The sequence below is a fragment of the Streptomyces sp. NPDC005878 genome (assembly GCF_040629815.1).
Classification (GTDB): Bacteria; Actinomycetota; Actinomycetes; order Streptomycetales; family Streptomycetaceae; genus Streptomyces.
In genome coordinates this window covers 1-57,671 of record NZ_JBEXWK010000012.1, presented here as the reverse complement: position 1 = coordinate 57,671, position 57,671 = coordinate 1, and the positions used below count along the sequence as shown (strand labels likewise).

42 protein-coding genes and 2 tRNA genes (1 of these 44 running past the window's edge) are annotated in these 57,671 nt (G+C 71.8%); 32 read left to right on the top strand and 12 right to left on the bottom strand.

Translation table 11 applies throughout. From position 1 onward, the window contains the following. Nucleotides 1-120, top strand: the final stretch of a protein-coding gene (locus ABZ404_RS19515) for a M28 family peptidase (protein WP_358831472.1). The gene continues 1,371 nt to the left of window position 1, outside the view; only the last 120 of its 1,491 coding nucleotides appear in the window; its start codon lies beyond the left edge, outside the window; its stop codon occupies nt 118-120. Nucleotides 121-196: 76 nt separating this feature from the next. On the opposite strand, the gene ABZ404_RS19510 is transcribed toward ABZ404_RS19515, so the two are convergent. Beyond that, nucleotides 197-3,517: a S8 family serine peptidase gene (locus tag ABZ404_RS19510; protein WP_358831471.1), complete on the bottom strand. Its 3,321-nt coding sequence runs from the start codon at nt 3,515-3,517 to the stop codon at nt 197-199. A 409-nt stretch (nt 3,518-3,926) separates the two neighbouring features. Between ABZ404_RS19510 and ABZ404_RS19505 the strand changes: the two genes are divergently transcribed. Beyond that, nucleotides 3,927-5,117 carry a serine hydrolase domain-containing protein gene (locus ABZ404_RS19505; protein WP_358831470.1) on the top strand — a complete coding sequence of 397 codons (1,191 nt, stop codon included), beginning with the start codon at nt 3,927-3,929 and terminating at the stop codon, nt 5,115-5,117. A gap of 18 nt (nt 5,118-5,135) precedes the next feature. On the opposite strand, the gene ABZ404_RS19500 is transcribed toward ABZ404_RS19505, so the two are convergent. Both ABZ404_RS19500 and pepN read right to left on the bottom strand, forming a co-directional pair. Continuing rightward, entirely contained in the window at nt 5,136-6,218 is a 1,083-nt protein-coding gene (locus tag ABZ404_RS19500) for a hypothetical protein (protein ID WP_358831469.1), read from the bottom strand. A gap of 136 nt (nt 6,219-6,354) precedes the next feature. Beyond that, nucleotides 6,355-8,934 carry an aminopeptidase N gene (gene pepN, locus ABZ404_RS19495; protein ID WP_358831468.1) on the bottom strand — a complete coding sequence of 860 codons (2,580 nt, stop codon included), beginning with the start codon at nt 8,932-8,934 and terminating at the stop codon, nt 6,355-6,357. A 136-nt stretch (nt 8,935-9,070) separates the two neighbouring features. Between pepN and ABZ404_RS19490 the strand changes: the two genes are divergently transcribed. Further along, nucleotides 9,071-9,733 (top strand): DsbA family protein, encoded by a 663-nt coding sequence (locus ABZ404_RS19490; RefSeq protein ID WP_358831467.1) that lies wholly within the window; start codon nt 9,071-9,073, stop codon nt 9,731-9,733. A 61-nt stretch (nt 9,734-9,794) separates the two neighbouring features. Here the strand turns inward: ABZ404_RS19490 and ABZ404_RS19485 are convergent, their stop codons facing one another. The 4 genes from ABZ404_RS19485 to ABZ404_RS19470 all read right to left on the bottom strand — a co-directional run bounded on the left by ABZ404_RS19485 (nt 9,795) and on the right by ABZ404_RS19470 (nt 14,374). Then, nucleotides 9,795-10,328 (bottom strand): DUF4240 domain-containing protein, encoded by a 534-nt coding sequence (locus ABZ404_RS19485; protein ID WP_358831466.1) that lies wholly within the window; start codon nt 10,326-10,328, stop codon nt 9,795-9,797. 215 nt (nt 10,329-10,543) lie between these two features. Then, nucleotides 10,544-11,185: a superoxide dismutase gene (locus ABZ404_RS19480; protein ID WP_358831465.1), complete on the bottom strand. Its 642-nt coding sequence runs from the start codon at nt 11,183-11,185 to the stop codon at nt 10,544-10,546. Nucleotides 11,186-11,342: 157 nt separating this feature from the next. Beyond that, on the bottom strand, nt 11,343-12,746 hold the full coding sequence (locus ABZ404_RS19475) for an amino acid permease (protein ID WP_358831464.1): 1,404 nt from the start codon (nt 12,744-12,746) through the stop codon (nt 11,343-11,345). Between the two features lie 182 nt (nt 12,747-12,928). After that, nucleotides 12,929-14,374: an amino acid permease gene (locus ABZ404_RS19470; protein WP_358831463.1), complete on the bottom strand. Its 1,446-nt coding sequence runs from the start codon at nt 14,372-14,374 to the stop codon at nt 12,929-12,931. Nucleotides 14,375-14,653: 279 nt separating this feature from the next. Between ABZ404_RS19470 and ABZ404_RS19465 the strand changes: the two genes are divergently transcribed. Beyond that, nucleotides 14,654-15,256 carry a biotin transporter BioY gene (locus tag ABZ404_RS19465; protein ID WP_358831462.1) on the top strand — a complete coding sequence of 201 codons (603 nt, stop codon included), beginning with the start codon at nt 14,654-14,656 and terminating at the stop codon, nt 15,254-15,256. Nucleotides 15,257-15,411: 155 nt separating this feature from the next. Here the strand turns inward: ABZ404_RS19465 and ABZ404_RS19460 are convergent, their stop codons facing one another. After that, nucleotides 15,412-16,194, bottom strand: a complete 783-nt coding sequence (locus ABZ404_RS19460) for a hypothetical protein (protein WP_358831461.1) — start codon at nt 16,192-16,194, stop codon at nt 15,412-15,414. Between the two features lie 147 nt (nt 16,195-16,341). Between ABZ404_RS19460 and ABZ404_RS19455 the strand changes: the two genes are divergently transcribed. After that, on the top strand, nt 16,342-18,099 hold the full coding sequence (locus ABZ404_RS19455; RefSeq protein WP_358831460.1) for a serine/threonine-protein kinase: 1,758 nt from the start codon (nt 16,342-16,344) through the stop codon (nt 18,097-18,099). Here ABZ404_RS19455 and ABZ404_RS19450 read toward each other — a convergent pair. Beyond that, nucleotides 18,063-19,550, bottom strand: coding sequence for an amino acid permease (locus ABZ404_RS19450; protein ID WP_358831459.1), 1,488 nt, complete (start codon nt 19,548-19,550; stop codon nt 18,063-18,065). The two genes, ABZ404_RS19455 and ABZ404_RS19450, sit on opposite strands and share 37 nt — an antisense overlap. A 216-nt stretch (nt 19,551-19,766) precedes the next feature. On the opposite strand from ABZ404_RS19450, the gene ABZ404_RS19445 reads away from it, so the two are divergent. Then, a complete protein-coding gene (locus tag ABZ404_RS19445) occupies nt 19,767-20,255 on the top strand; it encodes a ribose-5-phosphate isomerase (RefSeq protein WP_358831458.1) in 489 nt (162 codons plus the stop codon). A gap of 9 nt (nt 20,256-20,264) precedes the next feature. Continuing rightward, the gene (locus ABZ404_RS19440) at nt 20,265-21,074 is read left to right on the top strand and encodes a DNA-formamidopyrimidine glycosylase family protein (protein ID WP_358831457.1); all 810 of its coding nucleotides are present in this window, start codon (nt 20,265-20,267) and stop codon (nt 21,072-21,074) included. A 135-nt stretch (nt 21,075-21,209) separates the two neighbouring features. On the opposite strand, the gene ABZ404_RS19435 is transcribed toward ABZ404_RS19440, so the two are convergent. After that, nucleotides 21,210-22,439: a GNAT family N-acetyltransferase gene (locus ABZ404_RS19435; protein ID WP_358831456.1), complete on the bottom strand. Its 1,230-nt coding sequence runs from the start codon at nt 22,437-22,439 to the stop codon at nt 21,210-21,212. 107 nt (nt 22,440-22,546) lie between these two features. On the opposite strand from ABZ404_RS19435, the gene ABZ404_RS19430 reads away from it, so the two are divergent. The 5 genes from ABZ404_RS19430 (at nt 22,547) to ABZ404_RS19410 (ending at nt 27,866) form a co-directional block, all read left to right on the top strand. Further along, nucleotides 22,547-23,692 carry a PP2C family protein-serine/threonine phosphatase gene (locus tag ABZ404_RS19430; RefSeq protein ID WP_358831455.1) on the top strand — a complete coding sequence of 382 codons (1,146 nt, stop codon included), beginning with the start codon at nt 22,547-22,549 and terminating at the stop codon, nt 23,690-23,692. Nucleotides 23,693-23,837: 145 nt separating this feature from the next. After that, nucleotides 23,838-24,653 (top strand): ABC transporter ATP-binding protein, encoded by an 816-nt coding sequence (locus ABZ404_RS19425; protein ID WP_358831454.1) that lies wholly within the window; start codon nt 23,838-23,840, stop codon nt 24,651-24,653. Beyond that, a complete protein-coding gene (locus tag ABZ404_RS19420; RefSeq protein WP_358831453.1) occupies nt 24,653-27,079 on the top strand; it encodes an FtsX-like permease family protein in 2,427 nt (808 codons plus the stop codon). Before ABZ404_RS19425 ends, ABZ404_RS19420 begins: the two co-directional genes overlap by 1 nt. Nucleotides 27,080-27,084: 5 nt before the next feature. Then, the gene (locus tag ABZ404_RS19415; protein ID WP_358831452.1) at nt 27,085-27,543 is read left to right on the top strand and encodes an HD domain-containing protein; all 459 of its coding nucleotides are present in this window, start codon (nt 27,085-27,087) and stop codon (nt 27,541-27,543) included. Between the two features lie 128 nt (nt 27,544-27,671). Continuing rightward, nucleotides 27,672-27,866 (top strand): hypothetical protein, encoded by a 195-nt coding sequence (locus ABZ404_RS19410; protein WP_067159004.1) that lies wholly within the window; start codon nt 27,672-27,674, stop codon nt 27,864-27,866. Nucleotides 27,867-27,948: 82 nt separating this feature from the next. Here the strand turns inward: ABZ404_RS19410 and ABZ404_RS19405 are convergent. Further along, nucleotides 27,949-28,022: transfer RNA gene (locus tag ABZ404_RS19405), tRNA-Gly, on the bottom strand. A 152-nt stretch (nt 28,023-28,174) separates the two neighbouring features. Here ABZ404_RS19405 and ABZ404_RS19400 point away from each other — a divergent pair. The 5 genes from ABZ404_RS19400 to clpX all read left to right on the top strand — a co-directional run bounded on the left by ABZ404_RS19400 (nt 28,175) and on the right by clpX (nt 33,012). After that, nucleotides 28,175-28,251 (top strand) — tRNA-Pro (locus tag ABZ404_RS19400). A 199-nt stretch (nt 28,252-28,450) separates the two neighbouring features. Continuing rightward, nucleotides 28,451-29,854 carry a trigger factor gene (tig, locus tag ABZ404_RS19395; protein ID WP_358831451.1) on the top strand — a complete coding sequence of 468 codons (1,404 nt, stop codon included), beginning with the start codon at nt 28,451-28,453 and terminating at the stop codon, nt 29,852-29,854. Between the two features lie 333 nt (nt 29,855-30,187). Continuing rightward, a complete protein-coding gene (locus ABZ404_RS19390; protein ID WP_358831450.1) occupies nt 30,188-30,805 on the top strand; it encodes an ATP-dependent Clp protease proteolytic subunit in 618 nt (205 codons plus the stop codon). Nucleotides 30,806-30,899: 94 nt separating this feature from the next. Next, on the top strand, nt 30,900-31,562 hold the full coding sequence (locus ABZ404_RS19385) for an ATP-dependent Clp protease proteolytic subunit (protein ID WP_101392375.1): 663 nt from the start codon (nt 30,900-30,902) through the stop codon (nt 31,560-31,562). Between the two features lie 157 nt (nt 31,563-31,719). Beyond that, a complete protein-coding gene (gene clpX, locus ABZ404_RS19380; protein ID WP_067158960.1) occupies nt 31,720-33,012 on the top strand; it encodes an ATP-dependent Clp protease ATP-binding subunit ClpX in 1,293 nt (430 codons plus the stop codon). Nucleotides 33,013-33,089: 77 nt separating this feature from the next. Here the strand turns inward: clpX and ABZ404_RS19375 are convergent, their stop codons facing one another. Then, complete coding sequence (locus ABZ404_RS19375) at nt 33,090-34,007, bottom strand: hypothetical protein (protein ID WP_358831449.1); 918 nt, start codon at nt 34,005-34,007, stop codon at nt 33,090-33,092. 139 nt (nt 34,008-34,146) lie between these two features. On the opposite strand from ABZ404_RS19375, the gene ABZ404_RS19370 reads away from it, so the two are divergent. The 15 genes from ABZ404_RS19370 to ABZ404_RS19300 all read left to right on the top strand — a co-directional run bounded on the left by ABZ404_RS19370 (nt 34,147) and on the right by ABZ404_RS19300 (nt 57,276). Then, on the top strand, nt 34,147-36,771 hold the full coding sequence (locus tag ABZ404_RS19370; protein WP_358831448.1) for a valine--tRNA ligase: 2,625 nt from the start codon (nt 34,147-34,149) through the stop codon (nt 36,769-36,771). A gap of 178 nt (nt 36,772-36,949) precedes the next feature. Continuing rightward, entirely contained in the window at nt 36,950-38,053 is a 1,104-nt protein-coding gene (locus ABZ404_RS19365) for an ATP-binding protein (protein WP_358831447.1), read from the top strand. Between the two features lie 73 nt (nt 38,054-38,126). Then, nucleotides 38,127-39,638 (top strand): Mur ligase family protein, encoded by a 1,512-nt coding sequence (locus ABZ404_RS19360; RefSeq protein ID WP_358831446.1) that lies wholly within the window; start codon nt 38,127-38,129, stop codon nt 39,636-39,638. Nucleotides 39,639-39,644: 6 nt separating this feature from the next. Next, complete coding sequence (locus tag ABZ404_RS19355; protein WP_358831445.1) at nt 39,645-39,995, top strand: DUF4233 domain-containing protein; 351 nt, start codon at nt 39,645-39,647, stop codon at nt 39,993-39,995. A gap of 105 nt (nt 39,996-40,100) precedes the next feature. Beyond that, a complete protein-coding gene (gene ndk / locus ABZ404_RS19350) occupies nt 40,101-40,514 on the top strand; it encodes a nucleoside-diphosphate kinase (protein ID WP_358831444.1) in 414 nt (137 codons plus the stop codon). Between the two features lie 265 nt (nt 40,515-40,779). Then, nucleotides 40,780-41,799, top strand: coding sequence for a rod shape-determining protein (locus tag ABZ404_RS19345; protein ID WP_053727412.1), 1,020 nt, complete (start codon nt 40,780-40,782; stop codon nt 41,797-41,799). Nucleotides 41,800-41,935: 136 nt separating this feature from the next. Beyond that, nucleotides 41,936-43,057: a rod shape-determining protein MreC gene (gene mreC, locus ABZ404_RS19340; RefSeq protein ID WP_358831443.1), complete on the top strand. Its 1,122-nt coding sequence runs from the start codon at nt 41,936-41,938 to the stop codon at nt 43,055-43,057. Nucleotides 43,058-43,073: 16 nt separating this feature from the next. After that, on the top strand, nt 43,074-43,757 hold the full coding sequence (mreD, locus tag ABZ404_RS19335) for a rod shape-determining protein MreD (RefSeq protein WP_358831442.1): 684 nt from the start codon (nt 43,074-43,076) through the stop codon (nt 43,755-43,757). Between the two features lie 13 nt (nt 43,758-43,770). After that, on the top strand, nt 43,771-45,972 hold the full coding sequence (gene mrdA / locus ABZ404_RS19330; RefSeq protein ID WP_358831441.1) for a penicillin-binding protein 2: 2,202 nt from the start codon (nt 43,771-43,773) through the stop codon (nt 45,970-45,972). Further along, nucleotides 45,972-47,162, top strand: a complete 1,191-nt coding sequence (gene rodA / locus ABZ404_RS19325; protein WP_358831440.1) for a rod shape-determining protein RodA — start codon at nt 45,972-45,974, stop codon at nt 47,160-47,162. Before mrdA ends, rodA begins: the two co-directional genes overlap by 1 nt. Before the next feature lie 82 nt (nt 47,163-47,244). Continuing rightward, on the top strand, nt 47,245-48,786 hold the full coding sequence (locus ABZ404_RS19320; RefSeq protein WP_358990601.1) for a CYTH and CHAD domain-containing protein: 1,542 nt from the start codon (nt 47,245-47,247) through the stop codon (nt 48,784-48,786). 87 nt (nt 48,787-48,873) lie between these two features. Then, complete coding sequence (locus ABZ404_RS19315; RefSeq protein WP_358837351.1) at nt 48,874-50,802, top strand: TIGR03960 family B12-binding radical SAM protein; 1,929 nt, start codon at nt 48,874-48,876, stop codon at nt 50,800-50,802. Nucleotides 50,803-50,876: 74 nt separating this feature from the next. After that, on the top strand, nt 50,877-52,025 hold the full coding sequence (locus ABZ404_RS19310; protein ID WP_358837350.1) for a hypothetical protein: 1,149 nt from the start codon (nt 50,877-50,879) through the stop codon (nt 52,023-52,025). Between the two features lie 132 nt (nt 52,026-52,157). Beyond that, on the top strand, nt 52,158-52,934 hold the full coding sequence (locus ABZ404_RS19305) for a TIGR03936 family radical SAM-associated protein (RefSeq protein WP_358837349.1): 777 nt from the start codon (nt 52,158-52,160) through the stop codon (nt 52,932-52,934). A 235-nt stretch (nt 52,935-53,169) separates the two neighbouring features. After that, nucleotides 53,170-57,276, top strand: a complete 4,107-nt coding sequence (locus tag ABZ404_RS19300; protein ID WP_358990598.1) for an Rne/Rng family ribonuclease — start codon at nt 53,170-53,172, stop codon at nt 57,274-57,276. Nucleotides 57,277-57,671 lie beyond the last annotated feature (395 nt).

Genomic DNA, 57,671 nt, shown 5'->3' with positions numbered 1-57,671 from the left:
TACCACGCGGCCGGTGACACCCTGAAGAACATCGATAAGAAGTACTTCGACCTCAACGTCGACGTCATCGCCCACGCGGTCGGCACCTACGCCCAGGACCTGAGCTCCCTCAAGGGCTGAGCCCGCGGCCGTACGGATCAAAAAAAGGGGCCCGGCGTTCTCGCGAACGCCGGGCCCCTCGCACGTGCTCACTCCGTTACGGCGTGACCTTCTCGATCACGACGCTGCCGGTGCCCGCGGCCGTGCCGCGCGCGTTGACCAGCTTGACCTCGCCGAAGAACTGGCGTCCCTCGGGAGCCGCGCCGGCCACCACGACCTGCGCGGAGACGGCCGCCGTGGCGCCGGTGGCCAGCTTGACCGCCTTCGACTCGTCCACCTTGACGGCGCCGAGCGAGGGCGCGTAGTACACGTCACGGTAGTTGTACGTGGTCGAACCGGACGGGACGGCGTAGCCCGCGACCTGGATCGTGTAGGTGCCGGCGGCCGGCTTCACCAGGCTGACGGCCTCCTCGGAGTCGCCGTCCGCGGACGAGCCGACCTGCACGCCGTCCTTGAGGACCGCGAGGTCCAGGTCGGCCGCGGCGTCCGAGACGCCGCCGATGGCGACGTCGAGGCGCTCCACGCCCTCGCCGACGGTCAGCGTGGTCGTCTGGACCTCACCGGCCTTGATGGTCGGCTTGGCGACCTTCGCGGAGCCGAGCGAGCCGCCCTGGAGCTTGCCGTCGATGGCCGCGAACCCGTTGGTGACCTTCCACTCGACCGGGGCCGAGGTGCCGATCTTCGCCTCGGGCACGGTCTTCACGGCCGGGTCGAAGGTGGCACCGAGCACCGCCACGTCCAGCTTGTACGGGTTGTCGAGGTAGGGAGACGTACGGCGCGACTCGACCTCGATCTCCCACACACCGGCCTGCGGGTCCGCGTAGGAGCGCAGGTCGGGGCGGCAGGTGTTGGCCGGGTTGTCGTAGTTCGGGTAGCAGTTGGGCGTCCCCGTCTCGTCGACCGGCACACCGTAGGGGTGGATCGCGATGAACCGGGTCTGGCTGCCCGAGCGCAGGGCGCCCATGGAGACCTCAAGGGCCTTGGCGCCGGCCGGGACGGTCACGAAGTACGACTTGGTGCTGTTGCGCTGCACCGAGGACGAGTCCGTGAGGGCGAAGCCCGAGGCCTTGGCCAGCGGCTTGGAGACGATCACGGTGGCGAGGATCTGCTGGTCCACGCCCTTGGTCCGCTTGTCGTTGACCTCCAGGATGGCGCTGTGCACGCCCGCCGACTTCGGCCGCGCCTGCACCTTGACGGTGACCGGCTTGTTCAGCTCCAGGGCGATCTCATCCTTGCCCAGGATCGTGAAGGTGCCGTCGTTGTTCTTGAACGACAGCTTGTGCTTGACGGCCTTGTCCGGGCCCGTGGTGCGGGCGACCGTGACGTCGTACGTCTTCTTCTCGCCCGCCTTGAGGCCGCCCTCGCGGTCGTAGATGCCGGTGCCGAAGCCCGGCGTCTTGAGCGCGGAGTCGAGCGCGGTCCTCACCGGCGCCTTGACGGTGTACTCGTGGGCCGTGGCGCCGCCCTGGATCGCGTCCCAGGCGTCGACGATGTCGATCAGGCCCGCGCCCTCGGCGTACGCCTGGACACCCTTGATGTGCTTGGCCGTCGACGTCAGCGCGGTGCGCAGGTCGGCCGGGGCCAGGTCCAGGTGCTTCTGCTTGGCGGCCGAGAGCAACAGGGCCGCGGCGCCGGTGGCCTGCGGCGAGGCCATCGAGGTGCCCTGGAGCATCGAGTAGCCGGCCGGCAGCGTGTAGCCCGACTCCTTGACCGGGGAGCCCGGCAGCCACGTCTGCGTGGTGTTGATCGCGGCACCCGGCGCCGACAGCGTCGGGGTGAAGCCGCCGTCCTCGCGCGGACCGCGCGAGGAGAACGGCATCATGTCGTACTTCTTCGCCACGTTGGAGCCGTAGTTGGAGGCCCACGTCTGCTGCGAGATGCTGGCGCCGACCGAGATGACGTGGTCGGCCAGGCCCGGGTCGCCGATGGTGTTGAGGCCGGGGCCCGAGTTGCCGGCCGAGATGACCAGCTGGACGCCGTAGGTGTCGATCAGGCGCTTGTAGAGCTCGGCGCGCGCGTTGGCGCCGTCGTTGAGCGCGGGCAGGCCGCCGATCGACATGTTGACGATGTCGACGTGGCGGTTGACCACCAGGTCGGTCATGCCCTCCATCAGCGCGATGTTGGTGCAGCCGCCGGACCAGTTGCAGGCCCGCGAGGAGACGATCTTCGCGCCGGGGGCGGCGCCGCTCATCTTGCCGCCGAACAGGCCGTTGGCGGCGGTGATGCCCGCCACGTGGGTGCCGTGCTCGGACTCGATGATGCCGATGTTGACGTAGTCGGAGGTGTGCCCGGCCGCGTCGTACTTCACGTTCTTGCGGATCTCGACGGTGAACGGCATGCGCTCGACGACGTCGGTCACCGGGTTGTCGGTGCCGAAGTAGCCGACCTGGTAGCCGTCCTTGTACGGCTTCATGGCCTCGTCGTCGGTGAAGTCACCGTTGTTGTTGAGGTCCACCCGGACGGTCCCCGCGACCGGGTCGTAGAGCACGCCCCAGGTGTCGGTGGTGTCGCCGTCGCGGTTCACGTCGCCCTTGGCGTCGCCGCCCGCGGTGATCTTCTCCGAGAACAGGCTGACGTCGTAGCTGCCCGCCGGGGCCTTCCAGGTGCGGCCCTGGTAGGTGAACTCCGGTCCGGAGACGGCGGTGTTCATCCGGCGCCAGGTGCCGTCGGCGTCGGCCACCGGGTCGGTCGCGGTGACCCAGTCGACGATCTTGCGCTCGCCGGTGGTGGTCTTCTGGAGCGCCGGGTGGCCCAGGTCCACACCGGAGTCCAGGACGCCGATGGTGATGCCGCGGCCGTCGGCCTTGGGGTGCTGCTTGACGAAGTCGACCGCGCCCGTCTCGAAGGAGGGGTTGTACGGGTTCTTCGCGGGCGTGTCCTTGCCCGGCGCCGCGTACGAGCCCGAGAGCGACCGGCGCGGGGCGGCGGCGCCCTTGGCGCTGTCGGCCGACGGGGTCGGGTCGTCCAGCTGGATCTCCTGCTTGAGGTCGATCCCGTGGACGGAGGGCAGCTTGGCGGCGGCCTTCAGGGCGGACTCGGCGCTGCCGGTGGGCAGGGTGGCCCGGACGTAGCCGAGCTTGTCGTCGGTCCTGCCGACGGTGGCGCCGGGCACCGCGTCGAGCTGGTGCGAGACGGCGCCGGTGGCGCCGGGGGCGGTGGCGACCATCACGGTGACGGTCTGCTCGCCCTTGGCCTGGGCCTCGGCGAGCCGCTGCTCGTCGGCGGCGCCGAGCTTGTCCGCCGGGGACTTCGCCGACGTGGACTTCACCGGGGCGGGAGTGGGATCGGCCGTCTCCGCGGCGAAGACGGGGGCGGCGCCCGCGGTGATGAGCGCGGCCACCAGGCCTGCCGCGGCCGCTATGCGGGCCGTGCGTCTAGCGCCGGGTATGGCGCGCGGCGATTCGGAGGTCATCTGCATCCCTAATGGTCAGAAAGGGTCCGGAATACGGTGCCGGATGACCGCTGAGCATTTCCTATATGACGGTTGTTTGTGGAGAGTTGACCGAGCCCGGAATCGGACATGGCGGTATCCCGCCATACGCCATCGGGGCCGAGGCGGGGTGAACCAGGGCGAATCAGCCCGCGCGGACACGGGTCCGGTGACGGGCCGCCTGCGCACCGTCGCCGCACCCGGCCGTCGGGCACCGGGCGCGGGCCCCCTTCCCCCGTGCCACACCGGTACCGGGCCGGGGCGCGGACTGCGCGCACGGCGCGGATTCGGCCGAAACGCGCTCCACCCCGTCCCCGCCGGGCAACTCCCCAGGCACCGGCCGGGTCCTGTCCGCCGACGGGGCCGTTCCGGGCGCCGCGGACGACAGGGAGAGCGCATGTCGGTACGTACGGGCAGGAGCGTCAGGACCGCCGCCCTCGGGATGGCCGTCGCCGCCGGGATCACCGCGACCGTGTGCGTGGCCCCGGCCTCCGCACGGCAGGCGCCGCCCGCGCCGCTCCACCGGGCCACCCAGCAGGCCATGGACGCGGCCGTGGCGGACGGGGTGCCGGGGGTGGTCGGCAGGGCCGAGGACGGCGGACGCGCCTGGAACGGGGACGCGGGCGTCGCCGATCTGCGCACCGGCCGCGAGCGGCGCGCCGAGGACCGCTACCGGATCGGCTCGATCACCAAGACGTTCGTGGCCACCGTCGTCCTCCAGCTCGAAGCCGAGGGCCGGCTGAGCCTGGACGACACCGTGGACCACTGGCTGCCGGGCGTGGTGCGGGGCCACGGCCACGACGGCACGAGGATCACCCTGCGCCAACTCCTCAACCACACCAGCGGCATCTACAGCTACACCGAGGACCAGGACTTCGGGCAGCGGGTCTTCGGCACGGACTTCCTGCGGCACCGCTACGACACCTACACCCCGCGGCAGTTGACGGACATCGCGATGAAGCATGCCCCCGACTTCGCGCCGGGCACCTCCTGGCACTACTCCAACACCAACTTCATCCTGGCCGGAATGGTGATCGAGAAGGCCACCGGCCACTCCTACGCCACCGAGATCGAGCGCCGGGTCCTGCGTCCGCTGGGTCTGCGCGCCACCTCGCTGCCCGGCACCGACGCCCGGATGCCGAAGCCCAGCGGCCGGGCCTACTCCAAGCTCTCCGAGAAGACGGCCGGCAGGACCTACGACGTGACCGCGCTCAACCCGTCGATGGGGGGCTCGGCCGGGGAGATGGTGTCGGACTCCGCCGATCTCAACCGCTTCTACCGGGCCCTGCTCACCGGCAGGCTGCTGCCGCGCCGCCAGCTGGCGGAGATGACCACCACCGTCCCCGTCGGCCCCGACCACCCCGAAGGCCGCTACGGACTGGGTCTGATGACGACCACACTGCCCTGCGGCGTCGCGGTCTGGGGCCACGACGGCGGCATCCACGGCTCCTCGTCGATGGCGCTCACGACGAAGGACGGGCGCCACTCGCTGGCGTTCAACTTCAACAACGACTGGTCGGGCGACGGCCTGGCGGTGGTGAACGCCGAGTTCTGCGGCACCGCTCCCACGGCGAAACCCGTGAAGTGAGGGTGCGGCGCCTGCCCGTCACTGGGGGAGCACCACCACGTACGCGGCCGGCTCCCGGTCCACCGACGCCATCAGGGCGGTGCGGACCACGGTCGCCTGCTGCTCCATCGCCTCGCGCAGCTTCCTGGGCGTGAGGTGGACGACGGTGATCCCCAGCCGCTCCAGGGTCTCGCGCCTGCGGGCGTACTCGCTCCACAGGTCGTCCTCGGCCCCCTCCTCGCGCCGCCGGCCCTGGCGCGGCGCCCGGGTGTCGAGCTCGACCGCCACCGCCTGGTCCGGCCAGTACGCGTCCACGCCCCCGATGTGCGGCCCGCCCGGCAGCCGCAGGTCCACGTTCCACAGCGGGTCGGGCAGGTCGTGGACGCGCACCATCTCGTAGAGGCGGCTCTCGGCGATGGCCCGGCCCTCGGCGAGCAGCGAGTCCACCGCGTCCACCACATGGCCCCGCGTCAGCAGCCGCGCCCGCGTCAACTCCCGCACCAGGGCGGCCGGTTCGCAGTGGCCGCCGCGTACGGCCTCGGTGAGCAGCCGGCGTACCGCCTGGGCGTCGGTCAGCTCGGCCACCGCGTCCGCCAGGGCCCTGGGCACCGGCGCCACCGGCACCCCGGCCACCGGCTCCGGCACCGGCATCACCTGCGCCCGCACCAGCCGCACGCAGCCGGTCGAGCGCAGCCGCCGGGTGCGCGGCACCAGTACGTCGATGTGGTCCAGGGAGAGCAGCGGGGGAGCGGAGGAGAAGCGGTGCAGGGCCAGCGCGGCGAGGCCGGTGACGACCGCCTCGACGGGCGCGGCGTGCGCCTGGCCCTGGACGGGGACCGCCTTGGCGCGCTCGGGGGCGGGGCGCCCCGCGTACAGCAGGGCCGCGTGCAGCCGCTCCTCGCTGGTGGGCGGCCCCGGGTGCAACACGTAGACGCCGGGGAGCAGTTGCTGCCAGGGGCCGCCGGGTCGGCACTGGGCGGCGGCGGTGGCGGCCGGGACGCCGTGGGCGCGCAACTGGGCGGCGGAGTAGACGCGGCGCTGCACGCCGGTGAGGTGGCTGAGCGGGCGCGGGGACAGCGGGGAGGGGGTCTCGCCGCCGAAGGTCGGGGTGTTGTGGTTCATGCCGGGGGGTTTTCCGCGCCCGGAGCGGCCCTTAACCGCTGTTACACGCTCGTCGACAATTCCGGACAAGCCCGTCCTAAAGTACGGGCGTTCGAGTGCCGATCAGGGGGCCCGGCGCCGGGCCCCCCGATCCGGCTCAGCGGGCGCCCGCGGCCGCGTCGCAGGCCTGGCCGCGCAGGGTGCGGGCCAGGTCGTCACGGGCCTCCAGGACCAGCCGGCGCAGCGCCGGGGCCGCGTCCTGGTGCGCGGCCAGCCATTCGTCCGTGGAATCGAGCGTCGCGCGGTTGTCCCGCAGGCTCGGGAAGAGCCCGCGCACCACGTCCATGCCGATCTGGATGGACCGCTCGGTCCACAGACGCTCGATCACCTCGAAGTACTTCGGCGCGTACGGAGCGATCAGCTCGCGCTGCGAGGGCTGGGCGAAGCCCGCGATGGTGGCCTCCACCAGCGCGTTCGACAGCGCGTCCGACTCCACGACCTGGGCCCAGGCCTGCGCCTTGACCGCCGCCGAGGGCCGGGCCGCCAGGCAGCGCACCTGGTGGCGCTTGCCGGAGGCGGTGTCGTCACGGGCGAGCTCGGCGCCGATCACCGACTCGTCCGCCCGGCCGTGCGCGGCCAGCGGCTCCAGGAGCACCCAGCGCAGCTCCTGGTCGACCTCCAGCCCGTCGATCTTCGCCGTCCCCGCGAGGAGCCCCTCCAGGAGCTGGAAGTCGGCGTCGGTGGTCGCCGTGGAGGCGAAGAAACGGGCCCAGGCCAGCTGGTGCTCGCTGCCGGGGGACGCGATCCGCAGCTCGCGCAGCGCGCCCTCGGCCAGCAGCCGCCCGCCCTGCTCGCGCCACTCGGGCGCCGCGTAGTGGGTGTGCGCCGAGCGGGTCCAGGTGTGCAGCATCTGGAGCACGCCGATGTCCGTCTCGCGCCCGGCGTGGGCGAGGACCAGGTCGACGAAGTCGCGCGCGGGCATCAGCGCGTCCCGCGTCAGGTTCCACAGCGCCGACCAGCACAGGGCGCGGGCCAGCGGGTCCGTGAGGTCGCCGAGGTGGGCCCGCAGGGTGGTGAGCGAGACCTCGTCGAAGCGGATCTTGCAGTACGTGAGGTCGTCGTCGTTGACGAGGACCAGCTCGGGCCGCTCGGCCCCGGCCAGCTCCGTCACCACCGTGCGCGGCCCGTCCACGTCGACCTCGGCGCGCGCGTACCGCACGAGGGCGCCCGCCTCGGAGCGGTAGAGACCGACCGCCACGCGGTGCGGGCGCAGGGCGGGGTGGCTCTCGACGGCCTCCTGGACCACCGCGAGCTCGGTGACGCGGTCGCCCGCGTCACAGGTGACCTGCGGGGTGAGGGAGTTGACGCCCGCGGTCTGGAGCCAGGACCGCGACCACGCGGCCATGTCGCGCCCGGAGACCTCCTCCAGCACCGCCAGGAGGTCGGCCAGGCGGGTGTTGCCGTAGGCGTGGCGCTCGAAGTAGCGCCGGGCGCCCTCCAGGAACGCCTCCCGCCCCACGTACGCCACCAGCTGCTTGAGGACCGATGCGCCCTTGGCGTAGGTGATCCCGTCGAAGTTGAGCTTGGCGTCCTCCAGGTCGCGGATGTCGGCCGTGACCGGGTGGGTGGAGGGGAGCTGGTCCGCGCGGTACGCCCAGGACTTGCGGCCGTTGGCGAAGGTGATCCAGCCGTTGTCGAACCGGGTCGCCTCCACCTGCGAGAAGCTGCCCATGAAGTCGGCGAACGACTCCTTCAGCCACAGGTCGTCCCACCAGCTCATGGTGACCAGGTCGCCGAACCACATGTGCGCCATCTCGTGCAGGATGACGTTGGCGCGCCGCTCGTAGGCCGCCCGGGTCACCTTGCCGCGGAAGATGAACTCCTCGCGGAAGGTCACCAGGCCCGGGTTCTCCATCGCCCCGAGGTTGTACTCCGGCACGAAGGCCTGGTCGTACTTGCCGAACGGGTACGGGTAGTCGAACTGGTCGTGGAAGAAGTCCAGACCCTGCTTGGTGACGAGGAAGACGTCGTCCGCGTCGAAGTGCCGGGCCAGGCCCTTGCGGCACATCGCGCCGAGCGGGATCTCCAGGGTGGTGCCGTCGTCGAGGGCGCGCGTGTAGGTGTCCGTCACGTAGTGGTACGGACCGGCGACCACACAGGTGATGTACGTGGAGATCGGCTTGGTCTCGGCGAACCGCCACACGCCGTCCCCGGCCCGCTCGCCCTCGCCGTTGGACCACACCGTCCAGTCCTCGGGGGCCCGGACCTCGAAGCGGTAGGGGGCCTTGAGGTCGGGCTGCTCGAAGTTGGCGAAGACCCGGCGGGCGTCGGCCGGCTCGTACTGGGTGTAGAGGTAGACCTCGCCGTCCTCCGGGTCGACGAAGCGGTGCATGCCCTCGCCGGTCCGGCTGTACGCGCAGTTCGCGTCGACCACCAGCACGTTCTCCGCCGCGAGGTCCGCCAGCGCCACCCGGGTGCCGTCGAAGACCTCGGCCACGTCCAGCGGCTTGCCGTTGAGGGTGACCGCGTTCACCGACGGGGCGACCAGGTCCGCGAAGGAGCCGGCGCCCGGCCGCGCGCAGCGGAACCGGATCGTGGTGAGCGAGCGGAAGGTCCGCGGCCCGTCCGGGGCGTCCCCGACCGCGGACCGCAGGTCGAGAGCGACCTCGTACCCGTCGACGGACAGCAGGTCGGCCCGTTCACGGGCCTCGTCGCGGGACAGATTCTCACCGGGCACGGGCACTCCTTCGTGTCTCGTTCGAACACCGCTGATCCTGCCATGCCCGCCCGGCCCCGGACACGCGGGAATGCGCCGGGCCGCTCGGGACGTTCTCCCCCGTGATCCACCCGGTGTTGCCCCCATGAGGAGAGACATGTCCCCGACCACGTCCCAGACCGGGAAGACCCCCGTCGACTTCTGGTTCGACCCGCTCTGTCCCTGGGCCTGGATGACGTCCCGCTGGATGCTGGAGGTCGAGAAGGTCCGTGACGTCGAGGTCCGCTGGCATGTGATGAGCCTGGGCGTCCTCAACGAGGACAGGCTGGACGAGCTGCCGGAGTCCTACCGCGACTTCCTGGTCAACCGCGCCTGGGGCCCGGTGAAGGTCGTCATGGCCGCGCGGCAGAAGCACGGCGAGGAGGTGCTGGGCAGGCTCTACACCGCGCTCGGCACCCGGATCCACAACCAGGACCTCGGCTCCGGCCGCGAGGTCCTGGTCGCCGCCCTGGAGGAGGCGGGCCTGCCCGCCGACCTCGCCGACTACGCCGAGGTCGACAACAGCGCCTACGAGTTCGACGCCGAGCTGCGCGCCTCCCACAAGGAGGGCATCGACAAGGTCGGCCAGGACGTCGGCACCCCGGTCATCGCCGTGCCCGGCGCGGACGGCGAGCAGATAGCCTTCTTCGGCCCGGTCGTCACCCCGGCGCCCAAGGGCGAGGCCGCCGCCCGCCTGTGGGACGGCACCCTCCTGGTCGCCTCCACCCCGGGCTTCTACGAGATCAAGCGCACCCGCACCCAGGGCCCCGTCTTCGACTGAGCACGGCCCCGGCACCCCCGGCCCCCGCGAGCCGCCCGCTCGCGGGGGCCGGGCGCGTCCCTCACCCGTACAGCGCGGCCAGGCGCGGCAGGCGCCTCGCCATCTCCCCCAGGTCGTCGAAGTCGAAGTCCCAGCCGGGGTCGAGCTCCGGGTAGCGGATCGTGAAGCTGTCGCCGGGCAGCTTCTCGCCGGTCGCGGCCAGATGCGCGTTCCAGGCGATGGCGAGCGCCTCCTCGCACTCCACCTCCCAGCCCTCCACCGCCGCGTCCCGCACGGCCGCCACGCCCGCGAGGCCGTCCGGGTCGGCCACCGCCGCGTCGAACACCTCGCGCCCCTGCGCGATCAGCCAGCCCCGGAAGTAGTCGAATCCGTCGTCCGAGCACCCGCCGTTGATCGTGTACGCCGCGGCCCAGAGCGGCTGGCGGTAGGAGGCGGCCATCAGGTCCCAGAAGACCTGCTGGAACGCCACTATCTCGTCGGCCGGCCGGGCCGCGAGCAGGGCCGCGGCCCGCGCCGCGACCGCCTCGGCGTCGGCCGCGTGTGCCACCTGCGCGCGGGCGTCGTCGATGAGCGTCCAGAACTCCTGTGTGTCCATGGCCCCGAGCATGGCATCCGGCACTGACAACGGCCCCGGCGCGAAAGGGTGAAGGACCGGCGCACCGCACCCGCGCGCCGGGGCGGAAGCACCGGTGAGCGGCGTGGCGCACGGCGAACGGCCCCCGCGAGTCACGTCCTCACGGGGGCCGTCCGTCTTTCCGCCCGCACGTGAAAGGTGAGAAGACGATCACGAGCAGGACGATCGGGGGGTCCCTACGGGACCAGCAGCAGGGTGTTGCCGGCGTCCTTGGCGGTGGCGTAACGCTTCGCCACGTCCTGCCAGTTGACGACGCGCCACATCGCCTCGATGAAGTCCACCTTCTGGTTCTTGTACTGGAGGTAGAAGGCGTGCTCCCAGGCGTCGAAGACCAGGATCGGGGTGGAGCCCTGGCCGACGTTGCCCTGGTGGTCGTAGACCTGCTCGACGACGAGACGGCCGCTGACCGGCTCGTACGCGAGGACGCCCCAGCCCGAACCCTGCGTCGTCGCCGCCGCCTTGGTCAGCTGGGCCTTGAACTTGGCGAAGGAGCCGAAGGAGTCGGCGATGGCGTCCGCCAGCTCGCCCACGCCGTCCTTCTCCAGCGGCTCGCCGCCGCCGTCACCGGTCATGTTGTGCCAGTAGATCGAGTGCAGGATGTGGCCGGAGAGGTGGAACGCGAGGTTCTTCTCCAGGCCGTTGACCGCGCCCCAGGCGTCCTTGTCGCGGGCCTCCGCGAGCTGTTCCAGGGTGTCGTTCGCGCCCTTCACATACGCCGCGTGGTGCTTGTCGTGGTGCAGCTCGATGATCTCCGGGCTGATGACGGGTTCGAGCGCGGCGTAGTCGTACGGAAGTTCAGGAAGCGTGTAAATGGCCATGTCCGAAGCCCCTCCGACTGCTTGTTGCAACTGATGTGCAAGTGCACGCTACCAGCAGGTATGCGGGTGCGCGGCTCAGGGGCACCTCAGCAAAAAGCCCTGCGTCCGCGGGTCTAGGACCGGTGGACGCAGGGCTCTTCGGGAAGAAGCGGCGGGATCAGACGGCCCGGCGGGCCGCCGTCCGCTGCCGGACGTAGCCGAGCACCGCCAGGACGGCCGTCAGCACGCCCGTCGCCATCAGCTGGTCCCGCGTGTCGGACTGGCGCGCCATCAGGACGAAGATCGCGGCCATCGCGGCGAGCGCCACCCAGGTCAGCCCCGGGTACAGCCACATCCGCACCACCAGCTTCTCCGGCGTCTCGCGCTCGGTGCGCCGGCGCAGCAGCAGCTGGGAGACGGCGATGAAGATCCAGACCACCAGGATCACCGCGCCGATCATGTTCAGCAGCCAGGGGAAGACGTCGTCCGGCCGCCAGTAGCTCAGCAGCACGCACCCGAAGCCGAAGACCGAGGAGCACAGCACCCCGACGCGCGGCACGCCGCCGGAGATCCGGCCGAGCGCCTTGGGGCCCTGGTCCCGCTCGACCAGCGAGTACGCCATGCGCGAGGCGCCGTAGATGTTGGCGTTCATCGCGGAGAGCAGGGCCACCAGGACGACCACGTTCATGATCTGCCCGGCGCCGTCGATGCCGAGGTGGTCGAGGGCCGCCACGTACGGGCCCTTCGCCACCACGGTCTTGTCGTTCCACGGCACCAGCGTGACGATGACCGCCATCGAGCCGATGTAGAAGACCGCGATGCGCCACATCGCCGTACGCACCGCGCGGGCCACGCCCTGCACCGGCTTCTCGGACTCGGCCGCGGCGATCGTCACCGTCTCCAGGCCGCCGTACGCGAAGACGGAGGCGAGCAGGCCGAGCACCAGGCCCTCGGAGCCGTTGGGCAGGAACCCGCCCTCGCCGGTGAGGTTGGAGGTGCCGGGGGCGGGGGTGTCGGGCAGCACGCCGAGGATGGCGAGCAGGCCGAGGACGAGGAAGAGCGTGATGGCCGCGACCTTGAGCGCGGCGAACCAGAACTCGAACTCGCCGAAGTTCTTCACGGCCGCGAGGTTGGTGGCGGTGAACACCAGCATGAAGAGCGCGACCCAGGCCCACTCCGGCGTACCGGGCAGCCAGACGGTGACGATCTTCGCGGCGCCGATGCCCTCCAGGCCGACCGCCACACAGAGCAGCACCCAGAACGACCAGCCGGCGGTGAAGCCGGCCCAGGGCCCGATGGCCCGTTCGGCGTGGACGGAGAAGGAGCCGGAGGCGGGGTTGGCCGCCGACATCTCGCCCAGCATGCGCATCACCAGCATGACGAGGGCGCCGGATATGCCGTAGGCGAGGACGATCGAGGGCCCCGCGGCGGCGATGCCCGCGCCGGAGCCGACGAAGAGCCCGGCGCCGATGACGCCGCCGAGGGCGATCATCGAGAGATGGCGCTGCTTGAGACCGTGGGTGAGAGGGGAGTCGACCTTCGGCGGGGCGTCGGTCGTCGCGGGCGCGTTTGTCCGGGACATGGGCAGGCCCTGTTCAGTAGCTGAGACGGGGGGCGGGAGCCACAGTCTGGAGGCGGCCCCGCTCAGAGGGAACACCAGACCGCTATCCGGACACTCGACTCACACAGCGTGAAGCCCTGCGCACAAGTTGCACACGGAATGCACACCTCCGGCCTCGTGGGTCCCGCCAAACCCGCCCGTAACTACCGACCTGACGCTCGGTCGGCCGACGGACCGCCGGACTCCGCCGCCCGCGTCCGCCACTCCCGTACGACGGCGACCAGCAGCACCGCCGCCGTCGCACCCGCCGACCACAGCACCTGGGGCCGGGCCCCGTCGTCGAAGAGCATCAGCACCAGCACGGCCGCCATCGCCGCGAGCGCCGTCCAGGTGAGCCAGGGGAAGCCCCACATCCGCAGGGTCAGCCGCTCCGGGGCCTCGCGCTCGATCCGCCGGCGCAGCCGCAGCTGCGAGACGGCGATCAGCCCCCAGACGAACAGCAGCACCGCGCCGACCGCGTTGAGCATGTAGAGGAAGACCGAGTCGGGCCACTTCAGATTGAGCAGCACCGAGACGAACCCGAAGGCCACCGACGCCAGCACCGCCCGCCGCGGCACACCGCCCCCCGCCACCTTCAGCAGCCCCTTCGGCGCCTCGCCGCGCTCGGCCAGCGAGAAGACCATCCGGGACGAGCCGTAGAGATTGGCGTTCAGCGCCGAGAGCAGCGCCACGAACACCACGACGTTCATGATCTGCCCGGCGCCCGGGACACCGATCGAGTCGAGCACGGCGACGTACGGGCTGTGCCCCGGCCGCATCGACGTCCACGGCAGCAGGGTCACGATCACCAGCATCGAGCCCACATAGAAGAAGAGGATGCGCCACACCGCGCTGCGCACCGCGCGCCCGACCGCGCGCACCGGGTCGTCCGACTCGGCCGCCGCGATGGTGACGACCTCCAGACCGCCGAAGGCGAAGATCACCGCGAGGACGCCGGAGACCACGCCGTCCCAGCCGGCGGGAAGGAAGCCGCCCTGCCGGGTCAGGTTGGCGAACCCGACCGGATCGGTGTCCGGCAGCACCCCGAAGACCGCCAGCAGCCCCAGGACCAGGAACAGCACGATCGCGCCGACCTTGAGCGTGGCGAACCAGAACTCGAACTCGCCGAAGTTCTTCACGGCCGCCAGGTTGGCCACGGTGAACACCACCATGAACACCAGCACCCACGCCCACTGCGGCATCCCCGGCACCCACCCATGGGCGATCTGCGCCGCGCCGGTCGCCTCCACGGCGAGCACGACGACGAGCAGGAACCAGTACAGCCAGCCCACGCTGAACCCGGCCCACCGCCCCAGCGCCCGCTCGGCGTGCACGGAGAACGACCCCGAAGCCGGCATGGCCGACGACATCTCCCCGAGCATCCGCATCACCAGCATCGCGATGGCGCCCGCGATGAGATACGACACGACGATCCCCGGCCCCGCCACCGCGATCCCGGCGCCCGACCCCACGAAGAGCCCGGCGCCGATCACCCCGCCCAGGCCCAGCATGGTCAGATGGCGCTGCTTCAGCCCGTGGGACAGCGGCTCGGGATCCACCGAGGCGGTGTCGGCGGCGGTGGCCCCGGCCGTGGTCTTGCCGTCGTGCATGGCGCTCGTTCTCTCGGATCAGCAACTGATCGTTTATGGGGAACCTACAGTCTCCCCGAGCCCGCGCCGGATCCGCAAAACCGCACGTACTCCTCATCGGTGCAGTGACGAGGGTCACCCCGTCGGACGGAAGCAGTCCGGCCTTTGTGCGATCTCCACCAAGGCCCCAACCGCCGCTTTGTGGGCCGCTGATGGTGATCCAGTGAGAATCCCTCGGCTAACGTCACCGTGTCCCTTGCATGTATCTCGCTGCCCGTCCCCGATCCCGCGGAGCCCACGATGGCCACGACCACTGTCACTGCCCCTGCCGCACCCCGTACCGGGGGAACCGGCAGGGTCCTCGCCGACCTGCTGCCCGGCGCCCGCACCCGGGACGCCGTCCTGGTCCTCGGCGGCGCGACCCTCACCGGCCTCGCGGCCCAGATCGCGGTGCCCGTCCCCGGCTCCCCGGTCCCCGTCACCGGCCAGACCTTCGCCGCGCTGCTGGTCGGCACCGCGCTCGGCGCCCGCCGCGGCTTCCTCTCGCTCGGGCTGTACGCGCTGATCGGCGCGGCCGGGATGCCCTGGTTCGCGAACGGCACCTCGGGCGCGGGCGGCGCGTCCTTCGGCTACGTCCTGGGCATGCTGCTCGCCTCCACGGTGGTGGGCGCGCTGGCCCGCCGCGGCGGCGACCGCTCGGCCCTGCGCACGGCCGGCACGATGGTGCTGGGCTCGGCGATCATCTACGCGGTGGGCGTGCCGTACCTGGCGGCCTCGGCGGACGTGTCCCTGACGCGCGCGGTGGCGCTGGGCCTGACGCCGTTCCTGCTCGGGGACGCGCTGAAGGCGGCGCTGGCGATGGGTGCGCTGCCGACGGCGTGGAAGTTCGTGGGCCGCAAGTAGCGGTACGGCGGAAGCCGGTACGGCACGGACCGGCACGGCTGAGACCAGTACGGCTGAGACCAGTACGACGCGGAGGGCCCGGTCGCGCGAGATGCGCGCCCGGGCCCTCCGTACGTCCGCGTCGGCGTCCGCGTCCGTGTCCTCGTACTCGTCCCCTAATGCATACGCCTGCGGTGGTGCTGGCGGGTGTGGGCCCACCAGATGCCGGTGGTGCCGACGAAGAGGAGCAGGCAGGCGGCGGCGAGCAGCGGAAGGATGCCGTCGTTGACGCCGGTCCTGGGCAGTTGGGACGGCGGGGCGGGGGTGCCGGGCGCGGCAGGGGAGGGGCTCGCGGAGCCTGCGGGCGGCGCGGCCGGGACGTTGTCGGTGCCGAGCAGCAGCGGGGTGTCGGGGGCGTTGGGGGTCGGCTTGCTCGTACCGAAGGGGACCGGGCCCTGCTGCCACAGCAGTTTCCCGCCGGTGCCCTCGGCGCCCTCGGTGACGGGCAGGCAGATCTTCCCGGTCCTGTTCAGATCGTAAGTGGCCGCGACGTCATACGTTTTGTCGGTGCCGGCCGCGAGATTGTCGATGGCGCAGGCGAAACCGGTGTTGGTCCCCTTCGGCAGTTTGTTCTCGGGGACGGTGGCACAGCCGTCGACGCCGGTGATCCGCATACCGTCGAGACCGAGAACGGTGAGGGTGATCCGGCCGGTGTCCTTGGTGCCCTTGTTGAGAATCCTCGCGGTGAGCGTGGTCTTCCCGGAGGAATGGGTGACCTTGATTTCCTTCGGCAGCTCCGTCGAGATCTTGAGCTCGGCCGGAGCGCTGGGACCGGGCGATCCGCCCTGGTCACTGCCGGGTGTCGGATCGGCCGCATGGGCGGCCGCCCCGAAGGGCAATAACAACGCCCCGGCGAAGAGCCCGGCGGCCAGAGATCCCCAGTGTTTCTTCGAACGCATTTCCATCCCCCTCAGCCGAGTTGAACGGCCGGCGTACTGAGAGCAGTGCTGAGAAGGGTCCCACAAGATTTCGCGGAATTATGCTGTGATGGTGGCAAGTTCGTGTTTCTGTCCTGGGCGTACCAGGTACTGAGGGGGCGGGCGGTAATGCCGGGAATTCGGGGGCTGTTGGTCGCGGGGCGATACCGGCTCGACGCCACGATCGGCCAGGGCGGAATGGGGCGGGTGTGGCGGGCGTTCGACGACGTCCTCGCCCGCCAGGTCGCCGTGAAGGAGATGCGGATGGGCGACCTCGACGCGGAGGACAGCCGCATCCGCCGCGAGCGCACCCTGCGCGAGGCGCGGGCGACGGCCCGGATCGACCATCCGAACGTGGTGCGCGTCCATGACGTGGTGGAGGAGTCCGACCGCCTCTGGATCGTGATGGAGCTGGTGGACGCGCGCTCCCTGGAGCAACTCCTCATCGAGGACGGGCCGGTGGCCCCGCGCGAGGCGGCGCGGATCGGCCTGGGCCTGGTGGAGGCGCTGCGGGAGGTGCACGCGGTGGGGGTCCTGCACCGGGACATCAAGCCGGGGAACGTCCTGCTGGGCCGGACCGGCCGGGTGGTCCTGACCGACTTCGGCATCGCGGCGATCCAGGACGCGGCGGCGCTGACGGTGGTGGGGATGCTGGTCGGCTCCCCGGACTACATGGCGCCGGAGCGGGTGGGGGGCCGTCCCCAGGGTCCGGCGTCGGACCTGTGGTCGCTCGGGGCGACGCTGTGCGCGGCGGTGGGCGGCCAGTCCCCGTTCGCCCGCGAGACGACCCTGTCGACGCTGCACGCGGTCCTGTACGAGGAGCCCGAACTCCCGCCCGCGGCGGGCCCCCTGACCCCCACCCTGGCGTCCCTCCTCAAGAAGGACCCGGCCGACCGCCCGACCCTGGACACCCTGTCGGCGCTCCTGCTCCCGATAGCGGCCCCACCCACACTCCTGTCCCCGGCCCCGCATCCCCCCACGGTGGCGGTACACCGAACGACTCCGAACCCCCCGCACGACGTACGCGACCGACCGCCACCGGCGCCCCCGGGGCAAGGCCCCGAGGAGGCCGCGGGGACCGAAACCCCGACGAACCAACCTGCCCCCGCACCGGAGGCACCCCCACCGGCCCCGGGGCGCGGCCCCGAGCGGGCCGCGGGGAACGAGGCCCCCGCGTGGGGGTTCGGGGGCGTAGCCCCGGTGAGCCCGGCTCTTCCCGCACCCGAAGTACCCCTTCCGCCCCCACCGGACCCGGGGCGTCAGCCCACCCCCCGGCCGCCCGCCCAGGGCTTCAGGGAAGGGGCGGGGTGGGGGAGTCGCCGCCGTGCGGCCCTCGCCGCCCTCGCCGTCACCGCCGTAGCGGCGACCACCACCCTCGTCCTCACCACCACCCACGACCGGGGCCACCCCACCCCCGGCCACACCCCCAGCCACGCCCCCACTCCCACCGTCGCCGGCACCTCCCGTCCCCCCGGCACCCGCGACGAGACCGGCTTCGCCTGGGCGCCCCCCGCGGCGTGGACGCGGACCGCCAAGAGCCCCTCCAACGTCCACTACCACGCCCCCGGCGGAAAACAGGAGATCGCCGCCTCGTACGCACTCGTACGCGGCGGCGATCTCCTCACCCAGTGGCAGGAAGCCGAACAGGGCTCCCACGACGTCCCGGGGTACCGCGCCATCCGGCTGGAGCGGACCACCTTCCACGGCCGTCCGGCCGTCGTGTGGGACTACCACTTCACTCAGGACGGCGCCCCCTGGAAGGCCCGCCAGACCGGCTTCGACCAGGGCGGCAAGTCGTACCAGATCAACATCTGGTACCTCGCCGCCACCGAGGACGAAGCCCTGCGCACCTACTCCGCGGTGACCTCGTCCTTCACACCGCTCTGAACGGCGGAGCCGCGCTGCGTGAAGTCCCGCACCAGCGCGATGGCCACGACCACGGCCGCCACCAGCAGCGACAGCAGCACCTGCTTGCGCCCGGCGTCGTCCGTCAGCATGTACACCAGCACGAACGAGATCATCGCGATCGTCGCCCACGTCAGATACGGGAAGAGCCACATCTTGACCGTCAGCTTCTCCGGCGTCTCGCGCAGGATGATCCCGCGCATCCGCAGCTGCGTGAAGCAGATGACCAGCCAGACGAACAGCGCGACCGCGCCCGAGGAGTTCAGCAGGAAGTCGAAGACGGTGTCGGGCCACTTGTAGTTGAAGAAGACCGCGACGAACCCGAAGAGGACCGAGCAGAGGATGGCCGCCTGCGGCACGCCCCGCGCGTTGGTACGGGCGAAGGCGCGCGGCGCGTCACCGCGCTGGCCGAGCGAGAAGGCCATGCGGGAGGCGGTGTACAGGCCGGAGTTGAGGCAGGAGAGCACCGCCGTCAGCACGATCACGTTCATGATCTGTCCGGCGTGCGGGATGCCGATCGAGTTGAGCGCGGCGACGTAGGAGCCGTCCTTGACGATCGCCGGGTCGTTCCACTTCAGCAGGGTGAGCACGACGAGGATCGAGCCGAGGTAGAAGACGCCGATACGCCAGATCACGCTGTTGGTGGCCTTGGTGACGGCGCGCTGCGGGTCCTCGGACTCACCGGCGGCCAGCGTGACGATCTCGCTGCCCATGAAGGAGAAGACGACCATCAGCACACCGGTGAGGATGGCCCCGGCGCCCTTCGGCATGAATCCGCCGGCATCGGTCAGATGCGCGAACCCGTCCCCGGGGTTGTCCGAGCCGGGCAGGATGCCGAAGACGGCGAGCAGCCCGATGGCGACGAAGGCGCCGATGGCGACGACCTTGATCCCCGCGAACCAGAACTCGAACTCTCCGTACGAGGAGACGGAGACGAGGTTGGTGGCCGTCAGCACGATCATCACGATCAGTGCCCAGCCCCACTGCGGGACCGCCCCGACCCAGCCGTGCAGGATCTTCGCCCCGGCGGTCGCCTCGACGGCGAGCACCACGACCCAGAAGAACCAGTAGAGCCAGCCGATGGAGAAGCCGGCCCAGCGGCCGAGCGCGCGGTCGGCGTAGGCCGAGAACGAGCCGGAGGTCGGCCGCGCGGCGGCCATCTCGCCCAGCATGCGCATGACGAAGACGACCATCAGGCCGACGAGCGCGTACGAGAGCAGGATGGCGGGACCGGCCGCGGCGATGCCGGAGCTGGAGCCGACGAAGAGCCCGGCGCCGATGACACCGCCGATGGCGATCATCGACAGATGACGGTTCTTGAGACCGGCCTGGAGGCCGCCTGAGCCGTGCGGGGCGCCGACGACGGGGGAGTCGGGCGTTCCGGGATCGCCCGGTCGGCCGTCTTCCTTCGCAAGGGAGGGTTGCGAGGTCATGGACGAATCCTTAGGTCTAAAGGTCGCTCGGGTTACGAACCAACGCATTGAAGCCCGGTACTCCCAGGTACGGAAGGCCTGACTCCGAATCGTGATGAGGGGCACAACCGCCCAAGTCGGGAGGAACAAGGTCATCGGCCGGGCCGTCGGCCACCGGGACGAGGCCCCTCACCCCGATGAACCCTGCCCGGCCGCTCGCATGCCACACTCGGGGGCATGCGCGTGTACCTCGGTTCAGACCATGCCGGATACGAACTCAAGAACCACCTGGTCGAATGGCTCACGGCCCATGGCCACGAGGCCGTCGACTGCGGTCCCCACATCTACGACGCCCAGGACGACTACCCGCCGTTCTGCCTGCGCGCCGCCGAGAAGACGGCCGCGGACCCGGACTCGCTGGGCATCGTGATCGGCGGCTCCGGCAACGGTGAGCAGATCGCCGCGAACAAGGTGAAGGGCGTACGGGCGGCCCTGGCCTGGAGCGAGCAGACGGCGGCGCTCGGCCGTGAGCACAACAACGCGAACGTGATCTCCATCGGTGGGCGGATGCACACCCAGGAGGAGGCGACCAAGTTCGTGGAGATCTTCCTGAGCACGCCGTACTCGAACGAGGAGCGCCACACGCGCCGCATCGAGATGCTGTCCGCGTACGAGACGACGGGCGAGCTCCCGGCGATCCCCGCGCACCACCCGCAGCAGGGCTGACCCGGCCCGATGCCCGAGGGTCATACGATCCACCGGCTGGCCGCCGACCACGCGGAGCGGTTCGGCGGCCGCCGGGTGCGCGCGTCCAGCCCGCAGGGCAAGTTCTCCGACGGCGCGGCCCTGGCCGACGGCCAGGTGCTGACGTCCGCCGAGGCGCACGGCAAGCACCTGTTCCTGGGCTTCGGCGGGACGGGCTGGATCCACGTCCACCTGGGCCTGTTCGGGAAGTACGCGCTCGGTGACGGTCCGCCGCCCCCGCCGACGGAGACGATCCGCCTGCGCCTCGCCGCCGGCACCGGATACGCCGACCTGCGCGGCCCGACGACCTGCGCGCTGATCACCGACCCCGAGAAGCGGGCGATACACGACCGGCTGGGCCCGGACCCGCTGCGCCCGTCCGACGACGGCGAGAAGGCGTGGGCGCGGATCTCGCGGAGCCGGACGACGATCGCGGCGCTGCTGATGGACCAGAAGGTCATCGCGGGCGTCGGGAACGTGTACCGGGCGGAGGTCCTGTTCCGCCACGGCGTGGATCCGTACCGGGCGGGCCGTGACGTGCTGCGTTCCGAGTGGGACGCGATGTGGGCGGACCTGGTGGGGCTGATGCGGGAGGGCGTGCGCCTGAACCGCATCGACACCGTGCGTCCGGAGCACACGCCCGAGGCGATGGGGCGCCCGCCGCGCGTGGACGACCACGGGGGCGAGGTGTACGTGTACCGCCGCGCGCACCTGCCGTGCCACGTCTGCGGCACGGAGATCCGCACGGCGGACCTGGCGGCGCGAAACCTGTTCTGGTGCCCCGGCTGCCAGACCGCCTGAGCCCCCTTACCCGAAAGCCTCCGGCGGCGGGTGGCTCGTCTGCGGGCCGTGCGTGACTGCGCGCGACCCACCGCGGCCCGCAGACGAAAGACAGACCGGCCGCCGGAGCCTTTCGGTAAGGGATGGGGCGGGGGCTCAGAACCCGTGCGGCAGCCACGGCGCCACCGGTGTCGTGAACGCCACCGACGCCTCCCGCAGGGCGCCCTCCCGCAGCTCCTGGACCTGCCCGGCCGCCGCGAGCGAGCCGAGGGACGAGCCCCCCAGGTAGGCCGCGCCCAACTCCCGTACCGACAGCGCCAGATCGGCCGCGTCAGTCGTGCGCGAGCACACCGCCCCCTTGGTGTCCCCGCTCAGCCGCCACCGCCCCGCGTTCCATCCGCAGAACGCGTCGGCCACCTCGAACACCACGTCCACCGGCGCCGAGTACGTCCGGGACGCCAGCGCCGCCCCGACGTCCACCAGCCGTACGTACATCCCGTCCCGCACCCGCGCCCCGCACCGCCGCACATCGGAGACGAGGTGCAGCAGCGGGTCGTCCACCGGGCGGTTGCCCGCCTTCACCGTCGACGTCAGGTCGATCTCGCAGAGGAAGCGCCACAGCGCGCCGTACACGGTGGGGTCGTCCGCGCCGATGTCCCGCAGCGTCACGACCCCCTTCGGCCCCGCCGCGTCCCACACCGGCTTGGTGTGGAAACGGACGTACCCCACGACCTCCCCGCCCCGCGAGGCGAGCACGCACTGCGCCGGCGACGCCCCGTCCCGCGAGTCCGCCGGGTCGAGCAGCGGATGCCGCTCCCAGCCCGGCGCACGCAGGAACCGGCCCGCGCGCGTCCCCGCCGCGCGCCCGTGGACCTCCTCGCACACCGAAGCGGCCTCGGCGACCGGCACGTACCGCAACGTCACGTCGTCCCCGCCGCCGGGCACCTCCACCCGCACCCGCGAGGAGTCGATCTCCAGCCCCAGCTGCTGGGTGGCCAGGCCGAACCCGAACCGGCCGTAGATCCCCGCCTCGGACGCCGTGAGCACGGCGAGCGACAGGCCCTCCTCGCGCAGCACGTCGAGCTGCGCCCGCATCATCGAGCGGAGGATCCCCCTGCGCCGGTGCGTCGCCGCGACCCCCACCGCGCTGACCGCGCCGGTCGGCACGAACCGGCCCCCCGGGACCTCCACCGACAGCGCGAAGGTCTGCGTCGTCCCGACGACGCGCTCCCCCTCGTACGCCGCCAGGCACCGCTTCCGGTCGATCACCGTGTGCCAGAACTCCTCCAGCTCCGGATCCTCCGGGACGCCCCCGAAAACCCGCTCCACCGCCGCGTACCACTCGTCGAAGTCGGCCGGGTCCAGCGCACGTACATCCACAGTCATACGCCATGACTACCAGCGCGTATGCCATCCGGTCGACCGGATTTCGAACGCATGGCCACAGGGGTCCCCCTGCGCACGCGCGCGTCCGCTGGATAGGGTCACCGGCAATGGCACGTCGCGCGGGAGCGGTCTCGTTCAGTGCCCGGTGGCGCAAGTCCGCGCACCGGGCACGCATCGCGCTGCGCAAGTCGGGGGTCGACTACTTCCGCGGCGACGGCTCGGACTGGATCGCCCTCGTGGGCCTCCTGCTCACCGTGCCCGCGATCGCCGGCGCCACACTCGTCTCACCCGTCTGGTGCGCCCCCAGCGCCCTCACCCTCCCCATCGTCGCGGGCGGCGTCCTGCTCCGCCCGGCGAGCCTGCTCGGGCTGTACGCGGCCGCCGCGCTCGCGCTGATCGTGGAGTCCGTCCAGCTCGGCCCGTACACCGAGGGCCCCGCCCGGGTCACCCCCGGCACCGTCCTGGTGGTCGCCGCGTGCGGCCTGTTCGGGCTGCTCATCGCCCAGTTCCGGGCCCGCGTCGGCGTGCCCTGGCGGCGCGGCGGCACCATGCTCTTCGACCTGCGCGAACGCATCCGCGTCCAGTCGGCGCTGCCGCGTCTGCCGCGCGGCTGGCACCGCGAGATGGCCCTGCGCCCGGCCGGCGGCCAGTCCTTCTCCGGCGACTTCGTCGTGGCCGCCAGGACCAACGGCAACCGCACCCTCGAAGTCGTCCTCACCGACGTCTCCGGCAAGGGCATGGACGCGGGCTCGCGCGCGCTGCTGCTGTCCGGCGCGTTCGGCGGCCTCCTCGGCTCGCTGCCGCCGCACGGCTTCCTGCCGGCCGCCAACGGCTATCTGCTCCGCCAGAACTGGGACGAGGGGTTCGCCACCTCCATCCACCTCGTCCTGGACCTCGACTCCGGCGACTACGAACTGCTCTCCGCCGGACACCTCCCCGCACTCCACCTCCAGGCCGGCTCCGGCCGCTGGCGCGAGGTGTCGGGGGAGGGCCCGCTGCTCGGGGTGTACGACCGGGCCGAGTTCCACCCGGTGAAGGGCTCCCTCGGCCCCGGCGACGTCCTGATGCTGTTCACGGACGGCCTGGTCGAGACGGCCGAACGCGATATCGCGGAGGGCATCGACCGCCTCACCGGCGAGGCCGACCGCTATGTCACGACCGGCTTCGAGGGCGCGGCCTGGCATCTGATCGAGGCGGTCGCGAAGGACGTCAACGACGACCGCGCCCTCCTGCTGATCAGGCGGGACGCCTGAGACACCCGGAAGCGGACGGGCCACCTCCGGCCCCGGGGTGGGGCTTTCCCCACCCCCGATCCGCCGGGAGCCGCCATGGTCCGCGACCTGCGGTGATCCGTAGCTTCGACGTATCGGAAACGTACGTACGAGGAGAGGCCGGGCGATGGCACTGCGATGGGGCAAGCGGCGGAACACACCGGTCGAGGGCGCCGAGGGCGACCCCGGCTGGGCCGTCGAGCTGCGCGGGGTGCGGCGCCAGTACGGGCGCGGCGGCTCGGCCGTGCACGCCCTGCGGGGGATCGACATCGCGCTGCCGCGCGGCAGCTTCACGGCGGTGATGGGGCCCTCGGGCTCCGGCAAGTCGACCTTCCTCCAGTGCGCGGCGGGCCTCGACCGGCCCACCGGCGGATCGGTGCGGCTCGGCGGGACCGAGATCACCGGCATGAGCGAGAACAAGCTGACCGAACTGCGCCGGGCCCGCCTCGGCTTCGTCTTCCAGGCCTTCAACCTGCTGCCGTCCCTCACCGTCGAGCAGAACGTGGTGCTGCCGATGCGCCTCGCGGGACGGCGCCCCGACCGGCGCCGGGCCGAGGAGCTGCTGGGGCAGGTGGGGCTCGCGGGCAAGGGGCGGCGACGGCCCGGGGAGCTGTCCGGCGGGCAGCAGCAGCGCGTGGCGATCGCCCGCGCCCTGGTGACCCGCCCGGACGTGGTCTTCGCGGACGAACCCACGGGCGCGCTGGACACCACGACCGCCGCCGAGGTGCTGACCCTGCTGCGCGCCGCCGTGGACGGCATGGGCGCGACCGTCGTCATGGTCACCCACGACCCCGGCGCCGCCGCCTACGCCGACCAGGTCCTCTTCCTCGCGGACGGCTCGATCGTCGACGCCCTCACCCGCGCCCCGGCGGCGGACATCGCCTCCCGGATGCGCTCCCTGACCGCCCGGCCCACGGCCGCCTACGCCGCAGCGGCCGCCTGATGCGCACCAACGGCCTCGCCCGCGCGGCGCTCCGCTTCAAGCCGTCCGCGTTCGCCGGGACCTTCATCGCCCTGTTCATGGCCGCGATGATCGTCTCCGCGTGCGGGATCCTCCTGGAGACCGGGCTGCGCGCCTCCGTCCCGGCCGAGCGGTACGCGGGCGCCCCCGTGATCGCCGCCGCCGACCAGTGGGCCCACTACACCACCGGCAGCGGCGAGGACCGGGAGACCGCGTCCGTCGCGCTGCCCGACAAGGCCCGCCTCGACGCCGCCCTCACCGCCCGCGCGGCCTCGGCCCCCGGCGCCGCCACCGCGATCGCGGACGTCTCCTTTCCCGTACGGAAGGCAGACGCGCCCGGCACCGCCCACGGCTGGGGCTCGACCGCCTTCACCGGGACGAAGCTCACCTCCGGCACCCCGCCCCGCACCGGCCAGGTGGTGACCGGCGACGGCGCCGCCCCCGGACAGCGCGTGACCCTCGACACCCCCTCCGGCACCCGGCAGTTCACGGTGTCCGGCACCACCGACAGCCCCGGCACGGTGTGGTTCGCCGACACCCAGGCCCTCGCCCTCTCCGGGCACCCAGGCAAGGCCGACGCCATCGCGGTGCTGCCCAGGCCCGGCGTCAGCGCCTCCGCGCTCGCCGCCCAGGTCGCCCAGCGGCTCGGGGACGCCGCCGAGGTCCACACCGGCGACGACCGGGGCTCCGTCGAGACCCCGGGCCTGGCCTACGCCAAGGAGATGCTGACCGCGCTCGGCGGCTCCTTCGGCGGCGTGGCCACGGCCGTCGCCGTCTTCACCGCCGCCGGGACCGTGACCCTCTCGGTGGGCCAGCGCCGCCGCGAGTACGCCCTGCTGCGCGCCATCGGCGCGACCCCGCGCCAGATCCGGCGCACCATCGCCACCGAGACCCTGCTCGTCGCCCCGCTCGCCGGGGCCCTCGGCTGCCTGCCCGGCGTGGCGCTGGCGACCTGGTGGTTCGGCCAGCTCCGCGACAAGGGCGCGATCCCGGGGGCCGTGGAGCTCTCGGTGTCGTGGATCCCGCTGCTGGCGGCGGGCGGCGCGGCCGTGCTGACCTCCTTCCTCTCCGGCTACCTGGCGGCCCGCCGCCCCTCCCGCGTCAAGCCCGGCGAGGCCCTGCGGGACGCGTCCGTGGAGCGGCTGCGGCCCGGCTGGATCCGCACCCCGCTGGGCGTGGCGGCCCTGGGCGGCGGCATCGCGCTCTCGGGTGTGGCCGCCGCCGAGAAGGGCGAGGACGCCGCCAACGCGGCCCTGGGCGTGGTCATGCTGTTCATGCTGGCCGTGGCGCTGCTCGGCCCGCTGATCGCCCGGGCCTGCGCGGGACTGTTCGGGCTGCCGCTGCGCGCGGCGGGCGCCCCGGCCTCGCTCGCGGCCGCCAACTCCCGCACCAACGCCCGCCGGCTGGCCTCCGCGATCACCCCGATCGTGCTGGCGATGGCGTTCTCCTCCACCCTCGTCTTCCTGCACACCAGCGAGGACCGCGTCACCGAGAAGCAGCAGCGGGCGGGCCTCGTCGCGGACCGCGTGATCACCGGCCCGGACGGTCTGGCCCCGGACGCCGTGGCGCGGGCGAAGGCCACCCCGGGCGTCACCACGGCGGTGGGCCTGACCCGTACGTCCGTGCTGGTCCACTCCGGCGGCAGCCTCCAGCCGGTCTCCACCCAGGGCTTCACCGGCACGGGCGCGGACCTGGCCCGCGTCCAGGACCTGGGCGTACGCACGGGCTCCCTCACCGCCCTGGTGCCCGGCACGGTCGCCCTCGACAAGACCCTCGCCGCCGACCTGAAGACCCGCGTCGGAAGCCGTCTCGCCCTGCTCCTGCCCGACGGCACGAAAGCCTCCCCGACGGTCGTGGCCACGTACGCGAGGGGCCTGGGCCTGTCCCAGGTCACCCTCCCGCAGAGCGACCTGGCGCCCCACACCACCACCGTGCGCGCCCCCACGGAACTCCTCATCGAGGGCGCCGTCCACCCCGCCGCGCTGGCGCCGCTCGGCACGGTCACGGACGCGGCCGGCTACGCCACGGCCAAGAGCCTGGACCGCGAGCTGAACGCCTGGGCCAACGCCACCATGGCGGCCGTCCTCGGCGGCTTCGCGGCCGTCGCCGCGGCGAACACGCTGGTCATGACCGTCCTGGACCGCCGCCGCGAGCTCGGCACCCTGCGCCTGATCGGCACCACCCGCCGCCAGGTCCTGGGCATGGTCCGCTGGGAGGCCCTGCTGGTGACCTCGGCGGGCCTGGTGCTCGGCACGGCCATCGCGCTGGCCACCCTCTTCCCGATGACCAACGGCCTGACCGGCGAGAACCCCTACATCCCGCCCTTCCTGTACGGCTCGTTCGCCGCCGGCGTCCTGGGCCTGGGCCTCGCCTCCACGGCGCTCCCCGCCCGCGCGGCCCTACGCTGAACCGCATGCTCACACTCCCCGAGGTCGAGGCCGTCGCACGGGCGGCCCACGCGGATCAGACCGACAAGGCGGGCCGCCCCTACACCGAACACCTGGCGGCCGTGGCCGAGCGCGTACGTGCGCGCGGCGGCAGCGAGGCGCAGATCGCGGCGGCCTGGCTGCACGACTCGGTGGAGGACGCGGCCCTGCCGCCGGGCTGGCTGGAGGAGGCGGAACTGGCGCCCGGGGTGCGGGAGATGGTGAGGGCGCTCACCAAGGAGCCCGGCGAGGATCTTCGGACGTACACGGCCAGGATTCTCGCCACCCCGGGAGCGCTGCTGGTCAAGGAGGCGGACCTGGCCCACAACGCGGACCCGGCCCGCCTCGCCGTCCTCGACCCGGCGACCCGCTCCCGCCTCACCCGCAAGTACGCCACCACCCGCGCGCTCCTGGAACTCCCGGACCCGCACGCACGTTTGGGGTGATGCATACCTTGGCTATGTGTCAGGCGGCAGGACCTGGAGGGGTGTTGGTGGCACGATGGACCCCGCGGGGTGTGCTCGGCGGCACACTCCGGGCCGGCAAGGCGGACCGACCAAGGGTGTGATCAGTTGTGGCCATTTCACTGTCTGTGGTGCTGCTGTTGGCGATCGTCCTCGTGGTGATGATCCGCGGCGGTTCCATCAAGACCGGCCCGGCCATAGTCGCCGCGCTCTTCGGATTCTTCATGGCGTCGACCGGAATGGCGCCGTCGATACAGCGCTTCCTGAACTCGCTCGCGGACACGATCAACCAGATCAAGTTCTGAGCGGACGGCGTTCTCGCGACGCGCTCGGGGAGACCCGGGAAACACCTCGGGCCCGATGAGACTGGTCACCGGGCCCGAGGGGTGGAGCGGGCGACGGGAATCGAACCCGCGTAGCTAGTTTGGAAGACTAGGGCTCTACCATTGAGCTACGCCCGCGTGCGCCGCGCCGCAGGTCGGGAACGACCGCGGCACGAAGAGCATCGTAGCGGGTCACCCCCCGCGCGCGCACACCGCGTCCGGCCGCGCGGCCCGCCGCGGAAAGCGGCCGACGTATTCCTCGCGGGCATGTACCCTACGTGTCGCACCGACGGGGTGTGGCGCAGCTTGGTAGCGCGTCCGCTTTGGGAGCGGAAGGCCGTGGGTTCAAATCCCGCCACCCCGACCAGCGCCTCGCACGATCTTCGGAGCGCGCCTTGCGTGATCTCCGCACACAAGATCACATTGTGGGTGACATCCCGCTTGCGGTTACTATGCAAGCTGCGTGCCCGTGTGTCTGATGAATCCGATGAACCGGGCCCGATCCGCCCGCGGCCGTCGGCCACCGGGTAGAACCCCCCAGAAGTCAGCCACAAGGAGACCGAACCGTGAAGAGCGCCGTGGAGACCCTGAACCCGACTCGGGTTCGGCTCACTGTCGAGGTGCCCTTCGAGGAGCTCAAGGACAGCCTCGACGCGGCGTACAAGAAGATCAACCAGCAGGTCACGGTCAAGGGCTTCCGCAAGGGCAAGATCCCGGCCCGCGTCATCGACCAGCGGTTCGGCCGTGGTGCTGTGCTGGAGGAGGCCGTCAACGACGCCCTCCCGAAGTTCTACACCGAGGCGGTCACCGAGGCCGAGCTGAACCCGCTGGGCCAGCCGGAGGTCGACATCACGGAGCTGAAGGACGGCGAGACGCTGAACTTCACCGCCGAGGTCGACATCCGCCCGACCATCGAGATCCCGGACTACTCGGGCATCGAGGTCACCGTCGACGCCGTCGAGGTCTCCGACGAGGACGTCGAGAAGGCCGTCTCCGACCTGCGTGAGCGCTTCGCCTCGACCTCCCCGGTCGAGCGCGCCGCCCAGGACGGCGACGTCGTGACGATCGACCTGGAGGCCAAGGTCGACGGCGAGGTCCTGGAGGACGGCGTCGCCGAGGGTGTCTCGTACACCATCGGCTCCGGCGAGCTCCTCGACGGCATCGACGAGGCCGTCAAGGGCCTGGAGGCCGGTGGCGAGGCCACCTTCACCTCCCAGCTCAAGGGCGGCTCGGCCGAGGGCAAGGACGCCGAGGTCACCGTCAAGGTCACCCAGGTCGCCGCGCGCGAACTGCCGGAGCTGGACGACGACTTCGCGCAGCTCGCCTCCGAGTTCGACACCCTCGACGAGCTCAAGGCCGACAGCCGCAAGCGCCTCGAGAACATGAAGCAGTTCGACCAGGCCACCCAGGCCCAGGAGCGCGTGCTCGACGAGCTGCTGAAGATCACCGAGGTCCCGATCCCCGAGAAGCTCCTCGCGGACGAGATCCAGACGCGCAAGCACAACCTCGAGCACCACCAGCTCGGCCAGATGGGCCTCGACCTCGCCAAGTACCTGGAGATCCAGGGCAAGACGCAGGAAGAGTTCGACGCCGAGACCGAGGAAGCGGCCGTCAAGGGCATCAAGACGCAGTTCATCCTCGACGAGCTCGTCAACAAGGAGAAGCTGAACGTCAACCAGGAGGAGCTCACCGAGCACCTGGTGCGCCGTGCCGCCTCCTCCGGCATGTCCCCCGACCAGTTCGCCCAGGCCGTCGTCGAGGGCGGCCAGGTGCCGATGCTCGTCGGCGAGGTCGCCCGCGGCAAGGCGCTGGCCGTGGTCGTCGAGTCCGCCAAGGTCGTCGACACCAACGGTGAGGTCGTCGACCTGGAGGACGACGAAGACGAGGCCGCCGAGGCCGCCGAGGCCGGCGAGACGGAGGCCGTGGAGGCCGCCGCCGACGCCGACGCCGAGGAGAAGACCGAGGCCTGAGCCTCGACCGCACCTCGTACGCCAGGCACCGCCTGACCACGTACGACGTACGCAAGGAGGGGCCCGCGACGCAGCCGCGTCCGGGCCCTTCCGCGTACCCGCCCCGGGGCGGCGCCCGCACGCCCCGTGGCCGGTTCCGCACGGGCCCGCCCTTCAACCACCTTGCGCTCCGAGCGAACAGTTCGGGAACCGGGATGGCGTTGTCCTACCTGCGCGTTAGGGTCCATGAATACGGGGGTGGAGTCAGCCGGTGACGAGTCGGCCCCAAAGGCCCCGCCCTCTGAACGAAGACGCTGAGACGGTTGAAGCCGTCAGAGACGAGCAGGTGGATACGTGACGAATCTGATGCCTTACGCCGCCGGCGAGCCGTCCCTCGGTGGTGGCCTCGGCGACCATGTCTACAACCGGCTGCTCAACGAGCGCATCATCTTCCTCGGCCAGCAGGTCGACGACGACATCGCGAACAAGATCACGGCGCAGCTGCTCCTCCTGGCCGCCGAGCCGGAGAAGGACATCTACCTCTACATCAACAGCCCCGGCGGCTCGGTGACGGCCGGCATGGCGATCTACGACACCATGCAGTACATCCCGAACGACGTGGTCACGATCGGTATGGGCATGGCGGCCTCGATGGGCCAGTTCCTGCTCACCGGCGGCGCCCCCGGCAAGCGCTTCGCCCTGCCGAACACCGACATCCTGATGCACCAGGGCTCCGCCGGCATCGGCGGCACCGCCTCGGACATCAAGATCCAGGCCGAGTACCTGCTGCGTACGAAGACGCGCATGGCGGAGATCACCGCCCGCCACTCGGGCCAGACGGTGGAGACGATCATCCGCGACGGCGACCGCGACCGCTGGTACACGGCGGAAGAGGCCAAGGAGTACGGCCTCATCGACGAGATCATGGCCCACGCGGCCGGTGTTCCTGGCGGCGGCGGCACCGGGGCCTGAGCCCCGTCCCCCGGCTCCGAGCGAGCCGGGGACCCCAGCCCCGGCCCCGAAGCCCCCGAGCCCACCGAACGCCACCAGGATGGTGAACCCCGACATGCAGAACAACCTCTCCGCAAGCGGCCTCTACACCGGCCCGCAGGTGGACAACCGCTACATCGTGCCGCGCTTCGTCGAGCGCACCTCGCAGGGCGTGCGCGAGTACGACCCGTACGCGAAGCTGTTCGAGGAGCGCGTGATCTTCCTCGGCGTGCAGATCGACGACGCCTCCGCCAACGACGTCATGGCGCAGCTGCTGTGCCTGGAGTCGATGGACCCGGACCGCGACATCTCGATCTACATCAACAGCCCCGGCGGCTCGTTCACGGCCCTCACGGCCATCTACGACACGATGCAGTTCGTGAAGCCCGACATCCAGACCGTCTGCATGGGCCAGGCGGCCTCCGCCGCCGCCGTGCTGCTCGCCGCGGGCACCCCCGGCAAGCGCATGGCCCTGCCCAACGCGCGCGTGCTGATCCACCAGCCGTCCTCGCAGACCGGCCGCGAGCAGCTCTCCGACCTGGAGATCGCGGCCAACGAGATCCTGCGCATGCGCAGCCAGCTGGAGGAGATGCTCGCCAAGCACTCCACCACGCCCATCGAGAAGATCCGGGACGACATCGAGCGGGACAAGATCCTCACCGCCGAGGACGCCCTGGCGTACGGTCTGGTCGACCAGATCGTGTCGACCCGCAAGACGACGTCGGCCGCGGCCGCCTGACGCGGCCGGATCCCCTGGCGCGGCGCACTCGGACGGTCCCCGTCGAAGTGAACCGCGCCAAGGGGGGCCCGAACGGGGGGCCAGGCAAGGTACCGTCGGATATGAGGCACCAGGAGCCGCTGAACGTGGCGTCTCCCAGGCGAAGGGGAAGCACCTCGTGGCACGCATCGGTGATGGCGGCGACCTGCTCAAGTGCTCGTTCTGCGGCAAGAGCCAGAAGCAGGTGAAGAAGCTCATCGCAGGCCCCGGTGTGTACATCTGCGACGAGTGCATCGATCTCTGCAACGAGATCATCGAGGAGGAGCTCGCGGAGTCCTCCGAGGTGCGGTGGGAGGAACTGCCCAAGCCGCGCGAGATCTACGAGTTCCTGGAGAGCTACGTGGTGGGCCAGGAGCCCGCCAAGAAGGCGCTCTCCGTGGCGGTCTACAACCACTACAAGCGCGTCCAGGCCGGTGAGAACGGCGGCGCGCAGGGCCGTGACGACGCGATCGAACTCGCGAAGTCCAACATCCTGCTGCTCGGCCCCACCGGCTCGGGCAAGACCCTGCTCGCCCAGACCCTGGCCCGCATGCTGAACGTCCCGTTCGCCATCGCGGACGCCACGGCGCTCACGGAGGCGGGCTATGTCGGCGAGGACGTCGAGAACATCCTCCTGAAGCTCATCCAGGCCGCCGACTACGACGTCAAGAAGGCCGAGACGGGCATCATCTACATCGACGAGATCGACAAGGTCGCCCGGAAGAGCGAAAACCCGTCGATCACGCGCGATGTCAGCGGCGAGGGCGTCCAGCAGGCGCTGCTGAAGATCCTGGAGGGCACCACGGCCTCCGTGCCCCCGCAGGGCGGGCGCAAGCACCCCCACCAGGAGTTCATCCAGATCGACACGACGAACGTGCTGTTCATCGTGGGCGGCGCCTTCGCGGGCCTGGAGAAGATCATCGAGTCCCGGGCCGGCGCGAAGGGCATCGGCTTCGGCGCGACGATCCGCTCCAAGCGGGAGATCGAGGCCAGCGACCAGTTCCAGGAGGTCATGCCGGAGGACCTGGTGAAGTTCGGGATGATCCCCGAGTTCATCGGCCGCCTCCCCGTGCTGACCTCGGTCCACAACCTCGACCGCGAGGCGCTCCTCCAGATCCTGGTCGAGCCGCGCAACGCGCTGGTGAAGCAGTACCAGCGCCTGTTCGAACTCGACGGCGTGGAGCTGGACTTCGACCGCCCCGCCCTGGAGGCCATCGCCGACCAGGCGATCCTGCGCGGCACGGGGGCGCGCGGTCTGCGCGCGATCATGGAGGAAGTCCTGATGTCGGTGATGTACGAGGTCCCGTCCCGCAAGGACGTGGCCCGCGTCGTCATCACCTCGGACGTGGTCCACAACAACGTCAACCCGACGCTGGTACCGCGCGAGCCGCGCATCGTGAAGAACGACGGGCGGCACGAGAAGTCGGCGTAGCCGACCTGCCCCGGCAACGGAAAGGGCGCCCGGCCGGTGGGATCTCCCACCGGCGGGCGCCCTTCGCGTTGCCGCTGTTACTTCTTCACGCGCGCGGTGTTGTAGAGCTTCGCGGCGAGGTCGGCGACCTGGTCGGTGGGCATGACCGTGCCACCGCCCTTGCCGAGCACCGCCGCCATGTCGACGGCTTCCACTACACCGACGGTGGAGTAGTCCGACCAGACGCAGATCGGGATCTCGGCGGTCTTGGAGTTCTTGGTGCTGGTGATCTTGGCGTTCTGGCACTTCATCAGCGCGCCGGAGAACCCGGCGGGCTTGACGGTCGTACGGCTGCCGACCAGCTCGGTCTTGGTGTCGCTCTTCTTGTCGTCGTCACCCTTCGCAAGCCTCGCGAACGTGGCGTCGAGCGACTCGGCGGGGTCACTGACCTCGCCGTAGAAGCCGGCGAAGATCAGCATCTTGCCGCCGAACGGGTTCGCGGGGTCGGAGGCCACCTTGTAGGTTTTGCTCACCTGGGCGGGGTCCTTGATGCCCCTCCCCTCGGCTTCCTTCTTGTCCTTCTCCGACATCGTCTTCTCGCCGGAAGAGGACCCGGAGCTCTTGTACTCGCCGACCGACTCGGGCGCGACCAGCTTGTAGCCCTTGGTGCTCGCCGAGACGTCGCCGTTGCCGCCGCCCGAGCCCTTCGTCATGAAGTACACGCCACCGCCGACCGCCGCGATCGCGACCACGACGGCCGTGACGATCAGGCCGGTCTTCTTCTTCGGCGGCGCCGGCGGCGGCATCATGGGCGCGCCGTAGGGCGGCTGCTGGCCGTACTGGGGCTGCTGGGCCGGGTAGCCGTAGCCCTGCTGGGGCGGGACGCCCTGCGGGGGCTGCTGCGGGTAGCCGTACGCGGGCTGGGGCTGCCCGTACGGTTGCTGCGGCGGCTGCTGACCGTACGGGCCGGGCTGCTGGGGCTGGCCGCCGTACGGGCCCGGCTGGTTGTAGCTCATTGCTGGGATTCCCCCTAGGGATGCTTATCCGATCCCGACATCCTCGCGGACGGCCCGCCCGCACAGCGCATCGGGGGGCCGACCGTTACCAAAGATTCCCGTTTCAGTACCGGCCCGTGACACCCCTAAACTGGGGCCCGTGACCGAGAACACTCAGCAGCAGAATCCAGCGCCCACCACCGAACTGCCGACCCAGTACGCGCCGGCCCAGGTAGAGGGGGAGCTGTACGAGCGCTGGGTGGAGCGCGGTTACTTCGAGGCCGACGCCAAGAGCGACAAGCCTCCGTACACCATCGTCATCCCGCCGCCCAACGTCACCGGCAGCCTGCACCTGGGCCACGCCTTCGAGCACACGCTGATCGACGCCCTCACCCGCCGCAAGCGCATGCAGGGGTACGAGACGCTGTGGCAGCCGGGCATGGACCACGCCGGTATCGCCACCCAGAACGTCGTCGAGCGCGAGCTCGCCAAGGAGGGCAAGTCCCGGCACGACCTGGGGCGCGAGGCGTTCATCGAGCGCGTCTGGCAGTGGAAGGGCGAGTCGGGCGGCCAGATCTCCGGGCAGATGCGGCGCCTCGGTGACGGTGTCGACTGGTCGCGTGAGCGGTTCACCATGGACGAGGGCCTGTCCGAGGCCGTCCAGACCATCTTCAAGAAGCTCTACGACGACGAGCTGATCTACCGCGCCGAGCGCATCATCAACTGGTGCCCGCGCTGTCTGACCGCGATCTCCGACATCGAGGTCGAGTACCAGGACGACGACGGCGAGCTCGTCTCCATCCGGTACGGGGACGGCGACGCGTCCATCGTCGTCGCCACCACCCGCGCCGAGACGATGCTCGGTGACACGGCCGTCGCGGTCCACCCCGAGGACGAGCGGTACCGGCACCTCGTCGGCACCGAGATCGAGCTGCCGCTCACCGGTCGCCGCATCCCGGTCGTCGCGGACGAGCACGTCGACCCCGAGTTCGGCACCGGCGCCGTCAAGGTGACCCCGGCGCACGACCCGAACGACTTCGAGATCGGCCAGCGCCACGGCCTGCCCAATCTCGCCGTCATGGACGAGCACGCGGTCATCACCGTCCACGGCCCCTTCCAGGGCCTGGACCGGCTTGAGGCCCGCTCCGCCATCGTCGCCGCGCTGCGCGCCGAGGGCCGGGTCGTCGCCGAGAAGCGTCCGTACACCCACTCCGTGGGCCACTGCTCGCGCTGCAAGACCACCATCGAGCCGCGTCTGTCGATGCAGTGGTGGGTCAAGGTCGGCCCGCTCGCCAAGGCCGCCGGTGACGCGGTCCGCGACGGCAAGGTCAAGATCCACCCGCAGGAGATGGAGAAGCGGTACTTCGACTGGGTCGACAACCTCCACGACTGGTGCATCTCGCGCCAGCTGTGGTGGGGCCACCGCATCCCCGTCTGGTACGGCCCGAACGGCGAGATCGTCTGCGTCGGACCGGACGAGGAGGCGCCGAGCGGCGAGGGGTGGCGCCAGGACACCGACGTCCTGGACACCTGGTTCTCCTCGGGCCTGTGGCCCTTCTCCACGCTCGGCTGGCCGCAGCAGACCGAGAGCCTGGCGAAGTTCTACCCGAACTCCGTCCTGGTCACCGGCTACGACATCCTCTTCTTCTGGGTCGCCCGGATGATGATGTTCGGTCTGTACGCGATGGACGGCACTCCGCCGTTCCACACCATCGCCCTGCACGGCATGGTCCGCGACCAGTTCGGCAAGAAGATGTCGAAGTCCTTCGGCAACGCGGTCAACCCGCTCGACTGGATGGACACCTACGGCTCCGACGCCGTCCGCTTCACCCTGGCGCGCGGCGCCAACCCGGGTGTGGACGTCCCGATCGGCGAGGACTGGGTCCAGGCGTCCCGCAACTTCGCCAACAAGATCTGGAACGCGACGCGTTTCGCGCTGATGAACGGCGCCACCGTCGAGGGTGAACTGCCGCCCGTCGAGGAGCTGTCGGCGGCCGACCGGTGGATCCTGTCGCGGCTCAACAAGAGCGTGGCCGAGGTCGACGGCCTCTACGAGGACTACCAGTTCTCGAAGCTGTCCGAGGCCCTGTACCACTTCGCGTGGGACGAGGTCTTCGACTGGTACGTCGAGCTGTCGAAGACGACGTTCTTCGGGGGCGGTGAGCCGGCGAAGGTCTCCGGCCGGGTCCTCGGCGAGGTCCTGGACGTCACCCTGCGGCTGCTGCACCCCGTCGTCCCCTTCGTCACCGACACCCTGTGGACGACGCTGACCGGCGGCGAGTCGCTCGTCATCGCCGACTGGCCCGCCGACAGCGGCTTCCGGGACGAGGCAGCCGAGCGGGAGATCGAGCTGGTCCAGCAGGTCGTCACCGAGGTGCGCCGGTTCCGTTCGGACCAGGGGCTCCAGCCGGGCCAGAAGGTCCCGGCCGAGCTGACCCTGGACGGGACGGCGCTGGCTCCGCACGAGGCGGCCATCCGCCAGCTGCTCCGCCTCCAGCCGGCGGGCGAGGGCTTCCACGCCACCGCCTCGCTGCCGGTCGCGGGCGCGACCGTGGCGCTGGACCTGTCCGGCACGATCGACGTCGAGGCCGAGCGCAAGCGCCTGGCCAAGGACCTCGCGGCGGCCGAGAAGGAGAAGGCGCAGGCGAACGGCAAGCTCGGCAACGAGGCGTTCCTGGCGAAGGCGCCGGACAACGTGGTCGACAAGATCCGTACGCGTCTTGCCAAGGCCGAGGCGGACATCGAGCGGATCACGGCGCAGCTGGCGAACCTGCCGCAGGCGTAGCGAAGGCCGTGTGCGAGTGAGGGGCCCCGGACCGTCGTACGGTCCGGGGCCCCGTCGCGTCCGCGCCCCCGCCTCGCGTGCCGGTGGGGCCGCCCCGTGGGTCACATCACGCTTTCCGCCGCCCCAAAGGGGCGAAAGTCGGCCATCGGGGGCCGAAAGACCTTGCATGATGGAAGACATGTCCGCTCCGTCCCCCGCCTCCGCCCTGCGGCGCGCGCTGGGGGACGACCGGGCGCTGGACGTACTGATCGCGACGGCCGCCTTCGCCCTGATGATCATCGATGTGCCGGGCCTGGCGGCGGCGGACAACTCGCTGACCGGCGCCACCGTGCCGCCGGTCCTGGCGGCGGGCTCGGCGACGCTGCTGCTGCGCCGCAGATGGCCGTGGGTGCCGTACGCGGCCGCGCTGCTCTTCCTCGGGTGGCTGCACCAGCTGACCCTGATCCAGTTCGCGCTGTACTCGCTGGGCCGCTTCCGTGGGCGGCGTACTGCGGTGGCGGCGACGGTGCTGTACGTGGCGGTGGCGTGCGGCCTCTACTGCGTCCCCGGCTGGCTCGGGCACCGCGCGGAGACACTCAGCTCGTTCCTGAGCATCGTGGTGCCGGTGGGGGTGCTGTCGTCGGCGGTGGGCGTCGCCACGTACCGCCAGGACCTGGTCCGCGAGGTGGAGGCGCTCCGGGCCGTGCAGGCGGAGCGGGCGTCGGTGGCGCGGGACGTCCACGACATGGTGGGGCGCGAGCTGACGATGCTGGCGGTGACGGCGGAGGTACGGGCCCGGCGCGCCCGGGGCGGCCCGCACGAGCGGGACTTCGACTTCCTGGCCGAGACGGCGCGGCGGGCGCACCGGATGCTGAACGAGATCCTGGTGACGCGGGCGGACGAGCGGCGCGCCACGCCGGGTCTGGAGGGCCTGCCGTCCCTGGCGGCCCAGACGCGCCGGGCCGGGTCGCCGGTGACCCTGGACGTCTCCGGGCGCGCCCGGGCCCTGTCCCCGCTGCGCCAGGCGGCGGTGTACCAGGTGGTGCGGGAGTGCCTCACGAACGCGGTGAAGCACGCGCCCGGGGAGGCGGTCTCGGTGACGGTCGCCGTCCGGGGCGCGGAACTGACCGTCCGCGTCCACAACCGTGTGCCGTCCACGGCCCCGTCGACCATTCCGGTGTCGTCGGGGACGGGGACGCTGTCCATGCGGGAGCGGGTGGAGGGGGTGGGGGGTGTGCTGTGCACCCGGCGTACGGCGACGTCGTACGAGGTGGAGGCGGTGCTGCCGTCCGGACTGACCTGACCTGTGGTTCCCGGGGCGTGCGGCGCGGGCCCGCCCGGGCCCGGGCCGGGGAGGGGCTCCGTAGACTGGGGGCGTGACCGAGCAGCCCGACCGCAGCAGCAGCCCCGACGACCACTTCGACGAGATCGTCGAGGCCGAGACCACCCGCGACCCCGACCTGGCGGTGATCGAGGCCGGCAGCCGCACCCTGCGTACCCACGGCGGCGCCCCGCAGGCCGACCCCGTCCCCGCCCGCCCCGCCGACCCCGAGGTCGACAAGGCGCTGCGCGCGGTCGAGACGGAGCTGGCGACCCGCTGGGGCGAGACCAAGCTGGAGCCCTCCGTCGCCCGGATCGCGGCGCTGATGGACGTCCTGGGCGAGCCCCAGCGCGCGTACCCCTCGATCCACATCACCGGCACCAACGGCAAGACCTCCACCGCCCGCATGGTCGAGGCGCTGCTCAACGCCTTCGACCTGCGCACCGGCCGGTACACCTCCCCGCACGTCCAGTCGATCACCGAGCGCATCAGCCTGGACGGCGCGCCGATCGCCGCCGAGCGGTTCATCGAGACGTACGAGGACATCAAGCCGTACGTGGAGATGGTCGACGGGCAGCAGGAGTACCGGCTGTCCTTCTTCGAGGTGCTCACCGGGATGGCGTACGCGGCGTTCGCGGACGCCCCCGTCGACGTGGCCGTCGTCGAGGTCGGCATGGGCGGCAGCTGGGACGCCACCAATGTGATCGACGCCTCCGTGGCCGTCGTCACCCCCATCTCCCTGGACCACACCGACCGCCTCGGCTCCACCCCCGCCGAGATCGCCGTGGAGAAGTCCGGGATCATCAAGCAGGACTCCACCGTCATCCTGGCCCAGCAGCCGGTCGACGCGGCCCAGGTGATGCTGAAGAAGGCCGTCGAGGCGGACGCCACGGTGGCCCGTGAGGGCATGGAGTTCGGGATCGTCACGCGCGAGGTCGCGGTCGGCGGCCAGCTGCTGACCCTGCGCGGCCTCGGCGGTGAGTACGAGGACGTCTTCCTTCCGCTGTACGGCGCGCACCAGGCGCACAACGCGGTCGTCGCCCTCGCCGCCGTGGAGGCGTTCTTCGGCATCGGCTCCGAGCACGCCCGCCCGCTGGACGTGGACACCGTCCGCAAGGCGTTCGCCTCGGTCCTCTCGCCCGGCCGGCTGGAGGTGGTGCGCCGCAGCCCGACCGTCGTCCTGGACGCCGCCCACAACCCGGCGGGCGCGCAGGCCACGGCCGAGGGGCTGACCGAGGCGTTCGGCTTCTCGCGGCTGATCGGTGTGGTCGCGGCCAGCGCCGACAAGGACGTGAAGGGGCTCCTGGAGGCCTTCGAGCCGGTCTTCGCCGAGGTCGTCGTGACCGCCAACACCAGTCACCGTTCGATGGACGTCGACGAGCTCGCCGCGATCGCGGTCGAGGTCTTCGGCGACGAGCGGGTGGTGGTCGAGCCGCGTCTGGACGACGCGCTGGAGGCGGCGATCACCCTGGCGGAGGAAGAGGACGAGTACGCCGGTGCGGGAGTCCTCGTCACCGGTTCCGTGATCACGGTCGGCGAGGCCCGGCTGCTCCTGGGAAGGGGCTGACGCCCGATGCGTACGCTCTGCGCTTCCACCCTCATCGGTGAATTCTTCGTCATCGGGTTCGCCGGTCTGGTCGCCATGAAGGACCAGGACCTGACGGTGTCCACGGTGTGGACGGTCAGTGGCATCGCCATGCTGTTCTCGCTGCTCCTGTGCGGCGTCCTGACCCGTCCCGGTGGCCTCCAGCTGGGCTGGGCGCTCCAGATCGCGCTGATCGCGAGCGGCTTCGTCGTCCCGCACATGTTCTTCCTCGGCGCGGTCTTCGCCGGTCTGTGGTGGGCCTCGATCCACTACGGCCGGCAGGTGGACGCGGCGAAGGCCCGTTTCGCGGCCCGGGCGGAGGCGGAGCCGCAGGCGTAGACGGTCCGGCCGGAGGCGGTGGGGCCGGTCCGGGTGCCGCCGTGCCCGGCGCCCCCTGTAGCCTCGCCTTCACCGCACACGTATGCCTGCAAGGAGCCGGACACCATGACCCAGCGCACTCTCGTCATCCTCAAGCCCGACGCCGTCCGTCGCGGCCTGATCGGCGAGATCATCGGCCGTATCGAGCGCAAGGCCGGCTGGACCATCCCGGCGATGGAGCTGCGGACGCTGGACCAGGAGACGCTGGAGCAGCACTACGGCGAGCACAAGGGCAAGCCCTTCTACGAGCCGCTGATGGGCTTCATGGCCTCCGGCCCGGTCGTCGTCCTCGTCGTCGAGGGCGAGCGCGTCATCGAGGGTGTGCGGGGGCTCGCGGGCCCCACCGACCCGATCGCCGCCACGCCCGGATCCATCCGGGGCGACTTCGGCACGATCGTCCGCGAGAACCTCATCCACGCCTCCGACTCGGAGGAGTCGGCCGAACGGGAACTGAAGATCTTCTTCCCGGGTCGCGTCTGATTCCCTGACCGGTTGTCAGCCATATAGCGCTCATGACCTGGGGCGACCGAAGGAATTTCGGTCGCCCTTCGGCATATGCGGGGTGAAGTCGGGAACGCATCGCCCCGACACGTCGTCACCAATAACAGAGGTGGACCAACGCGCCGTGTCCGTGCAGGCGGCACTACGATGGAGCCTCACGCCCACAGCACCCACCTCGCCGACCTAAAAAGCCGTCAACGCTCGATTAGGGAAGGCCGGACGCATCCTCATGGGGAGCAACAACATGTCGTTCATCGGCCGTGACATGGCTGTCGACCTCGGGACCGCCAACACGCTGGTGTACGTCAGGGGCCGCGGAATCGTCCTGAACGAGCCCTCCGTCGTCGCCATCAACACCAACACCGGCGGCATCCTGGCGGTCGGCGCCGAGGCGAAGAAGATGATCGGCCGTACGCCGGGCAACATCGTGGCCGTACGACCGCTGAAGGACGGCGTCATCGCCGACTTCGAGATCACGGAGCGGATGCTCCGCTACTTCATCCTCAAGATCCACAAGCGGCGTTACCTGGCGCGCCCGCGCGTTGTCGTCTGTGTGCCCTCGGGCATCACCGGAGTCGAGCGCCGCGCCGTCATCGAGGCCTCCACCCAGGCCGGCGCCCGTCAGGTGCACATCATCGAGGAGCCCATGGCCGCGGCCATCGGCTCGGGGCTGCCCGTCCACGAGGCGACCGGCAACATGGTCGTCGACATCGGCGGCGGCACCACCGAGGTCGCGGTGATCTCGCTCGGCGGAATCGTCACGGCACAGTCCATCCGGGTGGCCGGCGACGAGCTGGACAACGCGATCATCCAGCACATCAAGAAGGAGTACAGCCTCCTCCTCGGTGAGCGCACCGCCGAGCAGATCAAGATCACCATCGGTTCGGCGTACGACCTCGACAAGGACGAGCACACCGAGATCCGCGGCCGCGACCTGGTCTCCGGGCTGCCCAAGACCGTGGTCATCTCGGCCGCCGAGGTCCGCAAGGCCATCGAGGAGCCGGTCAACGCGATCGTCGACGCCGTGAAGACGACCCTCGACAAGTGCCCGCCCGAGCTCTCCGGCGACATCATGGACCGCGGCATCGTCCTCACCGGCGGCGGCGCCCTCCTGCGCGGCCTGGACGAGCGGCTGCGCCGCGAGACCGGTATGCCGATCCACATCGCCGAGGACCCGCTGGACTCGGTCGCCCTGGGATCGGGCAAGTGCGTCGAGGAGTTCGAGGCCCTCCAGCAGGTCCTGGACGCCCAGCCGCGCCGCTAGGCGGAGAACGCCGAGGTCCCCCCGGGTCGCCCAGTGACCCGGGGGGACCGCCCGTACGGGGCACTGCCAACCCGTACGACGGATCGTTGATATACAGATCGAACAGATTCCGACGAGGAAGGCACGGCCGCCGCACGTGAGGGACACACGAGAGAGCCGGCTCCTCCTGGTGCTGCTGGTCGCCGTAGCGTTCGCGCTGATCACGGTGGACATCCGGGGTGGGGAGAATTCGCCGGTGGACGGGGCCCGGCAGGCCGCCGCCACGGTGTTCGGTCCGGTCGAGAACGGCATGGCGGCAGCCGTCGATCCGGTGGGCAACGCCATCGGCGCCGTGCGCGACTCGGGGGAGCGGCACAACAAGATCGCCGACCTCCAGCGGGAGAACGAGGCGCTGAAGCAGAAGCTCGGCAGCGACGCCCGCAACCGCTCGCGTCTCAACCAGCTCGACGCGATGCTGAAGACCGCCGGCGAGGGCCAGTACGGCATCAAGGCCGCGCAGGTCATCGGCATAGGAGCGGCCCAGGGCTTCTCCTGGACCGTCACCATCGACGCCGGCTCGCGCGACGGCATCAAGCGCGACATGACCGTGCTGAACGGGGAGGGCCTGGTCGGCCGCGTCACCACCGTCGGCCCGTCCACCGCCACCGTCCTGCTCGCCAACGACCCGGACTTCACCGTCGGCACCCGGATGGAGAGCAGCGACGAGCTGGGCTTCGCCACCGGCCAGGGCGACCGGCCGCTGTCGGTGCAGCTGCTCAACGGCAAGGCCAAGGTCAAGGCCGGCGACCGGCTGGTGACCTTCGGTTCGCAGTCCGACCGGCCGTTCGTGCCCGGCGTCCCCGTCGGCGAGGTCGTCAAGGTCGACCCCTCCGGCGGCGATCTGACGCGGACCGTCTATGTGCGGCCGTACGTCGGGTTCACCAAGCTCGACATCGTCGGCGTCGTCGTCCAGGCCCCGCGCACCGACCCGCGCGACCAGGTGCTGCCCGCCAAGCCCAGGCCGACCCCGACGCCCACCGTGACCGTCACGGTCACCCCGCCGCCGCCCGGCAACGCGGTCAACCCCAACCAGGCCGACCCCAACGTGCCGATCCCCACCAACGACCCCAACGGCAACCCCAACGGCAACCCGGTCCCGGATCCCCCCGCGGATCCCAACCGCAAGCCCGGCGCGCTCCCCGGCGGCGATCCGGACAACGCGAACAACGCGAATACCGCGAATACCGCGAACAACACAGCCGCCGACGGCGACCAGTAAGTAGGAGCTGATCCAGATGCGTATCAACAGGGTCATCCTCTCCGCCGCCCTGATCGTCGTCGCCCTCGTCGTCCAGGTGAGCGTCCTGGCCCGGCTCCAGCTGCCGGGCGCCGTCCCGGACCTGGTGCTGCTCACCGTCCTCGGTCTCGCCCTCGTCTACGGCCACCTCGGCGGCGCCTTCGTCGGCTTCGCCGCGGGGCTCCTCAGCGACCTCGCGCCGCCCGCCGACCACGCCGCCGGGCGCTACGCGCTGGTCCTGTGCCTGGTCGGCTACGCGGCGGGGCTCGCCAAGCCCGACCACGGCCGGCTGCGCTCGGCCACCGGGCCCATGGTCGTGGTGGTCTGCGCGGCCGTCGGCTCCACCCTGCTCTACGCGGGCGTGGGCGCCCTCGTCGGCGACACCGCGGCCCGCCATGTCGGCCTGGTGAACCTGCTGTTCACGGCCGCCGTCTACGACCTGCTGCTCGCCCCGTTCACCGTGCCGCTCATCATGGCGCTCGCCAGACGGGCCGACAACGACCCGCTGGCCGAGACGTCCGGGGGCGGCGGCGCGGCCGCGAGCGGCGCGAGCATCACCTCCGGCCGGCTCTCCGGCGGCACCGGCCTGCGGATCGGCGGGCAGAAGGGCGGCCTGCGGGTGCGGGCCGCCCGCAACCGCGCGGCCCGGGCCGGCCGCATCAAGGGCGTCAAGCGACTGTGAACGAGGGGGCAGCGTGAGCAACATCCCCGAGACGGGACGCACCCCCCGGGTGCAGATCCGCCTCGTCATCATCCAGGTCCTCGTCTTCTCCCTGCTCCTCACCCTCGGCGGGCGCCTCTGGTACCTGCAGATCCGCAACGGGCAGGAGTACGAGGACGAGGCGAAGAACAACCACGTGCAGCAGGTCGTCCAGCCCGCCGTGCGCGGGGCGATCCTCGACGCGCGCGGGGTGCCGCTGGCGGACAACGAGACCCGGCTGGTGGTCTCCGCCTCCCGCACCGACCTGACGAAGATGCCCGACAAGGGCAAGGCCGTGCTGACCCGGCTGGCCGGGGTGCTCGGCATGAAGCCGCAGGACGTCATGGACAAGGTGCGTCTGTGCGACGCCAAGACGCCCAAGCCCTGCTGGAACGGCTCGCCGTACCAGCCGATCCCGGTCACCGACAAGGCCACCACCCAGCAGGCCCTGCAGATCCGCGAGCGCTCCGAGGACTTCCCCGGCATCACCGCCGACCCCACCGCGGTGCGCCGCTACACCTCGCCCGGCAAGGCCAACACCGCGCAGGTGCTCGGCTACCTCTCGCCGGTCACCGACGAGGAGATCATCAAGGCGAAGGACACCGACTCGCCGTATCTGCGCTCGGACATGGTGGGCCGCTCGGGACTTGAGCGCACCTACGACAAGCAGCTGCGCGGCAAGGCGGGCGTGACCCGCTACGAGGTGGACAACCTCGGCCGGGTCATCGGGCAGGCGCAGAGCGACAAGGCCGAACCGGGCTCGAACATCGTCACCTCGATAGACGCACGCGTGCAGGCCGTCGCGGAGTACGAGCTGAACCACGCGATGACCGAGGCCCGCAAGGAGTTCGACAAGAACACCAACGAGAACTACAAGGCCGACGCGGGCGCGGTCGTGGTGATGGAGGCGAAGACCGGCCGGGTCGTGGCGATGGCCTCGCTGCCCAACTACGACCCCAACGCCTGGGTCGGCGGCATCTCCGCCAAGGACTACCAGGCGCTCACCGGCAAGGACTCCAACTACCCGCTGCTGAACCGCGCCATCCAGGGCCAGGCCGCCCCCGGCTCCATCTTCAAGGTGGTCTCCTCGGCCGCCGCGGTCCGCGCCGGATACGCGTTCAACAACACCTACCCCTGCCCCAGTTCGTACTCCGTCGGCGGACAGGTCTTCAAGAACTTCGAGTCCCAGGGCCACGGCAGCATCACCATCGGCCAGGCCCTGGAGGTCTCCTGCGACACCGTCTACTACGGCCTCGCGCACGACCAGTGGCTCAAGGACGGCGGCATGAAGCCGAAGAAGGACGCCGCCGACTGGTTCTACAAGACCGCCCACGACTTCGGCCTGGGCGCCAGGACCGGCATCGACCTGCCCAGCGAGGTCCCCGGCCGGGTCCCCGACCGCCAGTGGAAGCAGCGGTTCTGGGAGGCCAACAAGGACGCCTGGTGCAAGCACGGCAAGAAGGACGGCGACTACGTCCAGAAGATCGAGTACGAGAACTGCCTCGAAGGCAACCTCATGCGCGCCGGTGACTCGGTCAACTACTCCATCGGCCAGGGCGACACCCTCGTCACCCCCATCCAGATGGCCACGATCTACTCGGCGATCTCCAACGGCGGCACCCTCTACAACCCCACCGTCGGCAAGGCCGTGATCAGCGCCGACGGCAAGTCCGTCAAGGAGATCACCCCCAAGGCGCACGGCAAGCTGCCGATGACCCGGGCCACCCGCGACGACATAGACGAAGCCCTCGCGGGAGTCGCCACCCGCGGCACGGCCGCCTGGCGGTTCGGCGGCTGGCCGCAGAAGCAGATCCCGATGCACGCCAAGACCGGCACCGCCGAGGTCTACGGCAAGCAGACGACCTCGTGGTTCGCCACGTACACCAAGGACTACTCGATCGTCATGACGATCTCCCAGGGTGGTACGGGCTCGGGCGCCTCCGGCCCCGCCGTGCGCAACATCTACGACGCGATCTACGGCCTCGACGACGCGGGCAACCAGGACCTCGGGCGCGCCCTGCTGCCCCAGCCGCAGCAGGCCCTGCCCAAGGTCCAGGCCGACGGCTCCATCGACGCGCCGAAGATCGAGCCGTACGACCCGGACTCGCAGAAGGTCCCCGAGAAGAAGACCGGTGAGCAGCAGCCCGCCACCGCCGACACCGACAACCGCAACGGCGGACGCGGGCGGAGGGACTGATGGCCGGCTTCTCCGTCCAGCGCTACGCCCCCGAGCGCTCCGCCTTCGCCAAGCTCACCGCGCGCGACTCGGTGCTGCGCCGGCTCGACTGGTGGCTGCTGCTGTCCGCGCTCGCGCTGTCCTTCATCGGTTCGCTGCTGGTGTGGTCCGCGACCCGCAACCGCACCCAGCTCAACCAGGGCGACCCGTACTACTTCCTGATCCGGCACGCCATGAACACCGGCATCGGGTTCGGTCTGATGGTCGGCACGATCTGGCTGGGCCACCGCACCCTGCGGGGCGCGGTGCCGGTGCTGTACGGGATCTCGGTGGTGCTGATCCTGGCCGTCCTGACCCCGCTGGGCGCGACCGTCAACGGCGCGCACGCCTGGATCATCATCGGCGGCGGCTTCTCGCTCCAGCCCTCCGAGTTCACCAAGATCACCATCATTCTGGGGATGGCGATGATACTGGCGTCGCGCGTCGACGCCGGGGACACCCCGCACCCCGACCACCGCACGGTGCTCAAGTCCCTGGGCATCGCCGCGCTGCCCATCCTGATCATCATGATGATGCCGGACCTCGGGTCCGTCATGGTCATCGTGATCATCATCCTGGGCGTGCTGCTCGCCTCCGGAGCCTCCAACCGCTGGGTGCTCGGCCTGATAGGAGCGGGCGTGGCCGGGGCGGTCGCGGTCGCGGCGCTCGGGCTGCTCGACGAGTACCAGATCAACCGCTTCGCCGCCTTCGCCAACCCCAGCCTCGACCCGGCGGGCGTCGGCTACAACACCAACCAGGCCCGTATCGCCATCGGCTCCGGCGGACTGACCGGCACCGGCCTGTTCAAGGGCAGCCAGACCACCGGCCAGTTCGTCCCCGAACAGCAGACGGACTTCGTCTTCACCGTCGCGGGCGAGGAGCTCGGCTTCGTCGGCGCCGGCCTGATCCTCGTCCTGCTCGGCGTGGTCCTGTGGCGCGCCTGCCGCATCGCGCGCGAGACGACCGAGCTGTACGGCACGGTCCTGGCGGCCGGGATCGTCGCCTGGTTCGGCTTCCAGTCCTTCGAGAACATAGGGATGACCCTCGGCATCATGCCGGTGGCGGGCCTCCCGCTGCCCTTCGTGTCCTACGGAGGATCGTCGATGTTCGCCGTGTGGGTCGCGATCGGACTGCTCCAGTCGATCAGGGTGCAGCGGCCGATAACGGCATAGCGCCGCGAGCGAAGCACCGGACCGGCCGCCATGGCCGGTCCGGCGCCTGTTTGAGACTGCGTTTCGCGTCTAGATTCAGTTCATGGCGGAGACCAAGCGCGAGATCGAGCGGAAGTACGACGCCACCGGCGACGACGTACGGCTCCCCGGCCTCACCGGGGTCCCGGGAGTCGCGCGCGTCGCCGAGCGGGGCGTCGCCGAGCTGGACGCCGTCTACTACGACACCCAGGACCTGCGCCTGGCCGCGGACTCCCTCACCCTGCGCCGCAGAACGGGCGGCGACGACGCGGGCTGGCACCTGAAGTTCCCCGTCGCCACCGGCATCCGCGACGAGATCCGCGCCCCCCTCTCCCCGGATGTCCCGAGCTCCCTGACCGCGCTCCTGCGCTCCCGCGTCCGCGGCGGCCGGCTGGATCCCGTCGTCCGGCTCGTCTCCTCGCGCGAGGTGCGCCATCTGCTCGGCGAGGACGGCACACCGCTCGCCGAGGTGAGCGTCGACTCCGTGCGCGCGGTGCGCCTGGGCCCCGGACGCGCGGGCGCCACGGCCACCTGGACCGAGGTCGAGGTGGAGCTCGCCGACGGCGCCGACCCCGCCCTCCTCGACCGCGTCGACAAACGGCTGCGCAAGGCCGGGCTGCGCCCCGCGCGCAGCGCCTCCAAACTGGCCCGGGCCCTCGCGGAGACCGCCCCGGCCGTACCGGACCTCCCCGAACCGCGGGCCGTGGAGCACACCGGCGGCCCCACCGCGGGCGACCACGTGCTCGCCTATCTGCGCGCCCAGCGCGACGCCCTCGTCGCCCACGACCCCGCCGTCCGCCGCGACCTGCCCGACGCCGTCCACCAGATGCGCGTCGCCTCCCGCCGCCTGCGCAGCGCCCTGAAGTCGTACGGAAAAGTCCTCGACCGGACCGTCACCGACCCGCTCGGCGAGGAGCTGAAGTGGCTCGCGGGAGAGCTCGGCGTCGACCGCGACCAGGAAGTGCTCACCGAACGCCTCCAGAGCCGCGTCGCCGCCCTGCCCCGCACCCTCGTCCTCGGACCCGTGCGAGGACGGCTGCGCCGGTGGAGCGTGGCCCGCCGCGCCGACGCCCGCCGCACCACCCTCGCCGCCCTGGACAGCCCGCGCCACCTCGCCCTGCTCGACGCCCTGGACGCGCTGCTCGCCGCCCCGCCGCTGCGCCCGGCCGCCCACCGGCCCGCCGCGAAGGTGCTGCCCAAGGCGGTGCTCAAGGACTACGAACGGCTGGCGGGCCGGATCGCGCACGCCCTGGAGCTCGCCCCCGGCGACCGGCGCGACCGCGCCCTGCACGACGCCCGCAAGGCCGCCAAACGGGTCCGCTACGCCGCCGAGGCCGCCGCGCCCGCGCTCGGCGCCCCCGCGAGGAAGTTCGCCAAGCGGATGAAGGCGGTACAGAAACTGCTGGGCGGCCACCAGGACAGCGTGGTCGCCCGTGAGGCCCTGCGCGCCCTGGCGGTCCAGGCACACCTGGCGGGCGAGTCCGCCTTCACCTGGGGACTGCTGTACGGACAGGAGGAGGCGGCCGGCGCCGACGGCGAGCGCGAGCTGCCGGAAGTCTGGCGCACGGCCTCCCGGCCGAAGCCGCGCCGGAGGCTGAGGGCCTGAGACGGGCGAACGCGGCGGCGGAGGGCACCCCGGGAGCGGGTTACGCTAGAGAGTCGCCCCCTTGCCAGCTCACGAAAGTTCGTCGAGATGACTGCCGCCGAGTCCGTCTTCCCACAGCTCGAAGCCCTGCTCCCGCATGTGCAGAAGCCGATCCAGTACGTCGGCGGTGAACTCAACTCCACGGTCAAGCCCTGGGAGAGCTGCGACGTGCGCTGGGCGCTCATGTACCCGGACGCCTACGAGGTCGGGCTCCCCAACCAGGGCGTCATGATCCTCTACGAGGTGCTGAACGAGCGCGAGGGCGTCCTGGCCGAGCGCACCTACAGCGTGTGGCCGGACATGGAAGCGCTGATGCGCGAGCACCACGTGCCCCAGTTCACCGTGGACAGCCACCGCCCCGTCGGCGCCTTCGACGTCTTCGGGCTCAGCTTCTCCACCGAGCTCGGCTACACCAACATGCTCACCGCCCTTGACCTGGCGGGCATCCCGCTGGAGGCCAGGGACCGCGGCATCGACGACCCGATCGTCCTCGCGGGCGGCCACGCGGCCTTCAACCCCGAGCCGATCGCGGACTTCATCGACTGCGCCGTCATCGGCGACGGCGAGCAGGCCGTCCTCGACATGACCGCCATCATCCGCGCCTGGAAGGCCGAGGGCCGCCCCGGAGGCCGCGAGGAGGTCCTGTTCCGCCTCGCGAAGACCGGCAACGTGTACGTCCCGGGCTTCTACGACGTGGAGTACCTCCCCGACGGGCGCATCGGCCGTGTCGTACCGAACAGGTCGGGCGTGCCGTGGCGGGTCAGCAAGCACACCGTCATGGACCTCGACGAGTGGCCCTACCCCAAGCAGCCGCTCGTGCCGCTCGCGGAGACCGTCCACGAGCGCATGTCGGTGGAGATCTTCCGCGGCTGCACCCGCGGCTGCCGCTTCTGCCAGGCCGGCATGATCACGCGCCCCGTGCGGGAGCGAAGCATCACCGGCATCGGCGAGATGGTGGAGAAGGGCCTGAAGGCGACCGGCTTCGAGGAGGTCGGCCTGCTCTCCCTGTCCAGCGCCGACCACACCGAGATCGGTGAGATCGCCAAGGGCCTCGCGGACCGCTACACCGAGGACAAGATCGGCCTCTCGCTGCCCTCCACCCGCGTGGACGCCTTCAACGTCGACCTCGCCAACGAGCTGACCCGCAACGGCCGCCGCTCGGGCCTGACGTTCGCCCCCGAGGGCGGCTCCGAGCGCATGCGCAAGGTCATCAACAAGATGGTCTCCGAAGAGGACCTGATCCGTACGGTCGCGACCGCCTACGGCAACGGCTGGCGCCAGGTGAAGCTGTACTTCATGTGCGGCCTGCCCACCGAGACCGACGAGGACGTCCTCCAGATCGGCGACATGGCGGTCAACGTCATCGCCAAGGGCCGCGAGGTATCCGGCCAGAACGACATCCGCTGCACCGTCTCCATCGGCGGGTTCGTGCCCAAGCCGCACACCCCCTTCCAGTGGGCCCCGCAGCTCTCCGCCGAGGAGACCGACGCACGCCTGGAGAAGCTCCGCGACAAGATCCGCGGCGACAAGAAGTACGGCCGCTCCATCGGCTTCCGCTACCACGACGGCAAGCCCGGCATCGTCGAGGGCCTGCTCTCGCGCGGCGACCGCCGCGTCGGCGCGGTCATCCGCGCCGTCTACGAGGACGGCGGCCGCTTCGACGGCTGGCGCGAGCACTTCAGCTACGACCGCTGGATGGCCTGCGCCGAGAAGACCCTGCCCGCGTACGGCGTGGACGTCGACTGGTACACCACCCGCGAGCGCACCTACGAGGAGGTCCTGCCCTGGGACCACCTCGACTCCGGTCTCGACAAGGACTGGCTCTGGGAGGACTGGCAGGACGCCCTCGACGAGACCGAGGTCGAGGACTGCCGCTGGACCCCGTGCTTCGACTGCGGGGTGTGCCCGCAGATGGACACGCACATCCAGATCGGTCCCACGGGCAAGAAGCTGCTCCCGCTGACCGTCGTCAAGTAACCGCCCGATCACCGGTTGATCACAGCAGGCCCCGGACCGCAACGGTCCGGGGCCTGCGGCGCGTCCCGAGGTATATGGAACTCCAGCAGCAGCCGCCCCGGCAGCCCGACGGCTGTCTGACCGTCGCGATCCGCCTCCCCGTACGGATCGTCGTCCTGGTCCTGGTGGTCCCCGTCCGCCTCCTGTGGGACGCCGTCGCGGCCACCGGCCGCGCGGTCCACCGCACGGTGCTGCGGCCGGTGGGCCGGGCGCTGGCGTGGCTGGGCCGCACGCTCGTCGTGGTGCCGCTGACGTACACGCTCCGGGCCCTGGGCCGGGCCGTGCGCGTGCTGGTGCTCACGCCGCTGGGATGGCTGTGGCGGTACGGGGTGGCCGTCCCGGCGGTATGGCTCCACCGCCACCTGCTCGCCCCGCTGGGCCGGGGCATCGCCCGGGTGGGGCGCGGGGCCGGGCGGGCCGTCGCCGCCGTGTGGACGGGGTTGATGTGGGTCCTCTCGGGTGTGTGGGCGGGCTTGGTGTGGGTCCTCTCCGGTGTGTGGGCGGGAGCGGCCCGGCTCGGCTCCGGGGTGTGGGCCGCGGTCGCCTGGCTCGGCACCGGGATGGGGATCGGGCTCGGATGGGCCGGTACCCGGCTGTGGGCGGGCCTGGCGTGGTGCGGGCGCGGGATCGGCGCGGTCCTCTCGGTGGTCGGGACCGTCCTCGTACGAGTGGGTTTGATCTTGTTTGTGGTACCGGTCGGGTGGTTCTGCCGACGCGTGCTGATGCCGGTCGGACACGCCGTCGCCGTCGTCGCGCGCGAGATCGGCGCCGCCTTCGGACACGCCTGGCGGATCGCCGGACACCTCTCCCGGGCCATCGGGCGCGGCCTGAAGTGGCTCGGGTGGCAGCTCGTCGGCCGCCCGCTGCGCTGGGTGTGGCGCACCCTGTGCGCCCCGGTGCTGCACTGGGCCCGCCGCGCCCTGTGGGCCCCGGCGGCGCGCGCGGCCGTCCTGGCGGGCCGCGCCGCACGCGACACGCTGAGCGGCGCGGCCCGTACCGCCCGCGAGGCCCTCGCCTCGGCCCGCGAGAGCGTGCGGCAGGCCCGCGCGGACGCCTGGCGGGCCCTCGTCGGCGGCCCGCGCCGGGAACCGGCACCGCTCACGACGCGTACTCTGGGTAGTACAACTACTGCCTCCGGCGCGGTGCCCGCCCCCGAGATCTCCCTCAGCAGGACGGAGGGATGAGCCGGGCGGCGCGCGGGCTGTGACCGGAGGGCCCCCACAGGACAGGTGGGCGGCGCCCACCGCGCCCGCCCCGCACGAGGAGAAGAACCACTGGGCAAGCGACAGCCCGAAGGCCCGCCGCCCGCACCCGCGGTGCAGCGCATCAGACTGCGCTACACCAAGCGCGGCCGCCTCCGGTTCACCAGCCACCGCGACTTCCAGCGCGCTTTCGAGCGCGCGCTGCGCCGCGCCGAGGTGCCCATGGCCTACTCGGCCGGCTTCACCCCGCACCCCAAGGTGTCGTACGCGAACGCGGCCCCCACCGGTACCGGCTCCGAGGCCGAGTACCTGGAGATCGCGCTCACCGAGCACCGCGACCCGGCGACGCTGCTCACGCTGCTCGACGAGTCGCTGCCCGCCGGGCTCGACATCACCGACGCCGTCGAGGCCCGCACCTCGGGCCTGGCCGACCGGCTGACCGCCTCCGTCTGGGAGATGCGGCTCGACGGCGTACCCGTCGAGGACGCCCAGAAGGCCGTCGACGCCTTCCTCGCCGCCGAGACCGTCGAGGTCCAGCGCCGGACGAAGAACGGCATGCGCACCTTCGACACGCGCGCCGCCGTGGCCGGCCTGGAGGCGCTTTCTCCCCAGGCCGATAGGCCGCTGGACAAGCCCTGTGCGATACTGCGGCTGGTGGTACGGCACCTGACACCTGCCGTGCGACCCGACGACGTCCTGTCCGGTCTCCGAGCTGTGGCCGACCTGGCGCCGCCGGTCCCCGCAGCGGTGACCAGGCTGGCGCAGGGGCTCTTCGACGAGGAGTCCGGCACGGTGACCGACCCGCTCGCGCCCGACCGCGAGGCAGCCCCGGCCGCTCCACCCAAGGCCGCCGGGACCACCTCTGCGACGGCGCCGGGTCCAGCCGCGTAAGGCAGTCGTTGTAGCGCAGCCCTGGTACTCGGGAGCCACCTGGGTCGGGCCGCGCACTGACCAGGAGACTTTCGCCAGGCCGTGCGTACATCGCGTACGGAACCGGCGAGCCGGACATATCAGCTCCCGTGCGGCGCCCGCGCCCCGGACGACGGCACCCGCGCACATCACGCGGATGTGCCGCCGGACCGGAATCAGGCGCGGCGCCCGGGAGCGTGACGGGAGCTACGCCCGCATGCTTGAGAACGAGAAGAACGAATCCGGTGTGACCGGAGACGACAACAGCAGCCCCAGCGACACGCTGCCGCCGCGCCGCAGGCGCCGCGCGGCGTCGCGGCCCGCCGGTCCGCCGGGTGCGGCGGGCGCCGAGGCGCCCGAGACGCCCGCCGCGGCCGCCGAGGCCCCGGCCGAGACGCCCGCTGCCGAGGAGGCCGCCGCCCCGCGTACGCGTCGCCGCGCCACCCGTAAGGCCACCGCCCCGGCGGGTGCGCCCGCCGCCGCCGAGACGGCCGCGACGACCACCGAAGCGCCCGCCGCCGAGGCCCCGGCCGAGACGCCCGCCGCCGCCGAGGAGGCCGCCGCCCCGCGTACGCGTCGCCGCGCCACCCGTAAGGCCACCGCCCCGGCCGGCGCGCCCGCCGCCGAGACGGCCGAGCCCGCCGAGGCCCCGGCCGCCGCCGAGCCCGAGCCCGCCGTCGAGGAGTCCGCCGCCCCGGCGCGCACCCGTCGCCGTGCCACCCGCAAGGCCACCGCCCCGGCCGGTGCCCCGGCCGCCGAGGAGGCCGAGGTCGTCGTGGCCGCCGAGCCCGTCGCGGCCGCCCCGGCCGAGGAGAGCGCCGTCGAGGAGCCCGCCGCTCCGGCGCGCACCCGTCGCCGTGCCACCCGCAAGGCCACCGCACCCGCCGGTGCCCCGGCCGCCGAGGAGTCCGCCGCCGGTGCGCCCCCGGCCGTCGCCGCCGAGGACCCGGTCGCCTCCCCGGCCGAGGAGGCCGCCGTGGTGGCCGCCGCCGAGGAGTCCGCCGCCCCGGCCCGCACCCGCCGCCGCGCCACCCGCAAGGCCACGGCTCCCGCCGGTGCGCCCAAGGCCGCCGAGGAGGCCGAGCAGGCCGCCGTGGTCGTCGAGCCCGTCGCCGCGGCCCCGGCCGCCGAGGAGCCCGCCGCCGAGCCGGCCGCGCCCGCCGAGTCCGCCGAGGACGACGCGCCGCGTGGGCGTACCCGTCGCCGTGCCACCCGTAAGGCCACCGCGCCCCAGTTCACCCCGGCCGCCGCCGACGAGCCCGTCAAGGAGCCCGAGGCGGCCGCGGCCGAGCCGAAGGCGGAGACCGGCCGCTCCCGCCGCCGGGCCACCCGCCCCGCCGTCGCCGTCTTCCAGGCGCCGGTCTTCCACGAGCCGATGTTCCAGACCCCGGAGACGGCCGCCGCGGCCGCCGCCCGGGCCGCCGAGGTGCCGGACGAGGAGGAGGAGCCGGAGGAGACCACCACCGAAGTCGCCGCCGAGCCCGCCGCCGAGCAGGCCGAGCCGCAGAGCGGCTCCCGCCGTCGCCGCCGCCGTCGCGGTGAGAGCGCCGAGACCGCGCCGGAGCCCCAGGCCCCGGTGGCCGTCGCCGAGGAGGCCGACGAGGAGCCCGCCGCCGAGGAGGAGCCCGAGGGCGCCGACACCGAGGAGCACGAGGACGACCGTCCCTCGCGCCGCCGCCGCCGCGGTGGCCGCCGCCGTCGCCGGGGCGAGTCCGCCGAGAGCGACGAGGGCGAGGCGGAGGAGTCCGCCGAGGCCGAGGCGTTCGAGGACGAGGACGAGGAGTCCGAGGACACCCCGTCGGCCGCCGGCACCAGCAGCAGCCGCCGGCGCCGCCGGCGCCGTCGCCGCAGCGGTGACGGGGGCGACCACGAGTCCGGTACGGGCGGCGACGACCCGGAGCGTACGGTCGTCAAGGTCCGCGAGCCGCGCCCGGCCCGTGAGAAGGCCGAGCCCGGCACCGGCGCCGACGAGGTGCAGTCCATCAAGGGCTCGACCCGTCTGGAGGCGAAGAAGCAGCGCCGCCGCGAGGGCCGCGAGCAGGGCCGCCGCCGGGTGCCGATCATCACCGAGGCGGAGTTCCTGGCGCGCCGCGAGGCCGTCGAGCGCGTGATGGTCGTCCGCCAGAGCGGCGAGCGCACCCAGATCGGCGTCCTGGAAGACAACGTGCTCGTCGAGCACTACGTCAACAAGGAGCAGGCCACCTCGTACGTCGGCAACGTCTACCTGGGCAAGGTCCAGAACGTGCTGCCGTCGATGGAGGCCGCCTTCGTCGACATCGGCAAGGGCCGCAACGCCGTCCTGTACGCCGGTGAGGTCAACTTCGAGGCGCTGGGCATGGGCAACGGGCCGCGCCGCATCGAAGCCGCGCTCAAGTCCGGCCAGTCGGTCCTGGTGCAGGTCACCAAGGACCCGATCGGCCACAAGGGCGCCCGTCTGACCAGCCAGGTCTCCCTGCCGGGCCGCTACCTCGTGTACGTGCCCGAGGGCTCGATGACCGGCATCAGCCGCAAGCTCCCGGACACCGAGCGGGCGCGGCTGAAGACCATCCTCAAGAAGATCGTCCCCGAGGACGCGGGCGTCATCGTGCGCACCGCCGCCGAGGGCGCGAGCGAGGACGAGCTGCGCCGCGACGTCGAGCGTCTGCAGCAGCAGTGGGAGGAGATCTCCAAGAAGGCCAAGCAGATCTCGACGAGCTCGCCGAGCCTGCTCTACGGCGAGCCGGACATGACCGTCCGCGTCGTGCGCGACATCTTCAACGAGGACTTCACCAAGGTCATCGTCAGCGGTGACGAGGCCTGGGAGACCATCCACGGCTACGTCTCGCACGTGGCGCCGGACCTGGTGGACCGGCTGACCCGGTGGACCTCCGAGGTCGACGTCTTCGCGACGTACCGGATCGACGAGCAGCTGATGAAGGCGCTCGACCGCAAGGTCTGGCTGCCGTCCGGCGGCTCGCTGGTGATCGACAAGACCGAGGCGATGATCGTCGTCGACGTCAACACCGGCAAGTTCACCGGCCAGGGCGGCAACCTGGAGGAGACCGTCACCAGGAACAACCTGGAGGCGGCCGAGGAGATCGTGCGCCAGCTGCGGCTGCGCGACCTCGGTGGCATCGTCGTCATCGACTTCATCGACATGGTCCTGGAGTCCAACCGGGACCTGGTGCTGCGGCGCCTGCTCGAATGCCTGGGCCGCGACCGTACGAAGCACCAGGTCGCCGAGGTCACCTCGCTGGGCCTGGTCCAGATGACCCGCAAGCGGGTCGGCCAGGGCCTCCTCGAGTCGTTCTCCGAGACCTGTGTCCACTGCAACGGGCGCGGCGTGATCGTGCACATGGAGCAGCCGACCGGCACCGGCGGTGGCGGCAACGGCAAGCGCTCCAAGAAGCGTGGCCGCGGCGGCGAGCACGACCACGAGGCGCACGAGCACGAGGGCCACGAGGGCATCGACGTCGTCGACGTCGACCCCCTCCACGCGGACGCGGACATCGAGGTGGTCGAGACCGAGGCGGAGCTGGCGGCCGAGGTCGCGGCGCCCGTCGCGCTCGCGGAGCCGGAGTTCGTGCCGGACGAGGAGCTCTACAGCAGCGTCGCCGAGGCGGAGGCCGCGGCCCGCGGCAGCCGCTCCCGGCGCCGTGCGAGCCGCAAGGCGTCGGCTCCGGCCGGTGCGCCCAAGCGGGGCGTCGAGCCGGTCGCCGAGGCCGAGCCGGTGGTGGCGGAGCCCGAGGCGGCGCCCGCGCCCGTGCAGGAGGCCGAGCCGAAGGCGGTGACGGTCGCGTCGTTCATCGAGGACGAGGCGCCGCGTGGGCGCACCCGGCGCCGGGCCACCCGCAAGGTGTCCGCGCCCGCGGGTCCGCCCGCCGCGGCCGAGCCGGTCGTGGTGGAGCCCGTCGTGGTGGCCGAGCCGGTCGCCGCACCGGCGCCGGTCGCCGAGCCCGAGCAGGTCGCGGCCGAGCCCGTCGTCGAGGAGGCGCCCGCCGCCGCCCCGCCGAGGGCCCGTCGCCGGGCGACCCGCAAGGCCACGGCACCGGCCGGGTCGCCGTCGGGCGCGCAGGAGGCGGTTCTCGTGGTGGAGAACGCGCCGGCGGCCGAGCCGGTCGTGACCGAGGTCGCGGCCCCGGCCCCGGCCGAGGCTGACGCCGACGCCGACGCCGAGGCGGCTCCCGCCAAGAAGACGGCCCGTAAGACGGCCAAGAAGGCCACCACCGCGAAGAAGGCGGTCGCCAAGAAGACGGCGGCCAAGAAGACCGCGGCGAAGAAGACGACGGCCAAGAAGGCCACCGCGAAGAAGGCGGCGGCCGAGCAGGTGCCGACGGAGAGCTGATCTCCGCCCCACTGGGACGCACCACCGAAGGCCCGGCCCCGGGAACCCCGGGGCCGGGCCTTCCGCCTGCGCTGAGCCCGTCCGGGCGGGTGTTTGTCCGCGGGCCGGTGGGGGCCGGCCGCGCAGTTCCCCGCGCCCCTGTGGGGCGCCCGGTACCGTCCCGGGCGGGCCCGAGTGTTCCGTTGGGAGGGTCGCTTTTCGTCTGCGGGTTGGTGGGGGTTGGTCGCGCAGTTCCCCGCGCCCCTAAGACCAGTCGTCGTCCGCGGGCCGTGGTGGGTTGCTCGCGCCGTTCCCCGCGCCCCTTCGGGGCGCCCCGGGAATGCCGCGCAGCGGCATGTGAGGGGCGCGGGGAACTGCGCGAGAAGCCCCACCGGCCCGCAGCCGGAATCCGGGCC

Coding starts and splice junctions, on each gene's coding strand:
- ABZ404_RS19420 (WP_358831453.1), top strand. CDS start 24,653: ATGCGCACCAACGGCCTCGCCCGCGCGGCGCTCCGCTTCAAGCCGTCC.
- ABZ404_RS19365 (WP_358831447.1), top strand. CDS start 36,950: ATGTCCGCTCCGTCCCCCGCCTCCGCCCTGCGGCGCGCGCTGGGGGAC.
- ABZ404_RS19450 (WP_358831459.1), bottom strand. CDS start 19,550: ATGACCTCGCAACCCTCCCTTGCGAAGGAAGACGGCCGACCGGGCGAT.
- ABZ404_RS19505 (WP_358831470.1), top strand. CDS start 3,927: ATGTCGGTACGTACGGGCAGGAGCGTCAGGACCGCCGCCCTCGGGATG.
- ABZ404_RS19480 (WP_358831465.1), bottom strand. CDS start 11,185: ATGGCCATTTACACGCTTCCTGAACTTCCGTACGACTACGCCGCGCTC.
- ABZ404_RS19385 (WP_101392375.1), top strand. CDS start 30,900: ATGCAGAACAACCTCTCCGCAAGCGGCCTCTACACCGGCCCGCAGGTG.
- ABZ404_RS19315 (WP_358837351.1), top strand. CDS start 48,874: ATGACTGCCGCCGAGTCCGTCTTCCCACAGCTCGAAGCCCTGCTCCCG.
- ABZ404_RS19320 (WP_358990601.1), top strand. CDS start 47,245: ATGGCGGAGACCAAGCGCGAGATCGAGCGGAAGTACGACGCCACCGGC.
- ABZ404_RS19460 (WP_358831461.1), bottom strand. CDS start 16,194: ATGCGTTCGAAGAAACACTGGGGATCTCTGGCCGCCGGGCTCTTCGCC.
- ABZ404_RS19465 (WP_358831462.1), top strand. CDS start 14,654: ATGGCCACGACCACTGTCACTGCCCCTGCCGCACCCCGTACCGGGGGA.
- ABZ404_RS19470 (WP_358831463.1), bottom strand. CDS start 14,374: ATGCACGACGGCAAGACCACGGCCGGGGCCACCGCCGCCGACACCGCC.
- ABZ404_RS19310 (WP_358837350.1), top strand. CDS start 50,877: ATGGAACTCCAGCAGCAGCCGCCCCGGCAGCCCGACGGCTGTCTGACC.
- rodA (WP_358831440.1), top strand. CDS start 45,972: ATGGCCGGCTTCTCCGTCCAGCGCTACGCCCCCGAGCGCTCCGCCTTC.
- ABZ404_RS19345 (WP_053727412.1), top strand. CDS start 40,780: ATGTCGTTCATCGGCCGTGACATGGCTGTCGACCTCGGGACCGCCAAC.
- ABZ404_RS19475 (WP_358831464.1), bottom strand. CDS start 12,746: ATGTCCCGGACAAACGCGCCCGCGACGACCGACGCCCCGCCGAAGGTC.
- ABZ404_RS19485 (WP_358831466.1), bottom strand. CDS start 10,328: ATGGACACACAGGAGTTCTGGACGCTCATCGACGACGCCCGCGCGCAG.
- ABZ404_RS19375 (WP_358831449.1), bottom strand. CDS start 34,007: ATGAGCTACAACCAGCCGGGCCCGTACGGCGGCCAGCCCCAGCAGCCC.
- ABZ404_RS19490 (WP_358831467.1), top strand. CDS start 9,071: ATGTCCCCGACCACGTCCCAGACCGGGAAGACCCCCGTCGACTTCTGG.
- ABZ404_RS19425 (WP_358831454.1), top strand. CDS start 23,838: ATGGCACTGCGATGGGGCAAGCGGCGGAACACACCGGTCGAGGGCGCC.
- ABZ404_RS19440 (WP_358831457.1), top strand. CDS start 20,265: ATGCCCGAGGGTCATACGATCCACCGGCTGGCCGCCGACCACGCGGAG.
- ndk (WP_358831444.1), top strand. CDS start 40,101: ATGACCCAGCGCACTCTCGTCATCCTCAAGCCCGACGCCGTCCGTCGC.
- ABZ404_RS19500 (WP_358831469.1), bottom strand. CDS start 6,218: ATGAACCACAACACCCCGACCTTCGGCGGCGAGACCCCCTCCCCGCTG.
- ABZ404_RS19435 (WP_358831456.1), bottom strand. CDS start 22,439: ATGACTGTGGATGTACGTGCGCTGGACCCGGCCGACTTCGACGAGTGG.
- ABZ404_RS19445 (WP_358831458.1), top strand. CDS start 19,767: ATGCGCGTGTACCTCGGTTCAGACCATGCCGGATACGAACTCAAGAAC.
- ABZ404_RS19430 (WP_358831455.1), top strand. CDS start 22,547: ATGGCACGTCGCGCGGGAGCGGTCTCGTTCAGTGCCCGGTGGCGCAAG.
- ABZ404_RS19300 (WP_358990598.1), top strand. CDS start 53,170: ATGCTTGAGAACGAGAAGAACGAATCCGGTGTGACCGGAGACGACAAC.
- ABZ404_RS19510 (WP_358831471.1), bottom strand. CDS start 3,517: ATGCAGATGACCTCCGAATCGCCGCGCGCCATACCCGGCGCTAGACGC.
- ABZ404_RS19415 (WP_358831452.1), top strand. CDS start 27,085: ATGCTCACACTCCCCGAGGTCGAGGCCGTCGCACGGGCGGCCCACGCG.
- ABZ404_RS19355 (WP_358831445.1), top strand. CDS start 39,645: ATGCGTACGCTCTGCGCTTCCACCCTCATCGGTGAATTCTTCGTCATC.
- mreD (WP_358831442.1), top strand. CDS start 43,074: ATGCGTATCAACAGGGTCATCCTCTCCGCCGCCCTGATCGTCGTCGCC.
- ABZ404_RS19455 (WP_358831460.1), top strand. CDS start 16,342: ATGCCGGGAATTCGGGGGCTGTTGGTCGCGGGGCGATACCGGCTCGAC.